Raw genomic sequence first — 57,671 nt, 5'->3', positions numbered from 1 at the left:
GCCGCGCGTGCTCGCCGAGATCGATGGTTTCTTCCACAGAGGGACCCGAGATCACCACGGAAATCCCAAGGCGCCCCCCCGCCTCGTCCGTAATGACCTCGATGACACGCTTTCTCTCCTGCAGCGTGAGCGACCAGACTTCGCCGATCAGCCCGTTGCAAAACACGCCCGCCAATCCGGTTGCGATGTAGTGGCGGACGTTCCGGCGTACGCCGGCCTCGCCGATGGCACCAGATGCATCGAAGGGCGTGTGAATCGCCGCCCAGATTTTCGGAATGTTCCGTCCGATCGCCATGTCCGCTCCCTTGAACGAACCGGTCTATTCTATTTATCATGATAAACCGGATTTGCATGAATATGCCTGTTGTGGGAGAAGTGTCAATCAATGAGTCGGGTGGTTTTCTCTGGCCCATGCCCAGTTCGCGGCGGAATCGGCCTTGGAACTCATTGGTAGCTTTGGAGAATTCGGAATGACGGTCGAATTGGAAAAATTGCCGCGGCCTGGGGGGCGGCTGAAAATTCAAAAGCGGGCGGATCTCGTTACCGAAGAGATCAAGCAGCTGATCACGCAGAAGAACCTTCGTCCGGGCGACAAGCTTCCCATGGAGAAGGAGCTTCAGCGGCTGTTTTCGGTCAGCAAGAGCACGATCCGCGAGGCGCTTAAGTCGCTCGAGGTGCAGGGACTGATCACCATCAGCACCGGGCCGACTGGCGGGGCAACGATCATGGAGGTCCCGCTCGAGCGCACCTTTCAGCTGTTGCAGAACTACCTGTTCTTCAAAGAAGTCAGCATGGAGGACATCTATGCGGCGCGGCGGCTGCTGGAGCCCGAATTGGCTGCCGGCTCGGTGCCGTTTCTGTCGAACGAGCAGCTCGATGCGCTGGAGCACAACATCGAAACGTGCCAGCCCACCTCGCAGGAGCCGTCTCTTCTGGTTCGTCAACGCCAGGCGGATCTCGACTTTCACGACATCCTGGCTGCAGCAAACCCCAATCCCTTTCTGCGCTTCGCATGCGAGCTCATCAACGAGATGCTTCGTCGGCTGGTTGTCTTCAGCACCCAGACGCCTCCTGAAGAGCACACGCGATTCGGATGCGCCAACGTCAAGATTCACACGGAGATCGCCAAGGCCGCCCGCGCGCGCGACAGCGAGCGCGTGCGCGCGCTCATGAAAGCGCACATGGAGGAAGCTTCAGAATACGTGAAGCGGCTGGATGGCCGACTCGATGGTCGACTGATCCTCGATTCGGAAATGGCGCCGCGCCCGCGACCACTGTCCTGAAGCGCGGCCTGTTCCACCACGAGTGCACCGGCGCGAGCTTGCGCGAGCATTGCGTCTGGACAGTCCTGTGAGCCTGTTCTCCTGCCCGATCTAGCAACTGCATGATCGGCTCGCTTTGCTTCCGAGAGACCTCAAGCAGATAGGTGACTGCGGTTCATCGATGCTTGCAAAGTTCTCATTTGTCGGCCGGTTCCGCCTCGACGCAGACTAGCCCCAAAGTCAACGCTCTCGAGCGTTTTGGGGAGGATGCGTGCTTCTACAACGCCAAATGGCGTCCATTCAGGTTGCGGGTGATAAGCCCGGACCCGCGATGCGCCTGCGCTGTAAATCCTCGACATAGATGAATTTATTTCTTTCGGTCAGGTCGCCGCCGACAGCGTCCGTTCACGCCGGCGGCTGGCCAACCAGGCAGGGATCACGTGAGAAGCGCTCCGAAGCCGGTTCTCCCGGACTCCGGACGCCCAAGAGGAGGAGGAAGGGATGAAGTTCAGGACGTTTCTCGGCGCGGTCGCTGTCCTAGTGCTCGCTGCCGGCTTAGCGCAGGCTGCCGACAAGGATGCGGCCGACACTGCGGTGGAAGCCGCGAAGAAGTACGCGGGCACGACTATCAGCATCGTTTGGGAGGCCGGTCTCCAGTCGCTCGACCCACTGAACTATTCGGGTCCGCAATGGGAGAAGCTCACCGGCATCAAGGTGAAGGTGGTCGAAGTGCCGACCGACCAGATGTTCACCAAGATCATGCAGGATTTCAAATCGGGCGCCGGAGCGTATGACGCGCTGAACGTCATCCCATCCTGGATGCCCGATCTTGCACGCGCGGGCGCGCTCGAGCCGCTCGACAAGTATGTCGACAAGTGCGGCTATCGCGACGAGCTGCAGGATATCGCGGCCGCCTACCGCGACAACCAGATGCAGTATGACGGGAAGATCTACGGCTTCCCGGACGATGGCGACGTGATGCTGCTCTACTACCGGAAGGACATCTTCGAGGATCCGAAGATGAAGGAGGAGTTCAAAACCAAGTTCGGCTACGAGCTGGCGCCGCCAAAGGACTGGAAGCAGTTCGACGAGATCGGCCAGTTCATCACCGACAAGATGGCGCCCAAGGTTTACGGCGCTGGTCTTCCGTACCGCGCCCTATCCGCAATACATGTTCCAGGAGCGCTTCCGCATGGAAGGCGGCAAGTTCTTCAATGCCGACACTATGAAGGCCGCGGTGAATGGCGAGGTCGGTCTCAAGGTGTTCAAGCAGATGCTGGCGGAAAACAAGTTCATGCCCCCCGGCGTCGAGCAGTGGAATTTCGTCGACAATCTCGCTGCGTTCCTTCAGGGCACGACCGCCATGACGATCTCCTGGCCGCCCTACGGCCGCTGGGCCGCGGGCTATGGCTCGGGCGAGCAAGCTTTGAAGTGGGTGCCGAAATCGCAGGTCGCCAGCAAGGTCGGCTACGCGCTCACGCCTCTCGGCTGTCCCGAGCTCGGCGTCGGCTTCGACCTGTCGGTCTCGGCCACCAGCAAGAACAAGGAGGCCGCGTATCTCTTCATCCAGTGGCTGAACAGCAAGAAGATCAGCCTCGAGCGCGTCCAGCTTCCGTATACGTTGCGGGATCCCTTCCGCCTCTCCCATTACGCGAGCGAGAAATACCGTGCGCTCTGGCCCGATGCTCCAGCCTATCTCGACACGATCAAGACGTCGGGCGAGAAGGGCCTGCTCGATCTTTCGCTACTGCAACAGGACAAGTACGACGAGGCGATGACCAAGGCGATCTCGAGCCTGTGGGCCGGCGAAGATCCCAAGGCCATTCTCGACCGCATGGCGCAACAATTCGACGCGATCACCGAGAAGGTCGGCATCGAGAACCAGAAGGCCGTCTACAAGGTCTGGGCCGCGAAGCCCGGCGTCTACCCGCAATAACTGACTGGATATCGCACGGGAGGCGCCGCCCTCCCGTGCGGTGCCGTTTTCCGGACTGATGATGACAGTTTCTGTGAGCCTCGATGGCGCCGAGCAGCGCCGCCCAGCCGCTTCGGGCGCATGCTCGAGGACCGCCTGCCCTATCTCATCGTCGCGCCGGCCGTTCTGATCCTGCTCCTGGTCGGCCTGTTTCCCCTGATCTACTCGCTGATCGTGAGCTTCCAGCGCATCACGATGACCGAGAACGACACCTCCTTCGTTGGCCTCTTGAACTATGCGGAGCTGTTCAGGGATACCCGCCTCTGGGCTTCGCTCGGCCACACCGCCATCATCACCGCGGTCGCCCTCCCCCTGGAGCTGCTGGTCGGATTCCTGATGGCGCAGCTCTTCATCGATCGCATGCCGGGTCGACAGATCTTCGTCGCGCTGCTGGTGCTTCCGACGGTGATCTCTCCGATCGTCGCGGGTGCGACCTGGCGTCTGATGTTCGACGTCCGCTTCGGCCCGATTGGCCAGATCCTGAGTTTCTTCGCCGGCGAACCGGTCCGGATCCTTTGGACCGTCAATCCCTCCTACGTCTATCCGGCGATCATCATCTGCGAGGTCTGGCAGTGGTCGCCATTCATGTTCCTGCTACTGCTGGCCGCGCTGTCGAATGTGGACCAGTCGCAGCTCGAGGCTGCGGAGATCGATGGGGCGTCGTACCTGCGCGTGCTTCGCGCGATCATTTTGCCGGCGATCGCGCCGGTGGTCGCCGTCGCCTGCCTGATCCGCGGACTCGATCTTGTTCGCATCTTCGACATCATCTGGGCCCTCACCGAAGGCGGGCCGGGCTCGATGACCGAGACCATCTCACTCTACACCTATGTGCAGGGCTTCTCGCAATTTGAGACCAGCTATACGGCCGCGATTTCCTTCCTGGTGATTGCGCTGCTCACGGTTATCACCACGCTGGTCCTCAAGCGCATGGAGCTTGCGCGATGAGGGTCGGCAAGCTACCGGCGAGAAAAGCTCGCATTCTCGCCGTCCGCTATCTCGGCGCTGGCGTCGTGACCCTGCTGTTCCTGTTTCCGGTCTACTGGCTGTTCATGATTTCGTTCAAGACGCCGGACGAGATCTATCACGTGCCGCCCCTATGGATACCCGGGCAGATTCAGTTCTCGAACTACTATGTTCTGTTTAGAGACGGCGACGTTCTTGCCATCCTGAACAGCCTGATCGTCTCAGGCGTCAGCTCCGGCATCGCAATCGTTCTAGGGACGCTTTGCGCCTACAGCCTCGCTCGGTTCGGCACCGGCGGCGAGAACCTCGCGATGTGGATCATCTCCCAACGCATGATTCCGCCGATCGCTGTCGTCTTCCCGATCTTCCTGATCTACGTGTATTTGGGCCTCGTCGACGGCTATTTCGGACTAATCCTCCTCTACACCGCATTCAATCTCCCCTATGTGATCCGGATGATGCGCGGCTACATCGTCGACGTTCCGCTGGAGCTCGAGGAGAGCGCGCTGGTCGATGGCCTCAATCGATGGGAGGTGATCTGGAAGGTCGTTTTCCCGATGGTTCGCCCCGGCCTGATGGCGACGTCGGTCTTCACCTTCGTGTTCGCCTGGAACGACTTTCTGTTCGCACTCGTGCTCACGCGCACCGAGGTCATCACCTTTCCGGTCATGCTGACGCACTATTTCGGCGGCCAATCGAATTTCTGGGCGAAGATCGCGGCGATGTCGGTCCTGGGCACCTTGCCGATCTTCGTCGCGGTCTCGGTGATGCAGCGCTATCTCGTGCGCGGCATCTCGCTCGGCGCGGTCAAGGGTTAGGGAGAGCGGAGTGGCTGACGTCAAGTTGTCCGGCGTGCACAAATATTACGGCAACGTGCATGCGGTCCGGGGGGTGGATCTTACCATCGCCGATGGCGAATTCGCTGTGCTGGTGGGGCCGTCCGGCTGCGGCAAGAGCACTCTCTTGCGAACCATCGCCGGTCTCGAGGATCCGGATGGTGGAACCATCACCATCGCCGGCGCGGTGGTCAACGATCTGCGCCCGCGCGAGCGCAATATCGCGATGGTGTTTCAGAACTATGCGCTCTACCCCTATCTGACCGTCAGCGAGAACATCGCCTTCGGTCTGCGCGCCCGCAAGACTCCCGAGATCGAGATCAGGAAGCGCGTCAGTGAAGCCGCCGAGATGCTCGGCATCGGCAATTTCCTGCAGCGCTATCCGCGGCAGCTCTCCGGTGGACAGCGTCAGCGCGTCGCCATCGGCCGCGCCATCGTCCGCAAGGCCGACCTGTTCCTGTTCGACGAGCCGCTCTCGAATCTCGACGCTCAGTTGCGCGACGAGATGCGCACCGAGATCAAGCGCCTGCATCACGAGATCACGACGACCATGATCTACGTTACCCATGACCAGGTCGAGGCGATGACGCTGGCCGACCGCATCGTGCTGCTGCGTGACGGAAACATCGAGCAGCAGGGCGCTCCGCTCGAGTTGTTCGAGCAGCCCCGTACGGGGTTCGTCGCCGGCTTTCTCGGCTCTCCCTCGATCAACCTCATCCCGGCGACCTTCAGGACAAACGGTCCCGGGGCAGCCGTGGTCTTTCAGACCGGCGGTGAACTGACGCTTCCGAGCGCGAAGGCGAGGCCGCTGGCCAATATGGATGGGCGAGACATTCTCGTCGGCATTCGGCCCCAGCACTTCAGTCGAGCCGGCGGGCCGTTGCGCGAAGGTGTGGTCCCCTATTCGGCCACTGCCGATCTCATTCAGCCGACGGGGACACGCACCTTCACCACCATTAGGATCGGCGGCACCGATGCCGTTGCCGAACTGCAGGCCCATGACGTCAGCAGCCATGGCGAGCGAATTGATCTCGCCATCGACCTCAATCGCGTGGTGCTGATCGACCCGGCCAGCGGCCTGGTTATCGCATAACGAGAGCAACATTCGAAAACGGGAGGGATGAATGGCGTCGACACTGTTTGCAACCGGAATTGGCGCGCCGGAGGGGCCTGTGTGCCTACCTGACGGCTCGATGTATGTCACGGAGATGTCCGCGTCGACCCTTTGTGTCACGCGGCTCGATCCCCGCGGCAACCGCCGCGTGATCCAAACGACGGGCGGCCGTCCAAATGGACTGACGACCGACGGCCACGGCCGCATCTGGATCGCGGAAGCTGGTTTGCGGGCGCTGATCTGCATCGACGAGCGCGGAAACGAGATTCGCCGCATACAGGGCGAAGGGGCGGAGCGCTTTCTGTTTCCGAACGACCTCTGCTTCGGTCCGAACGGATTGCTCTACATGACCGACTCCGGAATGGCCGCCGAGGATTTCATCAACGGCCAGGCCTTCGTCGACGGGTATATGGATCTCGACTGGGACGGCCGTGTATACGAGATCGATCCCGCAGCCATGAAGGTGCTCCGCGTGCTCGATCGCAAGATCCGCTTCACCAACGGCATTGCCTTCGGTCCCGACAACCACCTCTACGCCAACGCGTCCTTCACCGGCGAGATCTATCGGTATGACGTGCTTGGCGAGGCAGCGCCGAAACGCGTCGTCTTCGGCAACGTGCTGCAGCCGGATTCCAATCCGGACTTCAAGGGGCCGGACGGGATGGCCTTCGGAACGGACGGCCGGCTCTATTGCACGGTCTACAATCAGAAGAACGTTACGGTGCTCGACCGGCGGGGTGAGATCGCCAATCGTCTGGTCCTGGATGGACCGCAGCCGACGAATTGTGCCTTTGCGCTCGAAGGAAGGAAGCTACGCGTCACTGAGGTCGGCAAGGGCCAGGTCGAGGAGATCGACATGCCTTGCGAAGGCCTCCCGCTGCATCTGCCGAAATTCGCCTGACAAGGCGCTTCGCGGTTTCTCCCGCGAGGCGCCCGGCCATGGTGTCAAAGGAAGCCGATCGACAGCCAGGGCACGGCGGCAACGATCAGCGTGCCAATCAGGAGCGCGATCATATAGCCCACGATCGGCTTCATGCCCTCGTCCGGATTGATGCGGCTGATGGCACAGGCCGCGTAGTAGCCGACGCCGAACGGTGGCGCGAATAGGCCGATGCCCATAGCGAGGACGACCACCATGGCGTAGTGGACATCGTGCACCCCGACCTGCCGCGCGATCGGGAACAGGAGAGGACCGAACAGGACGATGGCCGGGATTCCCTCCAGCACGCTCCCCAGAATCACGAAGGACACGATCGTCACCGCCAGGAAGACGGGGATGCCGCCTGGTAGGCTGGTCATGAATTTGGCAAGAGAAGCGGAAAATCCAGATTGGGTCAGCGCCCAGGCCATGCCAGTCGCGGCGCCGATGATGAGCAGGATCGCCCCGGAGAGCGAGGCCGTCTCGACCAACATTGGATAGATACGGCGCCAGTCAAACTGGCGGTAGATGAAGAGACCCGCGCAGGCGCAGTATAGGATGCCGATGGTCGAGACCTCCGTTGCCGTCGCGACGCCTTCGACGACAGCGGTCCGGATCACGAATGGCAGGGCGATAGCAGGTATCGCGATCACAAAGGCGCGGCCGATTTGCCGGCCGGTAGCCCGTTTGACGTGAGACAGGTCTTCGCGGCGATATCGCCACCAGACTACGGCAGCGAGCATGAGCGCGAGCACCACGCCCGGAAGCAACCCGCCCGTGAACAATGCCGAGATCGACACGCCGGTCACCGAGCCGATCGTGATCAGGACCAGCGAGGGCGGGATCGTCTCGGTCTGGGCGCCGGTCGCCGCGAGAAGCGCGACTAGGTCTCCCGGTTTGGCCCCGCGCTGCCGCATCTCGGGAAACAGGACCGGAGCCACCGCAGCCATGTCCGCTGCCTTGGAGCCGGAAATGCCCGAGACCAGATACATCGCTCCAACCAGCACGTAGTGCAATCCGCCGCGCACGTGGCCCAGGAGGCTCGCCAGGAAGCTGACCATGGCGCGTGCCATGCCCGTCATCTCGATCAGGAGGCCGAGAAAGACGAAAAGCGGCACGGCGAGCAGGATCAGGTGGCTCATGCCCTCGTCCATTCGCCCGATCATCACCACGTCGGGCGTGCTGGTCGTCAAGGCGAGATAGCCGACCGTCGCAAGACCGAATGCGAACGCGATCGGCACGGCCGCGAAAACCATCGCTCCCACGACGACAACGAAGAAGATCAGGAGGTTCAAATTGCCGAGCGGCTTCAAGACGGGGGCGAGCAGAATGAACGCCGCAATGATACCTGCGACCATCGCGACCGAACCCAACAGGCTGCGCAGGCTCGCGATGCGGATCAGCCGGAGGACCGCTGCGGTCAGCATCAAGCCGATGCCGATCGGCAGCGCCGCCGCGCGCCAGCTGTTGACGATCTCGAGCGCGGGCGTCGTCACGAAGACCTCGTCGGCCGCAAATTCATAGGCCGGCCAGACAACGAGCGCAAGAAATGCCAGGGATGCTGCGGCCGCCACCACATCCAGGAACGCGCGAAGCTCCGCGCCGAGAACGCCAACGATAGCCGTCATCCGCATGTGTTCGCCGCGCTGGAACGCGATCACGGAGCCGAACATGGCGAGCCAGAGGAAGAGAATGCCGGCAAGCTCGTCGGACCAGACGATTGGTGAGCGGAACACGTATCGGCTCACGATGCCGGCAGACAGCACCGCAATCTCCGCCAGCACGAGCAGCGCCGCCGGGACCGCAACGACATGACCAAGCATCGTGTTCGCCCTGATCACCCAACTGCGCCGGTCGGCCCGCAACGCGCCGGCCGCCAGACCGGCATCGACATGCGGCGGATGGCTCACGCTGGTCATGATAGCTGGCCCGCGGCTTTTTCGAGTTGCGACCATGCCTCCTCGCCAAATTTGGCTTTCCAGTCGGCGTAGAAGCTGGTCTTGGCCAATGCCTGGCGGAAGGCGGCGCGATCGACGTCGATGAATTTGAGGCCCTTGGCCGAAAGATCGGCGCGAAGTGACTGGCTGAGCTTTGCGATGTCGGCGCGCTGATCGAGGGCGGAGCGGTCGAGCTCGCGCGTCACGATCTCCTGCACGTCCTTGGGCAGGCGCTCGAAAGCGCGCTTATTGCCAAGGATCCAATAGCCGTCCCAGACGTGCCCCGTCAGACTGCACGTGCTCTGCACTTCATAGAGACGGGCGGTCGCGATGATGGGCAACGGATTCTCCTGCCCATCAACGACCTTGGTCTGCAACGCGGAATAGACCTCGTTGAAGTTGATCGGCGTCGGTCCGGCGCCGAGCGCCTTGAAAAGCGAGGTCAATAGCGGCGCGGGCGGTACGCGGATCTGGAAGTTCTTGAGATCATCCGGCGTCCGCACCTCGCGGCCGGACGAGGTCACCTGGCGGAAGCCGTTGTCCCAGGCCTTCGACACCGCCATGACCGGCGTCTTGGCAATCTGCGCCCGGATATAGGTGCCGAGGTCGCCGTCCATTGCTTTCCACACGCTGTCGTAGTCGGCGAAGGCAAAGCCGGTGTTCACGATGCCGGCGCTTGGCACCAGGGTGGCAAGAATCGAGGACGATTGATTGAAGAACTCGACGCCACCGCTGCGAACCTGGGTCAGCAGTTCGGTGTCGGAGCCCAGCTGGTTGGCCGGGAACAGCCTGATCTCCAGCCGGCCGCTGGTCGCTTGGCGGATACGGTCGATCGCCTCTTGGGCTCGGACATTCACCGGATGGGTCGGATCCTGCCCGGTTGCGAACTTGTAGACGAACTCGGCGGCAGACGCCGGACGGGTCAGAATCCCGCAGAGAGGTACCGCACTCGCCGCGATTAATAGCGAACGGCGGCTGATGCGTCCGGGCTTCGAGACAGTCATGTTTTCCTCCTGGTCCTGTATTGACGTTGTGCCGGCTGCATGGAGCCTGCGCTGTTCATCCGTCCCGACTCTTCGCTGGCCGCATTCGGGCAACAGCCATCGCTCGCCCGCCGCAACTTGCAGCGGGCGGAACACTTCACTCGTATTTGGCCTGGCTGGCGCTCAGTGCCGGCGCGCTAAAGCCACTGCTTGATCTGCCTTGCGACCTCGGCGGTGGAAATGCCGTAGCGGTCGTGCAGTGTCGGTAGTGCGCCGGCATCAAGAAATTCGTCCGGCAATGCGATCTGGCGGAACGGCGGATGAACGCCTGAACGCATCAGGAGTGCGGCGACCGCCTCGCCGAGACCGCCAATCGTCGTGTGGTTTTCGGCAACGACGACCAGGCGGCCTGACTTGCCGGCTTCACGCAGTATCGTTTCGGCGTCGAGCGGCTTGATGGTCGGAACGTGGAGCACCGCAGCATCAACGCGATCGTTGTTCAGAGTTTGCACGGCCTCGAGCGCGCGCATGGTCATGATGCCGGATGAGATGATCAGGGCGTCCTTTCCGTCACGGATCAACTTGGCCTTGCCGAGTTCAAACTCGTAGTCGTATTCGTCCAGCACGACGGGCACCTGACCACGCAACAGGCGCATGTAGACCGGCCCCTGATGCGCCGCGATCGCGGGCACCAGTTGCTCGATTTCATGGGCATCACAGGGATCGATGACCGTCATGTTCGGCATGGCGCGAAACAGCGCGAGATCCTCCGCGGCCTGATGGCTCGGGCCATAGCCCGAGGTCAAACCAGGCAATGCGCAGACGATCTTCACATTGCGGTCTTCCTCCGCGATGGTCTGGTGGATGAAGTCGTAGGCGCGCCGCGAGGCGAACACCGCGTAGGTGGTCGCGAACGGCATGAAGCCTTCCGCGGCAAGACCGGAAGCCGCGCCGAACAAAAGCTGCTCGGCCATGCCCATCTGGTAATAGCGGTCCGGAAATTCCTTCGCAAAGATGTGCAGGTCGGTGTATTTGCCGAGATCGGCCGTCATGCCGACCACGTCCGGGCGGCTGCGTGCAAGCTCGACGAGCGCGTGTCCAAACGGCGCCGCCTTCGTCTTCTGTCCCTCCGCCGCAATCGAGGCGATCATCGCCGAGGTGGTCAGGCGCGGCTTGCCCGGCTGGGGTGCTGATCTCACGGTCTTCATGCCTGCCTCCCGGCTTCCAGCGCGGCCAGCGCGAGCTGCCATTCGTGCTGCTCGACCCGGATGAAATGGTTCTTCTCGCGCTGCTCCAGGAAAGGAACGCCCTTGCCCATCAGCGTGTCGGCGACAATCATCCGCGGCTTGGGCTCGGGATGAGACTTGGCGGCGTCGAAAACGGTAAGCACGGCACCGAGATCGTTGCCGTCGACGCGCTGCACGAACCAGCCGAAGGCCTCAAGCTTCTGGACCAGCGGCTCGAACGCCATGACCTCAGTCGAAGGACCATCCGCCTGCTGATTGTTGACGTCGACGATGCCGATCAGATTGTCGAGCTTGTAATGGCCCGCCGACTGGATGGCTTCCCAGACCGAGCCTTCATCGAGCTCGCCGTCGGAAAACAACGTGTACACCCGCGCGTCGGATTTCTTGCGCTTGAGCCCGAGGCCCATGCCAACGGCGATGCTGAGCCCAAGCCCGAGCGAGCCGCCCGACATTTCCATTCCCGGCGTGTAGGAGGCCATGCCCGACATCGGCAGGCGGCTCTCGTCGCTGCCATAGGTTTCGAGCTCTTCCTCGGGGACAATCCCCGCCTCGATCAAAGCCGCATAGAGCGCGATGGCATAGTGCCCATTCGAGAGCAGGAAGCGGTCGCGGTCTTCCCAGGAGGGATCTTCCGGCCGGTAGCGCATCGCGTGAAAATAGGCCACGGCGAGGACGTCCGAGATATCCAGCGCCTGTGCGATATAGCCTTGGCCCTGAACCTCGCCCATGCGCAGCGCGTTGCGGCGAATGTTGTAGGCGCGGTCCGCGAGCTTGGGCGTGTTGGTCAGCGTTTCCATCGATCTGGATCCTGTCTGCTCAGTGGATGAGCATGCCGCCGTTGACGTCGATCACGGCACCGGTCACGTAGGCGGAGAGATCCGAGGCCAGGAAGGTATAGATGCCGGCGACGTCGTCTGCCGTGCCGAGACGATTGAGCGGAATGCCTTCCAGAATCTTAGCCCTCATCTCGTCGGTCAGCTTGCCCGCGGTGATATCGGTGCCGATCAGGCCCGGCGTCACGCAGTTTACGCGGATGCCGTCCGGACCGAATTCACGGGCCATCGCCTTGGCGAGACCAAGCACACCCGCCTTGGCGGCCGAATAGTGCGGACCGCCAAATATTCCGCCGCCACGCTGGGCCGAGACCGAAGACATGCAGGCGATTGATCCGGATTTTCGTGAGCGCATATGTGGGATCACCGCCTGGGAGAGGAACAGAATGCCCTTCAGATTGACGTCCTGAATGCGATCCCAATCGGCCGGCGAGATATCCAGGAACTTCACTGGCTGGGTGATGCCGGCGTTGTTGACGAGAATATCGATGCTTCCGAAGGATTCGATCGCGCGAGCGACGGCCTGCTCGCAGGATGATTTGTCGGCGACGTCGCATCGCAGCCCAATGTGGGACGTGCCAAGCGAAGCCGCGGCGTCCGCCGCCGCGCTCGCGTCAACGTCGAGAATGGCGACTCGAGCGCCCTCGGCAACGAACCGCCGTGCCGTGGCAAGCCCGATGCCGCGCGGCGATGCCGCGCCCGAAATGATGGCCGTCTTACCGCTGAGCAGCATCAATTCCTCCCGCAAATTGTTTTTCCTTGGCAAGCCTAGGAATGCACTGCGGACGGGCAACAGACAAACGCACAGTTGTCACGGATGGATGAATCTGGTTCACTTATGGCATGCTATCAAACGTCCCGATATCGGCAATTCGCGCCTTTGAAGCCGCCGCCCGCACCGGATCGTTTCGCGATGCGGCGAATGAGCTTCACCTGACACCGAGTGCGGTCAGTCATGCCATCCGCAAACTGGAGGACACGCTTCGGACCGTTCTATTCGAGCGCAGCGCGCGATCGGTGCGGCTCACGCCAGCCGGCGAAAACCTGATGCGACACACGGGAGCGGCATTCGATCAGCTCCGCCGTGGCCTCGAGGAAGTCGCCGCGCGCGGACCGCAATTGGTGCGCGTCCACTCCGCACCCAGCTTTGCCGCGCAATGGCTGGCACCACGGCTTGCACAGTTTCTCGCTGCTTATCCGAAGCTCGAGGTTCGACTGGCTGCAAACACGGAATACGCGCGCTTCAGCAATGATGACTTTGATATCGACATTGTCTATGGTCCGCCGCGTGCTGAAGGTGTCGAAATTATTCCTCTCCCGGAGGAGACAGTCACCCCGCTCTGCTCACCTGCCCTCGCAAAATCGATCCGGAAGCCTGCCGATCTCCTCGATCAGACGCTGATCCGCTCCGACGTGAAGCAGGTTCAGTGGCACCAATGGTTCACGGCCAATGGAATGGAGGCCCCTGCACTCCACGGCATGAGGTTCGATCGTAGCTTTCTCGCGATCGCGACAGCGGCGGAAGGTCTGGGAGTCGCGCTGGAATCAACGCTTCTGGCCGAACGCGAACTGGCGAGCGGGCGCCTGGTTGCGCCGCTGACAGGACGCGCCAAGGATATCCGCTACGTCGGCCATCGCCTGATCTACCCACGGGCCAGCCGACAGAGATCTGCGGTACGAGCCTTTGCAGATTGGCTCGTGGCGCAACTCGATAGCGAAAATGCTATCTCCCCGCGCTGAAATTCTTCACACCACTTCGCCAGGCGAAAGAGCAGCCAACGGGCGCCTCGCTCAGGGACAAAGCTTGCTCCAATCGATGTGAATGGCGTCAACTCACACATGGGGGTTGAGCATCACCTCGACGATCTCGGGGTCCCCAAAGTCGCGATTGCCGGATCAAGCGCGGTGCGCAGCACGCGCGCGCCACGCGAGAACACTTCCGAATGAAGTGAAGTGCCCGCCACGATCGTCTCCAAAAGCAAATCGCGCAAGCGATTGGCGACGGGGATGGATAGAAAGAGCCGGAAATAGTAGTTTAACAAGTATTCAGCCGTCGTAGGAGTCAAGGGTAGAGCAGAGAAAAAATACTTGCTTTATCGAAGGCGTGCTGATCGAGCCTCTCACGACAAATCTCCACAATAGGAATTTATCGCCAATGCAAGTGGTCAATGCAAACGATTGACATCGGTCCGGAGACCGTGTCCCTACCGATCACGACGTCATCGCTAAGCTGCAAGTTGATAACGACAACCCGCCCGCCGCAAACGACAACAAAGCGCGCAAATCAAAGCTCCGACCGCGCGCTTGCCGTGGGCGGGATGACGGCGCTGACATCGAAGATCGAACGTTGCACCAGCTCCGCGGCGCCCTGGCCTTCACCTTTGATGCGTCGATGCAAGCTTTCGGGCTTGAACGGCCCAAAAGCTTGCAGCTTTAGTCCCGGTCCTTCGCTTAATTCCAGCCTAGGCAAGAGCGCGGCGCCATCATCATTGTGTAATCTCGGCCGTGCCAAGCTTAGAACGAGGAGCAGGCAGTTTTAGTCAAACTTGTAGGAGGCCTGCAGGAACGTGCCCCATCGTTCCATGCGATGGTCCGCAGCAAAGGGCCCTTTGGTAACGGGGGCGTCGTCCGCGTCCGAGGCTTGCGTGGCGTGTCCTTTACGCTCATTTGGGGTCCACATGGCCCAATAGCGGCCACCGACGCCGACGCTGAAGTTCTTACTGATGAAGTAGGATAGGATTGCCTCGACCTGCACACCACCGCCACCACTCCCGCGTTGATCATCGAACGTCGTGAATTGGCGTAGCAGATGGTTGTCGCGCCCGTGGAAATCCGTCCACGGCAGGTAAGCAAAATCGGCACTCACGCGCCAACGATCGAGCAAATTGGTCTCAGCGCTGAGGCCGATGCGCAGCGCATTCCAGTCAGTGTCTTGGCTGCCGATGATCCTTCTATCGCCCGGCGCAAGGCATGGATCAGACTTGGGGGCGGCGATCTGAACGCAGCCTATCGAGTCGGACTTCTGGCCGTAGTAGCTCCAGCCCATAAACCCACCGACCTTGTAGGTGCTGCCGCGGAGGAAATTGTAGCCGGCATCGGCGGTGTAGTAGGTGAACCTTCCGTTGGCCTGACCCGATATCGTGTTGACGTAGGCGATGGGGGCGCTCACGTACGGAGGGCTTAGGCCCCAATCTTCATCGTTCATATTTCCAGTGTTGAAGCGCCCGATCCCGATATTGCCCTTCAGGAAGATCCCCCAGGGGCTGTCCACACGTTCGAACAACTCACCGGAAATCCCATCCAGCCCATGATAGGAGAGTCTTGATACGAGATCACTGTTCCCGTGGTCCCATTGATACCTTCCTCGGCTTAACCACAGCCGTGTGCCGCTTTCCAGCGACCACCCATCAGCGAGGGCAATCGGCGAGGCGCTGACCGTCGGCTTTGCCGGGTATAGCGGCGCATCTGACCATGCCGGTGTCCATAGGGCGGCGTCAAAATGGTAGTTCAGACCAAGCTTTCCGACGTGGTAGCTGCTGGATAGGCTAGTGATGTTGGCTGGGACCGTTGCCAACGGCGGATACCGGAGGGTCGGAGGGGTCGCCACGTTTGCTCCGCCGAACCTTAAATAGTCGTATTCAAGTGTCAGGGACCAGGCCGGCGTGAGCGCTTGCTCGACGCCCACCCCGATTGTGCCACCGACACGACCATAGTCGAAATGAGTGGCATTCTGTTGCGCCCGGCCATCGAATTCGTTGTTGTTGGTGACATCGCCGCGATTGTGCTGCCAGGCCACGCCCCCTTTGAGATAAGCCAGCGTGCGGCCCTGCGGTCCAAACGCATACCCCAGGCGACCCGTCCCGGTGGCAAAGACGTTTGGACTGGCGTTGCAGTTCGCGCTCACCACAAAGTTGGAAACGGCAAGACAGGTGTTTTTACCGTCCGAGACAGCGCCACTAGCATCCAATTCAACGCCAAAAACCCAGCGCTCCCTCTGCCAGTTGTAGCCGATCTGACCTCCCGCCAGGAACACGGGGGTGTCGACAACGTCCCCATAGAGTGACGGACCATAGGGATCACTGAATGATGTCAGCCCGTAGCCCCCGCCGACGTGCCCGCCGATGTACCCGCCGGTCCAGTTCCAGACGGCGGGTGGCACCTTTACTGCCGGCTTAAGACTGGCCGAATTGACGGCACCGCCTGCAACGAGCGCAGCTGTTGTGAGCCCGCAGAAAAGAAGTTCAGATCGCATTTCACCTCACGAACACATGACGCGCGCCAACTTGCAACGAAGGCCGAATAGCCGACGTTGTTGGCTCCGCTTCCACGGCGCTTGTGGTGTGCAGGATCTAGGCCAGCGGACGCAATGCGCATTCCCTGCGGTTTTTCGATCGCTATGTTATCTTCGCAACAAGATCGGTGGATTTTGAAACAAGCCGCGCGTCTTAGGTAGAACAGCCGAGCGCCGGGAACTCGTCGAGCAAAGAAGACGGCGCCGTCCGGCCTTGGCTTGGAGATCCTCAGTCAAGCGGCGTCATGCTGGTCTTCGCCATGCTGGCCATCATCGGGCCAACACCGGGCCGTTGCTCAAAACACGCGACCGCGGTCTCGACCGAAGCATCGTTCTTGATCCGCTGGTCGATCCAGGAAATCCGCCGCATCGCCATGAAGCTTGCCCAGCCGCGCATCTCGCACGCCCACATCCTCGCATGGTCGTCTTGGCTCAGGGCTCATCAAGCCAACGCGCGCAAAGCCCATCTCAGGCACAAAATTGCAAGAGTAATGCTAGTGCATGGGAACGAAGCACCTCTTAGGCAGCTCGAACATTTCTTCGAAGCTTTGGACGACTGACGGGCAGACAGCCTCCTGATGGAGCTGGAAGAGGCAGGCATCTCCCACGCTATTCTCAAGACGATCCGGACCGTCATCGAGACCCCGCGCCTCTCATCTGCTGCAAATTACACAGAAAGCGTCAATCGCCGGACGTATACGATCACCGACTGAGAATAGCGCATCAATAACGATGTTGAATCTGCATATCTTCTTCGTGTGTGCTTTGGACGCACAGAACCATCAAACGCGCCATGGCGAGAACGGCCGAGAGCGCTGCAACAAGAAACCCGTTCACGACAAAGCCGCTACGCTGGTCGGGCCTGGTTGCGAAATCAGGGGGGCGCCCCCGGCCGAGGTCGGCCCTTCAGATTTTGAGGGTTAGACCTCTCTGTTGGCTGGCCTCAAAACAGGATGGGCGGCCGGCGGAGAAGGAGCCGGGAGAACAGAGGCAGGGACGGGTACATTCTGCAAGGATTCGATCTTCGCAGTGAGCGCCTCGATCTGGTCCGGCATCCGTTTCAACTTGGCCTGCAGCGCACCGATGTCAAGACCTGCGGGCGAGGCAGGATGCTGAGCACAATCTCAGCCAAAAGTCGGGCCCTGCTATCAACAATAGCGTTGCCTCTAGAGACCAGACTTTGACGGGCAGCTAACCAATCAATCATGGCTCGGAGTTCGGCCGCTGGGCGGACTGGCTTGCGGATGCAGAGCCGTGGAGCTGGAGCGACGTCGAGATCCAGCACGAACTAGTGCATATGCGCCGTAATCCATCGCTGAACGCGAGATAAGAGCAGCGAACGTTACTGAGATTGTATCAGACTGGCGATGCAAATTGCTACTTTAGGCGCGAACACTTTTGGGGCTTCAATATGAAGAGACTTCTGGCATTTTTGTTGATCGCTCAGTTTTTCTTGGCCGTCGGTCAGGCCTGGGCGCAGGGGCTTCCTGCTCCCTCATACTGGAAGAATGAACGGGGCTCGGAATTGTTTGTTTGGTCCGCCAATGGCGGCGCCATACAAGGGACCTTCACAAACCATGCTCAAGGGTTTGCCTGCCAAGGTATCCCTTATCCCGCATCGGGATCCGTCCGTCCAACCGGACTATATTTTGTTGTTACTTTTGGTCAGTGCAATTCTTTCACCCGGTGGGTTGGAAAGATTAACGGTCCTCAAATGCCAACATCATGGACGCTGTTCTACGTTGATAAGAACGGCAAGCCCAGCAAGCTGAAGGGCGCCGATACATTTACGCGCGTATGGTAGTCTTCAGCTTTCTTGCGACATAGACCTTAGATCGAAAACTCGCGCTCGCGAGTTTCACCTGACGTGAGACGCGCAAGTTCGTTTCGCAAGGCTCTGGGCTGTCCACGATCAGTCAGGTTCGATGCTCGACAGCCTGCAGGCCATCCAGGAAGGGCCGAGAATTGCATCAAAAGTGCCTCCCCAGATCAGACAGGACAGTCTAAGCTTCATCCAAATTTGCTGGATGATCCGCTCACCAGCATTTGTTTTCAGGTTCTTGTTTTGAAGTCCAGCGCGGGGTCCGACAGGTGCCGCTAAGATGTGCGGCGTTCGTTCTATCGCGTTTGGTTAGAAATTGAGTTTTCAGGTCTCGATACTTAAAATTCTCGCCGGCCAACCGGAAGGCCGTGCGAGTCTCGTCGTCCTGAAGGACTACTTGGCGGTGTTCTACACCAGCGGTCCGGAGTGGACGGCTCGTATCAAGCGATTGGCAGAGCGAGCACCGGATCTTAACATTTTCGGACAAGGGCTGGTTGCGCGAGAACCCGGACACTGGATCATAACGGAAAAAGGCCGAGCCTTTCTTGCTTTGCTGGAACAGAAGGGCCGACCGACCTCTCAGGAGCCAGCGCTCGAAGGCACGGATGAGAAACCTCTCCCAAGTACCCGCGCTGGCCCGGGCCGACAAGATCACAGCGCCAGTCGTAGGCGTCGTCGACGTAAGCGCCTGAGGACGCGCGATGGCCGGTCCACCCCTAGCCCTTTAGCTCACGGCCGGCGACGATGTGACTGCATATCGGGGGCCGGCAACATTTCATAGAGCCTCCCCGCAAGACCTTGATGCCTCAGCAATCATGCTTAGAACGCCCTCGTTTGAATGGAGATGTCCTTCATTGTGAAGTGGTTAATGCGACAAAGGGCTATGGCTTTATCAGGCCGGTTGATGGCGAACCCGACGTATTTGGGCACATTAGGGCAGTCGAGAAGGCGGACTACACCGTGCTGAGGGGCCCAGATCAGCTTCGAGCCCAAGACGGACAACTCGGGTAAAGTGTTGGCAGAAAATCTCCGTATAGAATGACTTGCCTCGTCGAGGCGGACATCGCTCCGAGAGGACCAAATCACTGCGAGAGGATGCCTGCAATCCTAGCAGGCTGAGAAAACAGTGGGTTTGATACTGGCGTTGGTGGACACGGTGAATCGGCTGCTCCTGCGCCCTATCCGAACTCGAACTGGATGCCTGCGATTCGCGATATCAGATAGAAGATGTCTGCGGAATAACCGCGCACGAGAGGCGCGATCCACGGAAATCCTGCGGACATTTTCAAGTATTTGACGAATGATTAGGTGAAGTTACGTGGTACACTCGAAGCTGGACCGGGGCTCCTCCTCTTAGATATCGAAACGGAACGAACTCGTCTGAGTGCGGCGATTGATCTTAGATCGCGCGCCGGGGACGTCGAAGCGATCAGCGAAAATCGGTCCCGTTTTTTGAGGTCAGCCAGCAGCCAATCGTTTCGAGGATGGAGCTCCTGAGATCAGATGCCACCGAAGCCGCCTGGATTAGCAACACGCCTCCGGAAGGAGCAGCGCGTGAGTCAGGATCTACTGAGGCGCTTCACATGGGAGATCAGATCTATCGACATATGTCTCGACGATCTTCGGTCCTACCAGGCGAATGCGCTTCGCATTACAGGCCCGCAAATGATGATCTTGATGGCGCTGACGGAACTGGAAGAAGATGATGGTGTTCCCGTCAACGCTGTCGCGAAGCTGATGAGAGTTCCCGTTCGTGAAGTACCAGTCGGACACGCGAGCGGCCATGTCGCGGGCGGCGCGCGAAGAGCCGCCCTGGAAGATCTCGGGCAGAGGATCGAGCGGTTTCGGCTTCAGCGAGTACTCGTTGAACCGATAGAAGTCCCCCTTTGAGTGTGAAGCTCTCTTCCGTCCAAATCCCGCGCAGAGCATTGATGAACTCCTCCGAACGCCGGTAGCGCTCATCGTCATCAAGCCAGGGCTCTCCGATTGCGTGGAATTCACCCCGGAACCAGCCGGATACAATATTCACCGCAACGCGCGCGTTGGTAAGCTGGCTGATCGTCGCAATCTGCTTCGCTGCTACGGCCGGATTCCATGGCCCGGGGAGGAGAGCGGCGATCACCTTGAGCTTTTCAGTCACAGCCAGCAGCGCATGCGAGAAGCTGACCGGCTCATGCTGCTTGTCGGCTCCGTAACCCGCCGTGAACCGGATCTGACTGAGTGCGTAGTCGAAGCCCGCCTTTTCGGCGATCTGAGCAAGTTTCCGGTCGTAGTCGATGTCCCAGCTGGTACGCTGCTCGATCGAAGAAATCACGAGGCGGCCGGATACGTTCGGCACCCAGTAGGCGAATTTGATCGGTTCGTTGTTTACAGACATCCTGGTTTGTCCCTTGAGAATGACACTTACTGCGAGGTAGGTGCGGCATGAGCGCGCAGCACCATGCGACCACGCTGCTCAAGACGAGCGGGCGCCGACACTGCTGTTCAGCCAGCGTTTGCGTTGTTGATTTCGAGGAGCTAGAGCGATCTCTGCCAGATCGTCCCTGTCAATTAAGACGCCGCTCAGGAACAACACGAACACAAACCGGTCGACAAGCCTGCTCGGAATCGAATGCGTAACGCTGTCGAAGACGTAGTTGCGCATTGTCCGTGCTCCTGAGTGGGACCATCGCCTGATGGTCAATCGTCTCAGAGATTGTTCGACCATGCGAGTCCAAGACGAACTATTTTTCGCCACGCGGAGAAAATCAGCTTCCTTCTGTTTTGCGGCGAACGCGTCGCTTGTTGCTGTGTGGGTGCAAGCTGATCATTTCCTCGCCGCGCAGAAGGTCATTCAATCGCCACGGCCGTACGGCGGCAACGGCATAGCGACCTGCACCAAATACTGCGGCTTCGGCCGGTGACTGGAGCTTCGGCCGGTGACTGGAATATTCCAATCGCATTCGCCGGTATCTGAGATCACTTGCTCTGCCGAAGAGATCGGAGACATCGAATTCGCATGATCGGTCCGGCTATTGCAGTCCAAGATGCAAGCACGCCCGGCACTGGACGCAATCAAACGAAAAGTCCCAACAGATTCAGCGCAGAATAGGCGGGGTCGAGCGAACGGCAACAAGAGCGCGGACGGCCCGCCCGTTCATCCAACGCCGTCCTTGGCTGATCTAACGACGTTCGCTCCAGCCGAATTGCCTTTCCTGTCGCTCGAAGGCGTAGATCGGATTGATACCGCAATAGGCATATGTGCCGGATGCGGTAGCCATGCACTGGCTATAGGTCGAGAACTGGCAGTTGCCCGGATATCCCCAGGCTCGGCCCTGCAAGCAATAAACGTCTTGGCGGGCCGGTGGGGTGTACGAATGAACCCGTGAAGCGGCGGTCGAGCCTGATCCAAAGCCGACGAGGATAGGAAGTGTTAGCACTCCGATAGCGATAACGTAGCGCATGAGATCTCTTGCCTCCGTTAATTCGCTGAAGGATAGAAGATCCGAATTAAACGGTTTGATCTTAATCAATGGCAGATGGTGGGTCCAGTCTGACTATCGTCAGCAAGACCATCACCCGTGGGGAGACCCGAGCGAGACACTTGAGCAGGACGTTGGATATAAGGGTGGGTTGGAGCGGATTATGCGACCCGTCCTCGGTCCTGAGCTAACCCGCCCGCATTTCGAAGCAGCCTTCCAGCGACAGCGCCCCGCGAAACGCATCTTTTAAGCGCGACTTGGCGCCTTCGCGCAGCGGAATACTCGTCTAGCAGTCAAATCTAGGTCGTTTCATTCGCTCTGACGTGTGTTGCCGGGCACCATTCTCGACGATCGAAGGCCAAAATTGCATCGCCTCGACTGTTGCGCGGCACTGCGTCACAACGATACGACTTCCTTTTCATAGAGGATTGTTAAACACTGTGCAGGCATCCATAGATCGCGCCTAACTTATTCGCGAGGCTCCAATTCACTTCGCATATTCTAATTCAGGAGTGTCGGACCATGTTTGTGAGCATCACCACAGACCAAAGATCCCGGATCAATTCGCTCAGATCGTTCTCGCAAATCCACCACGAGCCTTCCGCGATTCGTTCCTCGTTCATTCGCTCTCTCATCGGCGATTCTTCGCTTTCGGCGCGTGTTTAGAGCTGATGTAATCCCCTAGCTTTTCCTCCGCGGCCGCAATCTCATCTGCAGCGCAGCCTGTGCTGACATCCCGGCCGTTGTCTCTGATGATCCAGGTTGCAGGATGAGTGATTTATGCGCTCTTGTTTCGGCGGATAGCCTTGAGCTGAAGTCGGGCCCCCTCGCGTCTTCGCGGCATAGCTCTCTCATCCGTCCGATATGAGCCAGCGTTGTAAATTCCTTGCCGGCAATCTTCTCGATAACCAGTCGATTACGGTCGCGCTCACGACGCAAACCCGCGACCGTCATTCCTCCCAAGGGAAATGCGATCTTCACGGCATCGGCAAGGCGAAGTGGAGTATCAGGTGAAATTTCAGGTTGCCTTCGACGCGGCATCAACGCCACAGCGCGGTTGTTAAAAACCGAACTAAGATGTCAGCGCCTTATTGAAAGTAAACCTTTCCGTTCCTTCGATCGTAGGATTGGCAATTTCATCGCAAAATTGACGAGACAGAGCGTAACTTGAAGGAGGGACTGACCGTCACTCGGCTTCTTGTGGCATGCCAGAATGAACGCAATAGCAGATCGGCTCACGGAGGCCTCGCGACATGTATTGCCCCCGCGAGCAATCCACAGCGAAATCACCGCCTTCGTTTGTGAACAGAATGTAAGAGTCCAACGCAGCCAAGCCGCGATTGGCGTTTCCACCCCCAATTTGCCTCGTAACGCTCATGGCCGCCCCCCTGCAGCTTGGGGAGCCGGGATCACATTGTAAGCCGCGCCAACATAAAGACGCAGTCACGCGCTCGGCTTCGCATCTTCGCCTCGACACGTCACTGGGATAGAGCTCATGTGGCGGACGGCCCCCGCCCAGCAAGCCGCTGACGCGCCCGCGGGTCGATCCGCTAATGCGCTTGGCAACGCTGATCAGGTCGAGGATGACGCTTAGGCTTTCGGCTCGAGTAGCTAAGTCGAGTAGCCGCTGCTCAATTCGCTTACCCTGCGAAGACCCGTAGACTCAGTCTACCCCGACTGACGCGACCATAAATATGGTGCCAGCAGTATCGCAGCTGCCGCTCAACCGCGTCAGAGTTTCTGGTAAGCGTTCTCATCGAACGACTTCTCCTCTATGGCGCCCTTTCGACGATTACGCATGTATCGTGCCAAAGGTGAAATCGAGTGCGATCGATGCGATATAGGCAAATGCCGATGTAATTGAGCACCTGATACCCGAGCGGAATGAACTCACGTGCAGGTCAGCAGATCAGGTCCTGGGGCTAGTCCAATAGCGGGCGGATCTCATCGATTATTTGCCCGGTCGCGAGTTCATGATGATGCCGTCGGCAGAACTCGCGTGGCCCCGAATACGCGCGTCGTTCGCGGCTCCGCCCCTAGCTTGCCGGCATGTCCGCCCCCTTCGGAAGGCTAAACGCGAGCGGGAAGGTCTCGGCCGAAAGAGATTCGAGCCCGGTCTGCTCCTCGATGAGGCGTTTTTCAATAGACTGACGTTCGACATCCGACAGATTCGACTTCAGCAGGCGACGATAGCGGTAGATGTTGTTGCGGTGAGCACGAATGCGGGCCAAATATTCATCAAGCATCCTGGACGCTCCTGAGCTCGTCGCAGTCTCTACGAAGAGATATTCAGGCGAGCATGTCGTCGATCAACGCTCCGCCCGTCATCGCATCTCGGAAGCCGTTCGGCAGGCGAAGGACCATGCTAGTTCGTGATATCATTCTTTCCCCTAGCCTAGCACTTCCATCGCGACGATCCGCAGCGTTTTTGGCTCGCCATAGCCGTCTTTTTGCTCGGCTAGTCGCTCAAACAGAGCTGGACGCGTGTAAGGCGCAAGGAGTAGGCCGTCACGCCCCCGGCGCCGGACGCTTGTCGCTAGCAAGCTCGCCCGTCAGTATTCTCTCTCGACGAGCTGAACATCGTTTGCCGATGTGCTATACGCATCTTCGTTGAGAACAGCTTTGTTTGAGAGTTTCGATGTCTCTTTCGATTGGATTGATTGTCGACGGCTATGTGGCACTAAACAACCGCAGCGCGCTGGAGAACCTTCTGGCGCATCGGCGGGAGCTACTGCAGCAGTTGAACTGCGTTACCGGAGTTGATCCGAAGCCGGCGATCGCTCAGGTCAGTCAAGACATCACGGTGATCGAAAGGGCACTTGCGGCGCTCGCACAGGAGCAAACAGCAAGGGCGCACCGGCTCGCTTGAGTGATGGCGCCCCGGCGCCCAACACTGAGTTCGCCCTCGTCTCCGGACGAAGGGTTATTGGCGCGAGGCCTCACCGACATCGTGGCGCGCAAGGGTGCGTGCGCCAAGGCTTTGATGCGCTGCCTGTTGTGCGAGCTGCTCTCTCGTTTCAACGAGCGGCCTCGCGGTGAGCAACGCGCCAACCGATTCACATCGGATAAGGCCGCGTCTTGGGTGACGTTAGGCCGCCATCGATTTGCAGCCAGGATACAGCTCTGCGAGATGGCTGGATCACTATGCCGCAGGCGACGCGACGGCGCGCGCGAACCTGGATAGCAGGCCAGGATCTTCAGCACTGTGACTTGGAAATTCACCTCAATGACAAGCCACGTCCTAGATCTGTCGCCACATCGTTGGTGCTCTGGAAAGAGCTTCCTGACCGATCTGTTTAAGCAGATCGGGGCGCGTTTCACCTCTGGCGGCAGCCTCCCGGATTTTGGAGGCAACGTAGGCGCGGACGCCGGCGTCATACGGTGAGACGCTTTCACAAACCTCATCCAGGATCGTACGCAGAAGCGCGGTCGTGGCACCGTCCAGCATTGGGAGATCTCCCTCATACCATCAAAGAAGATAATGGTTTGCTGGACCAGAACTCAAGTACATCAGATCTTATGAGCCTCCGCGACTGACGATCACCGGATTTCCAGCGCGGTGCAATGTCCAGCGCCTCTGCGATCGCTGACCATTGCGGCAGCTCGCTTGATCGGCCTGCTTCTGTCTTCTCGTCGGCCGTCTCGGCTTAACCGACAAGCTTGCTAGAGCTCAGAGGCCAATGTGAGCGCCCTGCGATCATGCTCTGCGATTGGACTGGGCGGCTGCGGCAGGCCAATGCTCGGACGGCTCTAGTTCGTTGCCGAGCCTCATCAGGTTCAATTGCGGCTAGAGGATTTGCCGTTTATCGCGCCCGCTGCGTCCAACCAATGCTTTGGCATACCTGCCCGATGGAGTTGGCAGAAATAGCTTACCATTGCCCTGCTCCGATGTCGTTTCACGACACGGCCTATCGGCTTCAAACCCGAGCGCTTGGCATCCCGCACTGTAGAGGGACTTCAATGCGGTGAAATGCGTCAAAAACCAGCGCCCGCCCCACGTCTGGCGACGAAATCGGGCCAGGATCTGACGCCCGCGCTCAGTGCCCCTTGATTCGCCCCCTGGCCGCTCTTGAGGGAACTTCGGGAGCTTAGGAGGCCGTCTGTGCGATCGTGAAGTAAATTTCATCGTCATGGGCGTGTGGTTATTGATCCATAATCGCACGCGGCAGCGCACGATTTTGAGCGAATCTCCTTCGGCAATGCCCGCTTGCAGGCGGTGATCTCGGTAGCGACTTGCGCTTTGTATATATGAGCCTGGTGTAGCTGAAGGACCCCGGCACGGACACGCGAACGTCGCGTGAAAATTATCGGGGGCGCTGCCGTAATGCAGGATTTGAGCGCGAGAGCGCGGCTCGTTGCATTAATCGATATTGCCACTTTGTTACAGTCTCCGCCCAGAGCAAACACGTGCAGCCTTAGGGCGGCATATTCCGCGGCTACATTGTTGGGGGCATTACTGCAACTGAGCATGAGCGACGAGCGGATGGCGTCGCCGAAAGTGCTGTCGCCTCTGCGAGCTGGGCGGAAGCCCTTTGCAGGGAGTGAGCTAGCAACCAGCCCACCGCGGACTGCGTGTGACACGCTCCGATCTGACGCGGAGGCGCCTCGTTCAGGGAAGAGACGCGACTGGGCTGTTCAGATTATCTGCTGTGTTTGTCGAATCGGAAAGGGAACTACATGAATAATCATCTCGGTAGCAGCCATCGCCGCACACCATCTGTGATGACAGACGAACAGCACGAGCTGGAGCGCTGCAAGCAGGAGATTGAGCGCCTCAAACAGCTGGTTGTACGACTTTCTGAAATTGCTTTGCGCAACCTCGTAAAAAGCCCGCAAAGCGGTCGGAACGCCCCGGGGTGTCTGAGCGAGCCGCCGAAGTCATAATACCGAACTCGCACTTGGCTGCTCTCGGCAGCGTGGGAGCGGCCCCGCCTCGCTCCACCCTGTCAACGGCAGAGCCAATCTCCAGCTGACATCATGAGCTCGAGCGTGGGGCAGTTGTTCAGCACGCAAAGGGCCGTTCCGGATCGCCTTCGAGAGTTCTTCCAGGATGTTGAGGATTTCAGAGCCCCCGGTTCGACGGCTTCTGAGCGCAATCACTTGCGGATCTGGCTACGATGGCGACCAGGACAGGACTACATTGTCGATCAGCCGAGTCGAGCCGACGTACGCTGCCACACAGAGCACCGCAGGATAGCGCAGAGGACTCTCGGCTATCCTTAAGGTCCCAGCGTCGACAAGCTCAAGGTACTGCAGTCGATCGACCCTTTCCAAATGCTTTTTTGCAAGCGCAATCAGCGTTGCCGCGTCGCGCTCCCCTGAGGCAAACTCTTGCGCTGCGGCGAACAAACCACGGCTGATCGCAAGGCTCCGACCACGTTCTTCCGGGCTGAGATAACGGTTGCGACTGCTCATGGCCAGCCCATCTGGCTCCCGCACGGTTGGCACAGTGACAATCTCGATCGGAAGATTCAGGTCAACCGTCATGCGGCGTATCACAGCGCATTGCTGAAAATCCTTCTGTCCAAAGTACGCGACGTCCGGCTGCACCATGTTGAATAGCTTGCAGACGACAGTCGCTACACCACGAAAATGTCCAGGCCTGAAAGCCCCGCAGAGCGGTTTTGCGAGTTCGCCCGGCTCGACAAAGCTCTGAAATTGAGCCGGATAGATCTCCTCTGCACTTGGCGCGAAGATGATGGTGACCCCGGCACTGCGGCACAACGCTTCATCGCGCGCGAAGTCGCGAGGGTACCTGCTGAGATCCTCATTTGGGCCGAACTGAGTGGGGTTGACGAAGATGCTAACGACAGTGACGTCGCAGTGTCCCCTACTAGCCGAGATCAGGGCTAGGTGGCCGTCGTGTAAGTATCCCATCGTCGGAACGAATCCGATGCGCTTATCGGCATTGCGAACGTCTGCAAGGGCGCGACGAAGCTCAGCGACCTTCGTAATTACTTGCATTTCTTACCTTGAGGTTGAATTGGAGGGCACCCAGTTGGCGACGGCATGCCGAAGCTGGTCAGGAAGCCGATAGCACTCCTCTGAGCCCGGGAATGCACCTTTGCGGACATCGATAGCCCAGCGCGACAGCGCCTCCTGGAACAGCTGGAATCCATTTGTATAGGCACGAACGAATTTGGGGCGATGACCTTCGGTTAGCCCCAAGACATCATGAAACACGAGCACTTGGCCCGAGCAATCAGGTCCTGCTCCGATCCCGATGGTGGGTATCGTGAGACATTCGGTCGCTCGCGCCGCGAGCTCGGCAGGAATGCCCTCCAAGACCAGCGCGAAGCAGCCGGCTTCCTGCAGATGGTGCGCGTCATCGAGCAGCCGCAAGGCGGTATCCGTGGTCCGTCCCTGCACCTTGAATCCACCCATGACGTTGACGCTCTGCGGGGTCAGACCGAGATGTCCCATCACAGGAATTTCGCAGTCGACCAAGGCGCGTACCATCTCGATGCGTTTGGCGCCACCCTCGAGTTTCACAGCATCGGCGCCACGCTGCAGAAAACCTCCTGCATTGCGAATCGTATCCTCAGAACCGACATGAAAGCTCAGAAAGGGCATGTCGGCCACAAGCAGCGCATGAGGCCTCGTGCGCGCAACAGCCTCCAGGTGATGATTCATCATGGCCACGCTGACAGGCAGCGTGTTGTCGAATCCCAGGCAGACGTTTCCAACGCTATCGCCGACCAAGATGATATCGACAATGGGATCCGCGATGCGCGCCGCAACCGCATCGTAGGCGGTGGTCATCACGACACGCCGTCCTTTATCCTTCCACTGCTGCAGCGCCGGAATCGTGACGCGCTCTAGCGGTTGCTCTGAACTGTGGCTCATATTGGATGCGCTCCCCACACACCGTCAGCGCTTCCTAGAGAAGGCGGGAGAAACCTGTCAATGGCATGGAGGATGGAGATCCCAGTTCTCTAGAACTGGAGAACAGGGCAAAAACAGCCCAATGGTCGCGCAACCATGAGACAAGACCTTTCTCATCGCGATTTCATCACTCGATGGCTCGGCTTCCCGTGCAGTTTCAGCGGCTATGCCAGCCGCGTCCTCAATCGAGGAGCGGCGCTCGCGACGAGCCACCATCTGCACGCGTTTCTGGGCTGATTGCAGTCTCTCCAAACGGTGACGACTCGACCGGACCGAGCTGCAGATGCACGCAGTGGGGACTTCGTCTTTAGGGCACATCTGCGTGTCTGCCCCTCTAGGGGTACTCCTTAGACTCCTGCTTCGGCGCTGGCGCACCGAGCAAAGTAAACGGATGGCAGGCCAGGAACGTCCAAAGGTGACAGGCCGCTGTAAGCGCAGCGAGAGTCGCGGTCGAGGGGATGTCGTCGCGAGGGCGCTCAGACCGAGCCAGCCTGCTGGCCCTGTAGGCCCTAAAGTCGATTATTTTTGCCGATGTTTCTGTCACTTGATTTCCACGCGCTCTAGAGGGCCACTCGAATTCTCTGACCAGGGCCGTACCGGCACAACTCAGCCCATTCCTAAGCCGCTCGCCATCGAAGCCATTTCTGATCGGCCTCCCGCCGCGCCTTGAAGCGGTTGACGCATTTCTTGGAGCAAAGGGCCGTTCGCCAGCAGTAATGGCGGATCAGCCCAAACTTTTTGCCGCATATCGCGCAACATGTGGCTGAATGGTCGAGGGAATTACGCAAGCCAACGTGCATTCTCGCCTCCTGTCAGACATTTACTTGGGAAGCCCCGCTGCCCTCCAACCACAGCACCACGCGCGCACCAAAGGTGCGCTCGCCCGGCGGTCCGTCTCGTTCTTGCAGCCATCAAGAGCCTCGACTCTGATGTGCGGCTGCCTCGCGAAGCAGTACTTTCCGCAGAATGCCTCGCCGAGAATTTGCTCAAGATAATGGATTTCTCTATCGTGGTTAACGCAATTCGCCCGACATTTTGGCCAAATGCTGCGCCTTTCATGGCTAGCCCGCAGGATTGCTGCGGCAGTTGGATCGGGAACGCTTAAGTGCTTAAAGCACGATCAACCTGCGAGCCTTGGGTGCTGCATTCTCATTGCACTATCAAGCGGCAGCAATACGGACACTTCCGCCTTGCAAGATCCTGGCACTGCAGACGATTGCACAGTCTCATGCACCTCACATCAGCAAGTCAGCAGCGTCGCGGATGGCAGTATAGATTTCATCAAGGTCGGCCGCCGTAACGCAGTAAGGCGGCATCACGTAGATTGTGTTACCGAGTGGGCGTAACAGCAGGTTCCGCGCTTGGAAGAATGCCAAAAGCCTCGGACCAATGTCCGCCAGATAGCCGGCATCGCTCGTGTTGAGTTCAAGCGCTGTGACTGTTCCTGTGCGTCGGACGTTTGCGAACCGTGAGTCGGCGCGGAATGGCGCGAGTGCCTGTTCTTGCATGCTGGCCAAGGATGCCAGCCGCCCGCGATATTCCTGATCCTGACATAGGTCCAGATTAGCCTTGGCGGCGGCACAGGCGACTGGATTGGCAGTATATGAGCTCGAATGAAAAAACGTACGCGTGCGATCTTCAGAATAATGCGCATCGAAAATATCGGCACGACAGAGTGTGACGGCGAGCGGCAGCGCCCCAGCCGTGAGTCCTTTCGAATAGCAGGCAATATCGGGCGTCACATCGGCCTGCTCACACGCAAACAAGGTACCCGTCCGACCCCAGCCGGTCATGACCTCGTCCGCAATGAACAGGACGTCGAAGGCTTCGCAGATCCGCTTCATCTCTCTTAGTACCGAGGGAGAATACATCAGCATTCCACCGGCACCCAATATCAGCGGCTCAACGATAAAGGCTGCGGGATGTTCGCTTCGACACGCGTTTTCAAGCGCATCGAGCGCTCTTTGCTCACGATCCCTTGCCGGGAACGGAATCGAGGTCACCTCGAACATCAGCGCCCCGTAGGCCGCATTGAAGACGCCTCGGCTACCTACCGACATCGCCCCGATCGTGTCGCCATGGTACGAGTGCTGCATCACCACAATTTGGGTTCGCTGTCTTCCGGTATTGCGCCAGTAGCCGAGCGCCATTTTCAGCGCGACTTCGACGCTGGTTGACCCGCTGTCGGAGAAGAACACATGCTCGAGCGCCGGGGCGGTAACCTTCAATAGTTGCGTTGCAACTTGCTCAGCTGAGTCGTGAGTGTATCCGGCGAAGATGACCTGGTTGAGCTTGCCTGCCTGTTCTCGGATCGCGTTCACGATGCATGGATGGCAATGGCCGTGGGTCACGACCCACCAGGAGGAGATTGCATCGATAAGGCGTCGGCCATCTTCGGTGTAGAGATAAGCCCCCTCTCCCCGCAGCACCTTCGTCATGTCCCGCTGTAGAGCATGCTGCGTGAACGGGTGCCAGATCGGCGACCTCTTGGCTATCTTCATAGGTGCAGGAAATCGGTACTAACAAAGGAGTCTTTGAAAGCAGCGCGCAGCCTATCGTCCGTCAGGGGAACAAGCCACGGGAGCCGTCCCAACCAACGCACTCTCCCGATCTCGCAAATCGCGCTTTCAGTTTCGGCGTTTCTTTCGCCAATGAACGCAATTCCAAGGATTCGAATCTGACGCTTCCGCAGAGCCTCTATGGAGAGCAGGGAGTGATTGATTGTGCCCAGTCCCGTCCTTGCGCAAAGCACGACGGGAAGCTGCCAGCGCTCGAAGATGTCGATGTAAAGAGTGCGCGCTGTCAGCGGCACCATGAGTCCGCCGGCGCCCTCGATCACGAGTTGCCGCTCGCCGCTGTCCGGCAGTCGAAGCGTCTCTGTATCTATGCGAACGCCGTCGATCTCCGCGGCGTAATGGGGCGACGCAGGCGTCCGAAGTCGATAGAGCTCCGGGACAATCCGATCGGACGAGAGGCCCCCGAGGCGGCGGATGCACTCGGAGTCGGTCTCGTGTTCGAGTCCAGCCTGGACCGGCTTCCAGTAATTCGCGCCGAGAAGGCCGGCGAGCCCTGCGGAAAATATCGTTTTGCCGACCCCGGTGTCCGTACCAGTCACGACGATTCGCTTATTCATCAAAACGAGCCCCTCGCGTCACCTCAACCAGTGCATCGAGCATTGCGCGCACGTCCGCTTCCCCAACATTGAGTGTCAACGAAATTCGCAAGCGGGCGGTGCCTGCAGGGACGGTTGGCGGCCGAATTCCGCGGATATCGAAGCCGCGCGCCTGCAGAGCAGAGGCAAGTCGCATTGCATGAGCATTATCACCTACGATGTACGGCACGATCTGAGAGGTCGATGGTGTGCGCAAACCAAGCGAGGTGATCTGCCGATGCGCGAACGCAACGAGTTTGGTCAGCCGTTGCTGCCGCTCCGGCTCTTTCTGCAGGGTGAGGAGTGCCTCTCGAACGGCAACGGCCATCAATGGTGATGGGGCGGTGGCAAAAATAAACGGACGGCAGCGGTTGACCATGAAATCGCGCAAGATGCCGGAGGCCGTAACAAGTGCACCCGCCGCACCGAGCGCTTTGCCGCAGGTATGAACGACGATGAGATTTTCGCGCCTGTCATAAGGGGCCGTGAGCCCTCGTCCCTGATGCCCGTAAGCGCCTGTGGCATGAGCCTCATCCACGATCAGAAACGCGTCTTGACGATCGGCGATCGCCACCAGCTCTTCCAGTGGAGCGAAGTCGCCATCCATACTGTAGAGACTTTCGGCCACAATCCAGACGCGGCCCGCCCCACCTTTGTTTCGCCAGTCGCGAATTGCGTCTTCGACTGACTGGGGATCATTGTGCGCGTGAATTCGACACTCTGCGCGGCCGGCCCGCGCCCCCTCGTGAATACTGGCGTGCACGAGCGAATCGAGAACGAGCAGATCGCCGCGCTGCGGCAGCGTTGTCAGGAGGGCAAAATTTGCGATGTAGCCGCCTCCAAAGAAAAGCGCTGCCTCCGCGCCAAAGAACTGAGCCGCTTCCGTTTCGAGCCGCTCATGCTCCTCGCAATTGCCGCGCAGAAGCCGCGACCCACCGGCTCCAACTGGAGTGCCCGCCTCGAGCGCGGCAACCATCGCCTTTTTGATGCGCGAGGCGTTCCCGAGCGCCAGATAGTCGTTCGATGCGAAATCGATCCCCCCGCGCGGCTTGAGGCAGCGCAGCCGTTTATCTTCGTTCAAGGCATTCAACGCTGCGACGTAGGGACCAAGTCTAGCTGTTTGGACTGACCGCATTCATCACTCCGAGGATCGCATCAAATCACGCAAAAAACGCGTTGGCCGTGTAAGAAGGAAGGATGGCCCGCTAGGTTCAACTTGCCAGGATGCGATTGTCTCGGTCCACACGCACAATGCGTGGCTTGAATATCTTTGCTTCGGCCTCGTCGAATGAGGCATATGCAACGATAATGACCTTGTCTCCGGGCATCGCCAGTCGGGCGGCCGCACCGTTCAGGCTTATCGTGCCAGACATCGGCGGCGCCTCGATCACGTAGGTGGCAAAGCGCGCCCCTGTTTCGACATTGTAGATTTCGACGCGCTCGTTGATCACCATTCCTGCTGCGTCCAGGAGCGTACGATCTATCGAGATCGAGCCTTCATAGTGCAGATCAGCTTCGGTCACTGAGGCGCGATGGATTTTTCCCTTCATCAAAGTTATCTGCATTTCTCACCTAGGCTGGATGTATCGGCAACATATTGAACGCACTGCGTCCGTCAGGCGAGCCCGGACGTGATGCCGAGCCGGGCCAGCAGATCCGCGTCGCGATCAACTTTCGGGTTTTTGGTGGTCAAGAGCACGTCGCCGACGAAGATTGAGTTTGCGCCGGCCAAGAAGCAAAGCGCCTGCAATTCGTCGGTCATGTATTGCCGCCCGGCGGACAAGCGAACCACGCTCCTCGGCATCATGATCCGCGCGGTCGCCAGCAGCCGGACCAGCGCGATCGGATCGGGAGGCTCCGCGGTGTCTTCCACCGGCACGCCCTCGATCTTGTTCCACAGGTTGATCGGCACGCTTTCGGGATGGTTGGGAAGATTGGCGAGCAGCACGAGCATACCTAGGCGGTCCTCGACGCGCTCGCCCATGCCGATAATACCGCCGCAGCAGATCTTGATCCCGGCATCGCGCACATGCGCCAGCGTATCCATGCGGTCCTGCAGGCTGCGGGTGGTGATTATCTTGCTGTAAAACTCGGGCGATGTGTCGAGGTTGTGATTGTAGAAGTCAAGGCCGGCCTCGGCGAGGCGCGCGGCCTGCTTCGGTGTCAGCATGCCGAGCGTGACACACGTTTCCATGCCGAGTCCTTTGACCGCGTTGACCATGTCGCAGACGGAATCAAGATCGCGATCTTTTGGCGTACGCCAGGCCGCGGCCATGCAGAAGCGCGTGGCGCCGGCATCCTTCGCGCGCTGCGCGGTCGCAACCACATCGGCGCAACGCATCAGACGGGTGGCTTTCAGGCCGGTCTCGTAATGCGCGCTTTGCGAGCAGTAGCCGCAATCTTCCGGACAGCCGCCGGTCTTGATGCTGAGCAGGCTCGCAGTTTCGACGTGGTTTGGATCGAAGTTCTTGCGATGAGCGCGCTGCGCCTGAAGCATCAGGTCGGCAAAAGGAAGCTCGTAGAGCGCCTTAGCCTCTTCGACGTTCCAATGATAACGAATCTGCGCCCCGTTGGTTGTTTCCATCGGGACTTGCGCAGCAGCATCCATAACCCACTCCCGCTCGATTGTAGATAATCGCGTCAATTATCTATAGTCATTGCTCTCATAGAGATGCTAATCGAGCTGTCTCGCAAATGCACCGGTTATTGCGGTAGATAATCTATGATCACCACTGACAACATGACGACGGTCGCGCGCATCGCGGACTCAATCGCTGAGCGCATTATCAGTGGCGCCTTAGAGCCAGACGCGCCACTCCGTCAGGATCACGTGGCACGAGAATTCAATTCCAGCCACGTCCCCGTGCGCGAGGCCTTTCGGCAGCTGCAGGCACAACATCTTGTTGTCGCTGTGCCGCGTCGCGGTGTTCGGGTTGCCCCGCTCGATACCCGCTCAGTGAAGGAGATCGCCGAAATGCGCGCCGCGCTCGAAGTGGTGGCATTGCGCCATTCGGGGCCAAGACTCACAACAGCTCATTTGGCTCAGATCGAGCTCGCCCTGATCGAAGGAGACAATGCAAAGACGATCGAGGAATTTGAGATAGCCAACCGCGCCTTTCACCAAGCCTTGGTCGCGCCGTGCGGAATGCCGCGTCTGCTCGCGAGCCTCGATGGACTGCAGCTTGCCAATTCTCGACTGGTGTTCGCGATGGCGCGATCGGTGGGCTGGCGACCGCGCTCCAATCAAGATCACCGCCTGATTCTGCAAGCGTTGCGAACGCGCAACGTCGATCAAGCCTGTAACCTGCTCACGCGGCACATTCAAACCATTGAGCGCCTTGCCCTTCCGGCGTCCTGAGCAAATCTGGCAAGCTTCATTGCGGATCGCCGAGGATCGCAAGCGACGATCATGCTGCAAGCGACTAGCCTCATTGCAACGGGCTCTATTCCCAGATAGTTATCGCACCCGCTAGCGACATCTCCACGGACAGCTATGATTCGTCACATCGTCTTCTTCAGCGCCAAGGACGAGGCGCATATCGACCATATCATCGAAGGTCTTTCGCTTCTCACCACGATACCACATGCGCGCCGGCTTGAGGTTGCCCGCAACCGCAAGACCGATCAGCTCGGCAACGATATCGACATCGTGGTCTATGGTGAGTTCGACAGCGAGGCGGAGCTCGCAGCGTACAAGACGCACGATCTCTACCAGGAGTCGATTAAACGGGTCCGACCGCTCCGCGAGCTGCGGTTCGCGGCCGACTACGATGCATCAATAGATACCGCTTTCGCCTCCACGGCAGGATGATCCAGGTGCTGTCGCAGTAAAAAGTCCACCGCCGGGTTAACTTGGCAATGGGCCTCAAGTTTCGGCCCGATCGCAGACAAGCGTCGTTCTCGTCGGGGTGCGGCAACAGATGGAACGGCACTTTCACGACGTCAGCCGCAGGTGACCGATAACCCGATGTATGTTCGCGAGTTGCAGTGGGTTGAACCTGTCACAGCGATGCGACGTCTTGGGCATCGATCGCATGTCACATTTCTCGATAGCGTAGCAAGGCACGAGCTGCTTGGGCGCTACTCATATCTAACGTGCGACCCGTTCAGCACCTATACGGTCGCGAACGGCCAAGTCAGTTGGAGCGGGCTGACTCTTGAGGCCGATCCATGGAAGGTCCTTCGCACGCTACTCGCGAAGTACCCGCAAGAGCATCGTCCCGATCTCCCGCCGTTCCAGGGAGGAGCGGCAGGCTACCTTGCCTACGACATGAACAGGACCTTGGAGCGATTGTCTGCGCCGGCAATTGCCGGTCTGGGTTTGCCCGAATCTATCCTGCACTTCTATGATGTGGTCATCAGCTTCGACCACCGGGACAACAAATGCTGGATCGTCTCGACCGGATGGCCGGAGCAGGATCGCGTGCGACGGAGCGAACGAGCGCGTCGTCGAGCCGACGAGTTTGCAGCATTGCTGGGGGCGCCACAGAAGGGGGAGCCCAGCAAAGCGGGCGCATGGCGCTCGAACTTCAGCCGCGAGGGCTACATTGCGGCGGTACAACGCGTGATCGACTTGATCCTGGCGGGGGACGTGTTCCAGACGAATATTGCGCAGCGTTTCAGCACCCGCTTGCCGACCTCGTTTGATCCACTCGCCTTCTATTGCCAGCTACGATCATTGAATCCGGCGCCTTTTGCGGCCCTGCTGCGATGGGGAAAGCTGACCATCGCATCAAGTTCGCCGGAACGATTCCTGAAGCTTGAGGGGCGCCAAGTCGAGACACGACCAATCAAGGGCACGATCGCGCGTTCTCCTGATTTCAAGGAAGACCACCGCCGTGCGGCTGTTCTCCTCGCTTCCGAGAAGGATCATGCCGAGAACACGATGATTGTCGACCTTTTGCGCAACGATCTGTCGCGCGTTTGCACCGCGCATTCGGTCGAGGTTCCGGCCCTGTGCAATCTCGAGTCCTATGCCTCAGTGCACCATCTCGTGTCGATCGTTACGGGGAAACTTGCCGGAGACGAAGACGCCGTTAGCCTGCTCCGTGCTTGCTTTCCCGGCGGCTCCATTACGGGAGCGCCAAAGCTGCGGTCGATGGAAATTATTACAGAAATCGAGCGCATAGCGCGAGAGGTCTATTGTGGGGCGATCGGCTTCATCGGCTTCAACGGGCACATGGACACAAGTATTGCGATCCGCACGGTCACGATCGACGGCGACCTGGCAGTATTTCATGCGGGCAGCGGTATAACCGCCCTGTCGGAGCCCGAGGCCGAATACGAGGAAACGCTCGCCAAGGCAGAGCGAATCTTTGACGCATTTGGTTCTGAACCAGCTGGTGCATTTTGATTGTCATCATCGATAATTACGATTCCTTCGTGTTCAACATTGCCCGCTATTTCCACAAGCTCAGTGAAGCAACGGAAGTGATCCGAAACGACGCTATCAGCATCAGCGAGCTCGTTGGTCTCAACCCCCGCGCGGTGGTCATATCGCCCGGCCCCTGCACCCCAAATGAGGCAGGAATATCGACAACAGTGGTTCGCGAACTTTCAGGACGCGTACCAATTCTCGGCATCTGCCTTGGACATCAGTGTATTGGGAGCGTTTTCGGAGGACGGGTGGCGCGTGCGCATCGGCCCATGCACGGTCGGCGCTCATACATTGAGCATGACGGCCGAGGGTTATTCAAGGGGCTGCCAACCCCGCTTGACGTCGGACGCTACCATTCTCTTATCGTCGAGCTTGATCAGTCATGTGCGCAGAACCTCATCGTGACAGCGCGTTCGGAGGAAGGCGAGATCATGGCCTTCACGCACGGCTATTATCCCACCTATGGGGTCCAGTTCCATCCCGAGTCGATACTTACCTCACAGGGGCACGTCCTGCTTATGAACTTCTTGCGACTGATAGAGGATTTTCGAAATCACGCGGAGCAATGAGAGGCTCGCCTGCCGATCAAGATGGTGGACCGTTGGTTTCTGACGTGGTTGGAAGGCGCAGCGTCATGTGGCAGGCATTTTGTGGTAATCAGCGCTGTTCCGTGCTCGGCTCCGCAGTCAGCGGCGCGCCTCCGACAGAAACCGGACCTTGTGGTTTCGAGGGACGGACGTCTCTCTTGGCCGGCTTGGATGTGGTGCGCACGGGCGGCGAGGAAGCAGCAGGAGCAGGAGAAGCAACAGGCGCCGCATTCTGCAGCTCCTCGATTCTTTGGGTCAGGGTTGCGATCTGATCCAAGATCCGCTTTAGCTCGGCTTGCTGCGCACCGACGTTGCGATTGAGCTCGACAATTTCATCGGCTGTCTTCTGCTGCCTCGATTGGATCCCTAAAAGCGCGTCCCTATCCTCAGTTGACAAGCCAAGCGTGGGCGGCACGACTTCATGCGCCGGCGCCGCCTCGGCAAACGTTTCGATCTTCGTCAAACAATAGGCTCCTCCGGTACAAAGAACGAGCAATACGGCTAGAAGACCAAAGATCCACCAAAAACCTTTTGACGGTCTCTGCAGGACCGGCGGCAACTCCGATGCTTGGGATTGTTCCGTCACAGCCATCACCCCGCTCTCGTCATCTCATCTGCTTTGATCGTTCTCGTTGCCGCGATAGCAGAAGATGGTCAAGAGCTGCCGCGAGCCGCCCCCTGCATCGTTTTCAGCAACGTTGTCCCCAAAGCCGGGTCTTGATGGCATCAGGGGGTTTACGGGCCAGGCATTGCGCTGCAGGTGACCAGGTAAATAATGAGGGCCGGTAGAGGGGATTACCCGTGAAGCACATTCATACCTGCTTGCTCTTGAGAGGGCCGCCTCACCGAAAGGCTGTGCACGTCGGGGATTTGCGAGGTGATGCTTCTAGCACTCCTGTGCCTGATTGTTCGAGAATCGACAGTTGTAGCGCCGAAGTTGACCTGGCGCAAAATGCTGCCCAACCCACGCAAAAAATGCGTGATGCGAGCGCAACCATAAGACTAACTCTATCGTTCGATGGAGAGGACTTACGTTGCTAGTAGGCAACTGCACGAAGTCCAGCCACGAGATCAGGTCGGCCGTTCAGAAAGACGGGCACTACATGCGAAAATGAAGGGATTCGAGGAAGCTAATCCCTACGGATGCCTGAGCAGATCATCTGCAACCGCCGGGCCTCCATGCGTAGAAAACCATACCAGCGCCCCTGTCCGGCTGCGTACCGTCTTGCGTGAGGTCTCGCAGGGACCCTAGCGCCCAAAGGTCGACCGCGGGATCTAAATGAAAGCAAATGCGAGCAGGCTAGAGCAAAGCAGCGCAAGCCCAGCGGCGGTCAGCGCCAACAGGCTGCCGGACACAATGTCATGACTGCGCATGAACTGTCCTCCATGGCGCCCGGAAGCAGCACGAGGGGGTGGCTGCCTTCGCGGTGAGTAGCCAATCACCGGATTACTACTCAAATTCGCTGCACTATTCCTGCGGTCTGCAAGGGAAAATGCATTTTTTGAGCGCAATCGTCCCGTTGTTCGGCGGCTACAGGCGAGAACGAACGAGTATCAAAACTTATGAGGTGTTTGCTGGCCCATAGGCTGCGTGCGCGGGATGCCCGTAAGAGCCGCCCCTCCTCCAAGGCACGGGATATGAGCCGTTTCATAATTGCGATATATCGTTTCGAGTAATCCTTGTTGCACGCGCGTTTTCCTAATGCTCCTCGCGGCTTTTACGATCATGTTGGCGGCACGTGACCAGCACCAAAATGGCTTCGTGCCACGCCCGACGGTATCCATGCCCCCGGTCGACGTGCCGTAACCCAAGCACCTGCCTCTGTCCGAAATGACTTGACGCACTTCATCAGTATCAGGCAACTACTCAGACTCAGCTTGCGATCTGCACCGCTGCTGTAGGCAGCACATCTTCCTCCCCAGCGTGGGGACAGCTACGTCATTATGTCACTGCGGAACTGGCGTATCCGCACTAAAGTCCGGGTGCACACCCAAGCTCAAGGAGCCGATCGGCATACTTCGCTGGCCGCCATCTCAAACTGGGCGGACGACCATAAATTCACGTGCGCCGCGCGAAGCGCGTACTACGCCAGCCTCGTCGTAGCCGGCGGCGGCTAAGCCATCGTCTGGTCGCGCAAGCCCCCATTGATGCTGCGCCTCGCGTCCTGCGTGGCTCCGCGGCTCGGCTACAGCGTCGCGCATCACGGGCCTCTTCGGCTCGCCTCTGAGCATAATCGACTTTGCCTTCCCTGTTGAAGGAGCCGAGCACGTCTTCATTGATGCGAATGGAAATGGTGTTGTTCGTTGCTAGAATTAGCTAACGTCGCAAACGCAATCGCGGCTGCTACCACAGAGCAGCTAACAGCAGACCTCCTCAGCGTCCCAAGGTCCTCACTTAACGAGTAAGCAGATTTGCTCTGCATGAAGTCCAACATCAGCGGCACAGACAGCCGCAGTAGCCCCGCCGGCACCGGCCAGAGTAGCGAGGTTCAGAACTGTCGAAGAGCTCAAGCTAAATGATCTCGAAGTATCTTTGACGTTCAAAGTCGGTGACCCGATGTTGAACGGCTTCCCACTCCCAACGGCGCGAGCAAGAAAACGCTTCAACAAACCTTTCTCCGAAGACATCACTAGCCGCTGCAGACTGTGCAAACCGAGATGTTGCCTCCGATAAGCTTTGAGGCAGCGGCGCGGACGAACGACACATTTCCACGCTTGCATCACCGACGATCGACTCTGGTAGTGCCGGACCTGTCTCGACGCCCAACATTCCCGAACCAATCGCACATGCGAGCGCGAGATATGGGTTCACGTCTGCACCAGGCAGCCTATACTCCAGGCGATGGGCAGATGGCTCTCCCGGAATCGCGCGAATCGCGCAGGAGCGGTTGTCAACTCCCCAGCTTGGACAGATTGGTGCCCAGGAGCCAGGCACCAATCTCTTGTAGCTGTTGAAGTTCGGCGCAGCGAGTACACAGAACTCATTCATGTATTCTAGTTGTCCGGCGATGAATTGCTTCATAAGCTCCGAGACGTTGCCGACCGCATCACCGTCGTAAAACGCATTTTGACTATCCGAGGACATCGAGATGTGAATATGGCCGGACTGGCCGGGCCATTTCTCGGAAACCTTGGCCATGAATGTAGCCATCATGCCTCGCGTTTGCGCCCAGGCCTTTATCATCGACTTGAATATGGTTGCCCGATCGGCAGCTTCCAGTGCATCACAATGACGAAGTGACGCTTCGACCACGCCAGGTCCCGTTTCAAAGTGTAGTCCGCTGAGAGGTATTCTAGCCTTCTCACAAAGCGCCAAGATCTCATCGAACAGCTCATGTTGCGCGACAGAGCGCGCAATCGAGTAGCCGAACGGGCCGCGCGTTAAAGGAGCCCATTCGCCGAACGGCTTTTCTTCAATCGTGTCTGCGTTCTCCTTGAACAGCATAAATTCAAACTCGAACCCGGCAGTGCAGTCGTATCCGTGGTCAGCAGCTCTTCGCAGGACCTTACGCAAGACACCGCGCGGGCAGATGTTCTCATGTGCGCCCGCGAACTCCGCGAGGTAGAGATATTGGTCGCCGAGATGAGACACCGAACGGCCGGAGCCCGACAGAATACGAAGGTCAGCATCTCCGAACACTGATAGCGGCTTTTGCGTGAAACTGGCCGGAATGACGCGGTCCGTGCAATCCCACGCCAGCACCGCTTCAGAGAACTTGATAACTTTATCTCTATCCGAGAGATCATCACCCAAGACGTGTTTGCCTCGCAGAACGCCATCGAAGTCGCTTACGCCGACCATCGCCGCGCGGGCTCGATTCGCTCCGTTCAACCTGGGATCAGTTGGCATTAGTCGCGATCCTGCATCACTAAATCGAACACTTGGTCCATCCGCATTGCTCGCAACTTGCGATAGTCATTCTCAAGCTGAGTCAAGTCGCTATTCACGAGATAAACGATGCCTGGTGTCGACGCCAAGTCAATCGTGGGAACTAGCTCTTGACCAATCGGAACGAATGCAATGGCATCCGCGAAGCTCGGGAGCTTGCGGATTGCTTCGAGTCCCGGATAACCGGCAACGACACCGCCCATATCTGAGATCAGCGAGACGCAAAGTGCGTGAGCCTGCCGCTTGTAGGGCCCGCGCAACCGCATATATTCACCAAAGCCCTTGGGATCTGCGTAGCGCCAGGCCGTCAGGCTCATATGGTTGTGCCCCAACGCCATCGTTCGCGCTTTTGCCGACATGGTCCCTTGAAGCCTTGCTCCGAAGTCCACCAGAACCGGTCCCCGATGATCGACGATGATCTCAGCATGAGCCGGTCCGTCGACGATCTGTAGTGCCTGCAACGCACACATCAAATAGTCGGACAGTTCCTGAACGATTGGTTCGCTGCCCTCCAACAATCTCTCAAGTGAGCAGACCGATGATGCCCTCTCAATCGGAACCGTGTCATAGGTCCAGGCCTCCGTAACGAAGGCTTCCCCGTCGATCGAGACGGCATTTACGGTATATTGCTGGCCGTTTATTTTTTCTTGGCCAAGGGCAAAGCGATTCAACGCTCCGACACGGTTCGTCTTCCCGACAATTGCGCTCAGAGCCCGCTGAATATCAGCATCTGTCGAGCAAAAGAATACATCCTCGGTACCCGTACTGTTTAGCGGCTTGATCACGATCTGATCGAACTTCGCTTCACGCTTCCACCTCGCAATCTCTGCAGGACTGTCGGACACGACTTGTCTGATCGATCGCACGCCTGCAGAGCTCAGCGCGCAAGACAGTCGCGCTTTGTCACGCCGAGCAGCGGATAGTGCGGTCCCATTTGATGGTAAGCCCAGCCGCTCCGACAAAGAATCGGCGAGTTCAACTCCGGTCTCGCAGCCCGCGATAACGAACTCCAATTCCCGGCCATGGAGAGCCTGAAGATGATAATCAACGATGTCGTCATATCCCATGCGCTCGCTGGGGCGAATGACTTCATCATACAGATCCGCATTGAAATGCGATTGGAATATAGGCGGAATATGTGCAGCCGACATCACATGCACAGTTCCAATTCCATAGCGCTTGAATTCTTCCGGTAGGTATCGGCCGGTAGAGTATGCGTCTACGATTACACAATTCCGTTCTTTCATGCGGATCTCCGATACTGCAAGTAGATGTTGCCGACAGCGACAGCCGTAATGAGAGCATTTCCTATGAACGTATGTAACGAAGGCACGATGCGAGAATCGAAGTACTGGAACAGGAAGGTGATGATAGGGGCAGTGGACAGCACCATGTTGACGGTGAAGGGCTCTACCCGGCGAATGCCCTGCTGGATCAAGAGCAAAGGAACAATGATCGTCGACAGCCCAATTGCCGCGATCGCAAACCAATGCTGCGAGATCTCAGGCGCGATAGATGAATGGTCGACCAGTCCCAGCAGCAAGAGAATCGTTCCATAAAAGCGATGCGCCAGGACTTGCCGCCCAGAAAACCCACGGTCGAACAGTAGTTTGACAAGTATATTTGTAAGGGCCAGCGATAGGCCGGCCACGATCGCCAAGACGATGCCAAAGGACGATCGTGCCCCCCACTCCAGGCCTGCGTTGCCGCTGGCCGAGATCCAAATCATGTAGCTGCCGATCGTTGCGATCGTAACGCTCACGGCAATATCGGATGCTGGAGGGGCACCCTGGCGCCTGATCAGTGCGTTTAACCACACTGTTGCGGTGGGCCCCAGCGCCACCATGAAGGCGACGACGATCGCAGGTTCAGCGTATTTCAGTCCGATAAATAGGCCGATCCAGTTGATCGCTGTCACAACATTGAGCGCGACGAAGACCAGGAGCGACGGTTTCGCCACCGTTGCCCCGCCTTCCTCGTGGCGAGCCAGGAGATTGAACATCAGACAAACCACAGCGAAGGACAGCAGGAGCGCGACGAACACATCCGCTTGCTGAAAATACGACGCCGCATAAACCTCGCCTGCTGCGCTCACGACGACATAAAGCGCCACAAATAGAACTCCCAGAGCGAAGCTACTCGCCAATCGCCCAGTCTTCCTGTGCCCGCGAGGCGGCGCACGGCCCTCGCAGGACCGGACGCGTGCATCTGCTCCGAGGGACTGTCCTTTCGACGTGCACGGACGAGGTTTCGTTTGAAATGTCACAACCGGCCTCTAGTTCTTCTTAGTTCGGTAGTACCCAACACACGCCTCTCCAAATGCCTTGAACAGTTGCTTGCTGAGGAGATCGGTTGAGACGTGCCATTCGGGGTGCCATTGCACACCGATTTGGAGGGTCGGGGCGCCAATGACCGAAGCCGCCTCGACCAAGCCGTCAGGCGCCCACGCCTCCCGCCTTAGCGCCGGGGCAAGCGCCTCGATGCCTTGATTGTGCAGCGAGTTGACTTGCGCTTCGATCGTCCGCGCGATTGGAAAAAGCGCGCCATCGGAACATATCCTGACGCTGTGCGCGGCGTCGTACTGACGGTCTCTTGGACGATCTGGCTTCTCGGCATGCATCGCGCCACTTTCCGGCCTCCACTCCGCAAGCGATGAGCGGAGCGTGCCGCCGAAATAGACGTTGAGTTCCTGAAGCCCACGGCAGATGCCCAGAATAGGCATTCCGAGCGCGATGGCGCTCTCTATGGCTACGGCAGAGAGCCTGTCCCGCGGACGGTCAAGGATCCCAACCTCAACGTCCTGCCGATCAGCCTGCGTCAAGGACGCAGGCGCTCTCAGGACGGCGGGGTCGATGTTCGATTCATCACCTGTCAACACCAAGCCGTCGAGCCGGCGCATGATCGCCGGGGCGACCTCCTCCCTCGCATCTTCGGCGTCGACCGTCGTCAATATGACGCAAGCCACTCCCGCATGACGATGGAGTGCCTGCAAGTATTTGCGCCGCAACCAGTCGCGATGCACACCATCGACCAGAAGACGGTTCGAAGTGACGCCGACCACGACTCGGGCGCTCTCTGGCCGTAGCAACGTCACGCGACCTGCCCTCGCGCGCGAACCTCGGCAACGGCCTGCTCATACAGGCGTCGATTTCGCTCTTTTAACTGAGCGATGACGCTGGGTTGACCTTGAGGTCCCTTGACAAAGAGCCCGCCCCAGGTCGCGGCAACCTTGGCGTAGTTCGGATCCTGCATTCGGATTTTCTGAGCTTTGCGCAGCAGCCAAAACGGGATCCCCGGCGAAAGGTGATGCTCAAGGTGGTACTCATCCAGATTCTGCCCGAGGATGGCCCGCTCGAGGAAATTTCCTTTCCGATTCCTGGTGAGATAGACGTTCTGCGTCTCCGTTTCGCACATAGGTGAGTGCTCGGCTAGCTCAATAAACCATCCGAGGACCTGAAACGTGGTGAGATAGGGCACGATCCAAAACAGGACAACGATATGGAGCAGCCCAACAGCATATGACCCTGCCAGGATGCTGATCCAGAACAGATAGAAGCCATACTTGTCGATAAGTATGCCTGAGCGGCTCTGATCCTCGACATCTGTGATCGAGAATCGATTGGCCCAAAGATACTTCAGATACGCTATTGTCGCGCCCCCGAAGATCGGCTTCCAGATCATGTTGAAAGCGTACCGCTCCGGAGGCTGCACGTCGTAAACGCCGCTGGCCAGGAAGAACTTCAGGTCGGGATCCTTGTCCGGATGTCCGAGATAGGGATGATGCAAATAGACGTGCGAGATCCGGTAGGCCCAGTGGCGCTGGAACAAGGGATAGGAAGCGAACAGAATGCCCAGGACGTAGTTCCAGGTCGTGTTCTTCGCGAGCGTGCGGTGAGCCGCATCATGAGCGATGGTTGTCAATCCGCGCTGATAGGCACCAATCAGAAGGACGGCCAGCGGGTAGAGCCACCATGAGACCGACACAGTCGCGAGCGTACACGCTGTGATGACAGCGTAATCTTTGGCAATATAAGCCGCTCCCGTTATGTTGTCGGGCCTCAGCTCGGAGAGCTGCCTGTTGATTTCTCGGCTGAATTGAACGGCCTCATAGCGTGATGACCTCAATTTCCAAGCGTCTGCCTGATTCATGAGAACCTCCTCCTGATCGCCTTGCAGGTTGTCAGATTGCGGAAAGCGCCTTGTCCAGATCGCGCAGGATGTCGTTGACATCTTCAATGCCGACGCAGAGCCGGATCGAGCCGCCAAATATGCCGGCGGCTTCGCGCTTTTCGCGCGGGACGGTGGTGTGGGTCGTCGAGACAGGATGGGTCACGAGCGTGCGGGCATCGCCTACATTCGAAACGTGATACATCAAGTCGACGTTCTGGATGAACTTGCGCCCGGCTTGTTCGTCGTCCACTTCGAACATGACCATCGCCCCGTGTCCGTATGCAGCATTGAGTGTCTGTTCAACGGTTTCCCGATCGGCGCCTTCGAAGAGCCCCGGGTAGAAGACACGGCGCACTTTTGGATGCTCCTTGAGAGCGTCGGCCACGATCCTGGCATTCGCGCAGTGCTGCTTCATGCGAAGTGGCAGCGTTTCAAGGCCTTGGATCAGTTGAAAGCTCGCAAACGGGGCGATGGCCGCCCCGGTATCGCGCAACCAAGTCATGCGAGCCTTAAGAAGAAACTCGCTCTTTCCAAGATCGTCGACATCGCGCACCGCATTATGCCAAACAATTCCGCCATGCGCATCGTCGGGACGGTTGAACAAGGGAAAGCGAGAGGCTCCCCCGTAGCTAAACTCGCCGTTGTCAACGATCAGTCCACCGAGCGTCGTGCCGTGGCCGCATATATATTTCGTTGCGGAGTACGTCGTTATAGCAGCGCCGAGATCTGACGGCCGGCATACCAGTGGCGTCGTCGTATTGTCTACGACCAAAGGCACGCCGTACTTTCGGCCGATCTCCGCCAGCTGTTTGACCGGGAGCGGAATCAGACAGGGATTCGAAATCACCTCTCCGAACAGGCATATCGTGCGATCATCAATGGCACGTTCAAACGTCTCGGGCCTTCGAGGATCGGCCGTCCTCACGCTGATCCCAAGACGCTTTAATGTGTTGTGGAGCAGGTTCCAGGTATTGCCATATAGATACGGAGAGGCGACGACGTTGTCTCCCACTTCGCCACTTGACAGGTTGACGATCGCAAGGAACGTCGCTGCTTGACCTGACGCAACGGCGAGCGAGTCGCTTCCCATATCGACGGCGGCGTAGCGCCTTTCCAGCGCGCGGGTCGTTGGATTGATGATCCTTGTGTAGGTGAACCCATCTGCCTTGACGTTGTAGACGTCAGCGATGTGGTTTAGATCGCCATCGAGCTCATAAGCCGTATTCTGGTATATCGGCACTGCGACAGCTTTCGTCACCGGGTCTCGCCGATAGCCCGCATGCAGAACAGCAGTCTCGGCCGAAAACGGCAGCCGCGGGTCCTCAGCCGCTCGAGCCGGCATCTTCACGCGAGCCCCGCATGCCTCTTGGCCCGACATCGGGCTTGCTAACCGAGCCTGACCGGACCGGAAATATGTACGAAAAGCGCACCCCAACTGCTCGATCCAGCTGGACTGGATTTCCCCAATGCAACCGACGCGAAAACTCCGCGTGGCAAGATGCAGCTTTGAATAGATGTAAAGGTTGTGGGCCGCCAAGTGGCGATAAAGCCCATCGAATCCTGTCTGGTCCACGATTCCCGACGGCGCAGTAAACGCGACGCAGACCGGCGACTGCAAGTCCGCGGACAGCAGCGGAGACACCAGTCCTTCGAGTTCTTTGACGAGATCGTCCCTGACCTTCTCGTACCTGCAGCGCCTGGCGTCGATGCCCTCCTCGTGCAGAATCTTCAGGGCCTTTGTCGTTGCCTGAACAATGTGGGTGGGAGGGGTCGAGCGCCACTCACCGGTGCGCTCGAGCGAGAGCCATTGATCTCTCACGTCGAGCACAAACGACCTCGGTTCTTGAACCGCATTCTCCAGCAGCTCGCGGGAGGCGATGACAAACGCCACTCCCGGCGGCCCTTGTATGCACTTGTTGCTCGACGTGACCAGGACGTCAGGTCCACGCTGGCTCAGGTCGATATTGAGGGCGCCGAAGGAACTCATCCCATCGACGATGGTCTTTACGCCACGTCTTCTCGCCTCCTCCACGATTGCGTCCAGCGGATTGACGATTCCGGTTGTCGTCTCACAATGCACGAAGCACAGGTGCGTAACGCCAGGATTTCGGCTCAGATGCTCGCCAATTTCTTGAGGATCCAAAGGATCGGTCGCTCGCTTCACAAGCTTCAGCGCTTCGACGCCCCACAGCCTCAAAATTTGCAAAATGCGCTCGCCATAGATGCCGTTTATGCAAACGAGCGGCCTGTGGGCTCGGGACACAAATGAAGACAGAGCGGCTTCCATCGCAAAGGAGCCGCCTCCCTGAATAGGTACGACCGAATAGTCGTCAGCGTTTCCGAGCAAGTTGAGCATCAGCCGCCTCATGCAGGCGGTCACTTCCTTGAACTCGCAATCGCGCGATGCAAGATCAAGCTGCATCTGGCTCCTGACCGCCGGCGATAACGACAATGGACCAGGCGTCAGCAAAGAGCGCTGTCTTGTCAAACCATTCCTCCTCAAGTTGTATTCGTCAATGGATCTGGAGTACGCCCACCCCACCAGGGAGCCCCTGGGGCGAGCGTCGACTTCCTCGGGTCAACAGCTTCGGGTCAGATGCCCATAGATTGCCGGCGCGCTTCGGGTCTGTGTCCGAAACCCTGCCGGATGGCACCCTCCATATCTCATCGCAGATGCAGGGCGATCTTTCACAAGCTCCTCACCGATACCATTCATCACCTCCTAGAAATTGGCCATGCGACCGCGCCCTCGAACACAACCGGCGGCGACCCGCGCTGTCATCTAGCCATCACGCACGCGCAGGCTTGAGCGCGCCTTCTTGCGTCGCGAAGCGGCAGGTCGACCGACCGACTTACGTGCGAACCTGCGTCATTCAGGCAAACCTGACATTAGGAACGCGATGCAGCCGGATCATCGCGCCGGGATGCAGATTAAGGCATGGCACACTTGATGACGTCGCTGGCAGCGGGAGTGTGATGCATGGGCTTGGACTTGACGCATTCGCACTTCGTAGCTCGTTGCAGGGTTTGGGACGCTGATGACTGTCGTTGTCCATTTCGAGATCGTACAACTTGACGTTAGGGGCGTTTCAACCCTCTCCGGGGATTTTCTCGTGAGATTTTTTTCCTGACGTACTCCCATCTTTCGGCGACAAGCCGACGCAGGCAGCAGAGTGCGGAGATTCACAGCGAGCTGAAATAATTTGAGAGTTCGACATCAGGACCGTCGGCATTCCGCCTGCGACCGCATACCAGCAGGTAATGATGGCCCGGTCTTCCCGTTCACGTACGCTCCTCGCCATACCGCAGATGGAGGTACCGAGCTTCTCCGTCATGCCGCCGAGACCCTCCTGGATGGCTGGCACCTGGAAAGTGTACGCCTCGTCGCACATGAGCACCGCTGTCAGGTGTCGTTGCGCTTGAATGAAGCGCCCTTGGCAGGCTGTGGTCGAGTCCGGCTTGAAGGTAATCTGAGCGACCTTGCGATTGCGGTCCCTTTAGCAACGAACAGTTCGAGACCTTTCGGGAGGCGGCGTGACGCAGAACATGTCGTCCTGATTTGCTACGACCAGGTCGAGTTCAGATGAGTGCCACGTGTCCCTCGGTCAGCACGGTCGTTAGGCTGGCAGCATCTCTCGGTTCTGCACGCCGCTTCGCGGCGAGAACGTCTCACGGACAATCAGCGCCGTGGCGAGCGTGCCGCGGTCGATGGCTGGTCTAAACCGTAAGCCCCAGGGGTGAACGGAGTTCCATCGCCTCCAGTACTCAATGAGCGCAAGTACCTCTGCAGTGAGGCGCTCTGGTTCGACGAATCCCACCTCCAGCCGTTCTGCTCCGTTGGCCCCTCTGCAGCGCCTGCTCGTTGATGCCGAGCTCGCGTTCGACGCGGTCTACCCCGCAGTCGAACACGTTGACGGTTGACCAGAGCAGATCATCAAGAGATCGTCCTGTCGCTTGCCATGGATGAGCTCGCTTGCCTTTTCGGCCGCGCCATGGCCGCCTTCATGGCGGATCAACGACGGCAGGCGGAAGGGAGCAGAACCCGAAGCGCGGCGCAGGGTCCTTAGCGCAGCGGGGATGGCTAAGGTTCGCGGCTGCTTGTCTCGCGATGCGAAGGCGCGGGCGTAGGCAGATGTTGTCCGCCGTCGAGCGGCGCGCCAAAAGGAAGCAAGCTTGCCGAAAGCCGGCATGGCCGCGACAGGAGGGAGTCGTGGTCGACTTCCAAGTTTCGGATTGGTCAACATACTGGAAAGCAAGTGCCCGCTCGCCGGATGCGGCCAGGCCCGGAAACCGAAGTCCCTCATACTGCGCGAGAGATCGAAGCCGGCCGAGACGCTGCCCGGCTCGGCTTTAACGGGAGCTCGGCGTGTCGCTGGCCGCACACCCAACAAGAAGCGCCAAGCAAAAAGTTAACTTACAGGAAGCCGGACTTCTTCTCTGGCCTTTGTTGTCGCATCGTAGATTCTGATCTGGAGCATGGGACGGCGTTTCTTGAGCTCCTCCGCTCCCGCCCATGCTCCATCTCTGCTCGCGTACTCGGTTTTGAATTGACCATCCACTTCGAGCACATAACCGGAAGCGGGCAATCGACGAGTGGATGAGACCATTTTGTTCCTTTAGAGCCAAAAGTCCGATCGCCGGCTCGCCTGAGCTGGATCGCCTTGGCCAGGCCTGCGGGATATTGTGCGAATCGATGGTGTGACGCGAGGTACCTCTAACCATCAAGAATAGAGCGCGCCATCAAGATATCCACCACCGCTTCCGCTGAATGCTCTAGGGTCTGCTCCATGGTCCTGAGATGAACCTCCGGTGTTGCTGGTGCTTCGTAGCACGAATCGATGCCGGTGAAGTTCTTGATCTTGCCGGATTTCACCTTTGAATACAGGCCTTTTGGGTCTCGCCGCGCGCATTCCTCGAGCGGCGTATCGACAAAGACTTCTATGAACTCTTCCTTGCCAACCAGGCTGCGCACCCTGTCCCGCTCGGCCCTAGTGGGCGAAATGAACGAGCAGATCACGATCAAGCCGCTGTCCGCCATCAACTTGGCAACTTCGCCGACGCGCCGGATGTTCTCCACGCGGTCGGTCTCCGAGAAGCCGAGGTCCGCGTTCAATCCGTGCCGGAGGTTGTCGCCATCCAAAAGCATGGTATGCCGCGACATCGCAAACAGCTTTTGATCAACGAGGTTGGCAATCGTCGACTTTCCCGCGCCAGACAGGCCAGTGAACCAGATGACGCAAGGCTTCTGATTCTTAAGCGCGGCGCGCTCCATCCTGTGCACGGATAGCGCTTGCCTAGCAATATTGGTGGCCCGCCGTAGCGGAAAGGCAATCATGCCGGCCCCGACCGTACGATTCGTGTAACGATCGATGACGATGAATGATCCGGTCTTTCGATTGAGGTCGTAAGGATCGAATACTGCGGGCGTTGCGGTCACAACATCGCAGAAGGCGATCTCGTTGAGGGAAAGCGTCCCGGCGGCCAGATGCTCACAAGTGTTGACGTCGATTCGATGCCTAATTGCGGTAATGCTGCCGGAAATCGTCTGCGATCCAATCCGCAGGACGTAATTGCGTCCGGGAGCGAGCGGCTCCCTGTCCATCCAGATCACATAAGCGGCAAGCTGGTCGGCCACCTTCGGTCGGTCGTCCGGTCGCGACAAAATGTCGCCACGACTGATATCGATTTCGTCTTCCAGTGTAATGGTAACCGCATCCTCGGCTTCGGCGGCGACAAGGTCGCCATCGTGGGTCACGATCCGCTTGACGCGCGTGGTCCGCCCCGACGCAGCGACAACGATCTCGTCTCCTGTCGAGATCCTCCCGGAAGCAATCGACCCGGCATAGCCCCGAAAATCCGGGTTTGGCCGGTTTACCCATTGGACCGGAAAGCGGAAAGCCTGGCTTGCGGTGCCGGACTGGATGTCAATGCTCTCCAAATGCTCGAGCAGGCAGGGACCATGATACCAGTTGGCATGAGCGGAGCGGTCCACGACGTTGTCGCCGTAGCGGGCCGAGATCGGGATCGGAACGATCGAGGTGAAGCTGAGACCGGCGGCAAAGGCCAGATAGTCACGGGCGATCCGATCGAAGCACTCTTTGTTATATGCGACAAGATCGATCTTGTTCACTGCCAGCACGACATGACGAATACCGAGCAGCGAGCAGATAAAGGAGTGGCGGCGGGTCTGAACCATCACGCCTTTGCGGGCATCGATCAGGATGATGGCGAGCTGGGCATGCGAGGCGCCGGTAGCCATATTGCGGGTATACTGCTCGTGGCCGGGAGTGTCGGCCACCATGAAGGAGCGCCGCGGCGTCGTGAAGAAGCGGTAGGCGACGTCGATCGTGATGCCCTGCTCCCGTTCGGCCTCCAGCCCATCCACGAGCAGCGCGAAGTCGATGTCATTGCCGGTGCTACCGTGCTTGACGCTGTCGCGTTCCAGCGCCGTGAGCTGATCGTGATAGATCATCTTGCTGTCGTGCAGTAATCGGCCGATCAGCGTCGATTTGCCGTCGTCCACCGAGCCACATGTGATGAATCGCAGCTGATCCTTTGTCCTGGCCGGGACCGGTTCCGTTGTCGGATTCGTAAACATCAAAAGTAGCCTTCCCGCTTCTTCTTCTCCATTGAAGCGGCTTCGTCGGTATCAATTAGGCGGCCCTGGCGCTCGGACACAGTCGTAGTCTGCATTTCCGCGACGATATCTTCGATCGTCGTCGCATCGGATTCAATAGCTCCGCTCAAAGGATAACATCCAAGCGTGCGAAAGCGGATCATCCGCATTTCCGGCGTCTCATCGCGGTTAAGGGGCAATCGCTGGTCATCGACCATGATCGTCGCACCATTTCGACGCACTATCGGTCTTTGTTTTGCGAAGTAGAGCGGAACGACCGGAATCTTCTCGATCATGATGTATTCCCACACTTCGAGCTCGGTCCAGTTTGACATCGCAAACACGCGCATGGTTTCGCCCTGGCGGATCCGTGTGTTGAACAGGCTCCAGAGCTCCGGCCGCTGGTTACGGGGGTCCCATACGTGTCCGGCCGAACGGAAGGAGAGTATCCGTTCTTTTGCGCGACTCTTTTCCTCATCGCGCCGGGCTCCGCCAAAGGCGGCATCAAATCCATGGAGGTCGAGCGCCTGCTTCAGCGCGTCGGTCTTCATCACCTGGGTATGAAGCGCGGAGCCGGAATCGATCGGATTGATCCCGCGCGCGAGGCCCTCCTTGTTGACATGGACGATCAGGTCGAGGCCGAGTCGCCTGGCTGTCGCGTCCCGGAAACTGATCATCTCGCGGAACTTCCAGGTCGTATCAACGTGAAGCAGGGGAAAAGGCAATTTTGCCGGATAGAACGCCTTGATTGCAATGTGCAGCATTACGCTTGAGTCTTTTCCGATCGAGTAAAGCATGACCGGCCTTTTGAACTCGGCGACCACATCACGCATAATTTCAATCGATTCAGCTTCGAGGCGGCGCAGATGTTTCGGTAGCATATGTCTTCTTTTCGATGCAGGATCTCTGTTCTTCGCCGTTCTTTGGCTCCAGCGTAGAGTGGGAATACCCGCGGGCGGAAACGGCCGGCTAAGACGCATGGGCTCTCGATGAGCTTAAGCCCCGCTGGACACCAGACTTGCAGATGCGGGAGCATATCGCATTCCGCCGCTGGTGCGGCCGGCGCCTGCGTCACACCTGATCGGGGGATCAGCCTCGTGCGGGTTTAAGGATCTTGGCTAAATCAGCCAGCGTGTTTTGTTCGCAAGCATTCAGATCCCCTAGGGGATCTTGAGGATCCGCTCAAGCCGCGCGACTTCGCCTCGCAACATCTCGATAGCCACGTCGCGGTTGCGAATGCCATCCAGCCCCGCAGCTCGATCAGCTTCTGACGCTAACAGCGTCTGTTGCAACTGGGCAGCCATCCCGTGGACCGGCTCTCCGGCGTCAGATAAGCCGGATAATGCTCCCGCCTTGGTACTTCGCAAATCCCACCAGGTTCGGAATATCTGACGATAAAGTTCAGTTACCTCCCCTCCCCTATCCAGGACTCCGGCTTGCTGTGCATGTACCAGTTCCTGCTCATATCCGAGTTCTAGCAAAAGCTCGGCGCCTACAAGATCGGTCACGGTTTGCATCTCTTCGACGCTCAATTGAGCTTGCCATGCCTTGACAGAGCTTTGGTCGACGGCGTTTCGTTCCAAGATTTTTCGGTCTCCGAAGCTGCTCGATCGAAGATAATCCGCTTGTCTCATCCCCGCCGATGCGACGGCCGCTGGATCACAGCCGAGCCCCGCCAACAGACGCCGGATTTCCTCGTCCGGATGCGCCACGAGGAGTTCGTATTGCACGAACTGTGTGTGCGGGCGAGCGCGGTGCGCGGCGAGCTTGGGAAGGCCAAGAACCAAATCGGCGAGTGAAGTTATGATGCCGTCGGGCAGACGGAGCATGAGATCCGTGAGACTGGAAACGCTGACCGGATGCGAGATTTCTGCCCGCAGTGGGACGCCCCACGTCGATTTCAGTGAAGCCGCGATGGCATAGGGATTGCGCATCAGAAGGATGTGTGGCGCTTCTGGATAGACAAATTCAAGAAACTCAAGCGCCATCCAATAGCGTGGTGTCTTGTCTAGGATGATGCGCTTGCCCGCTTGTGCCAGATACTGATCATATGCTGCATCGGCAAAAGCGCGGCTGGGGATCGCGCGATCTATGCGCCCGAGGAATTCAGAGGTCGCGGCCTCAATCAGTGAGCTACCCGCCGGATGGCGCTGATCCACCCTGCCAAATGCTTCAAGCGCCAGCATCAACCAGGGTTCAGGCGGAGCCACAATGTCTGGATGGTGCTGGAGCAAATGCGCCACGAGTGTCGTCCCAGATCGTGGAAGACCGAGGAGAAAGCACACCGCAGGCGAACGGCCAAAACGTCCGCTCATCGGCCAGACGCTCGTGCTTGAAAAACACACCCCGTAGGCGCTCGCTCGATTGAGCGACGCAAAGCTAGCCGCAAAGCGCTAAAACGACAAGAATTTTGTCTGCCACTCATGACTTGAGAACCCGCTCAGTTCGACCGATCGGCTGGATCACAGGAGGACACCCCAATCGCTCCCTCGATTGCTCGACAGTTGAAACGAAGTCACGAGCCAGCTCAAGTACACGAAGATTGATTGCGGATATGGGAAGGTCGGAACGAACTATACGGACGTTTGCAAGACCGCCCACGGCACATGGGTTATTACGCATAATCACAGCTGCCTGTTGCCGAGGCATTGAAGACCGTAAATGCGACATGCACCTCTCTGATGCTCGGCATACACCAAAGAAGTTCGGCAAAAGAGCCGACAGCTCGGCGAGCGCGGCAAAGAAGGCAGATGATGTCGCGGACATCTCACGTGGCAAGGTGCAGCAATCTTGTCAGCGCGTATCGCTGCCGACGCACCGTGAATGCTGCCCTTGGTCTGCCAAGACACTGAGCCATAGCTCCGGCCAGCCTGTTGTTCACCAGCCTATCCTTCCGAACTATATCAAGTGTTTGATTTGCCTGCTTTTTGAGCGCTGCCCTCCCCTGATCGGCGCTAAGGAGGCTTGTAAACGATGGAACCTGACTTAAGATGCCTGCGGATCTAACTGATCCACCAAGCACGCTTGGCCGCATCTCTACTGACGGAGACGAGATCGTCCGGTCATTCATGTGGGAGATCAGATCGATCCGTGCGCGTCTCGAAGCACTTGCCAAATTAGATGTGATGGGCATCACTCGGCCACGGTGGACGATCCTGATGGCTGTGACCTATTTGGGCAGAGAAAAGGGTGTACCGGGCAACCTGATGTCACGATTGATGCACGTCGGCCCTTCCTTCGTGACAACCCGCTCAAAGCTGCTAGAAGCGGTTTGCTGCGGCATAAGTCCTCCGCAAACCATGCCCGGATCGGACAGATGTCGCTGACGGCCAAAACGCGCAAGCATGTCGCGATTTGGAGCCACGACAGGCGGCGCTGGATGAGCTCGCTTTTGATGAAAGCGGCGTTGACCGATCAAGCGAGTTCATTGCCAAGGCTGCTGCGGTGAGGCTTCGCCTGGAAAGGGCCCGCGCTGGCATTCAGAAGATTAAACGCACGACTGTCAGAAATGGAGCTCGCTAACATGAGTCTGCCATCGTTCGAATATGTCTTGAAGCAGCGCGGTCGAAGGTGGTTGTGGTCCGTTCACAACGCCGAAGGCGGTCAAGTGATGACGGGTTCAGGACGTAACCGCTCCGCCGCCATCTATCAAGCCAACAGAGCGCTTTTTCAATTGCTGTTGAGCGCGCCATATCGCCTCGGAGCTCGAGCTAGCGAACAGGCCCGGCGAGGTCCGCTTACGCCCAAACTTTAGCCTTGCATGAGCTTCGAGGATGCCCATTCGCGAGTTGTTTCCATTTGGCTAAAGCGATCAGCCGATGTGTTCGGCCCAGCGCGGCCAAGACTGCCTCGCCGAAGCTGAAGAAGCTGCTGGCCGAATGGATGCTAGATTCGGCCCCTACAAGAGTTCCTCTGAGACTGATCAGCTTCTCGAACTAACGCGCCGTTGTGGCCCCATCGCATGCGTTCCGGGGCCGAGTGTCTCGGGGTTTCATCTTCGAGATAGGGCCATGGCTAAGACTATCTCTTCACTCGCGATCATACATCGCAAGCGGCTGTCGAAAACAGGCTTCCAAGAAACTTGATCAAACATGAGGAGGCGCTGGAGCACGTTCCGCGACATTGAAGGCATCCAGCACGTGCGTGAAAAACTCTCTCAGCGCGGGTCGGGCAAAGCGAATGTGCGACAAAAGTTTCTATGGACGGCGAGGGCGGCCCGCGAGCCGCCCTGCTGGGCCACTAGCCAGCGTTGCTCACAATTACCGCTGATGCCCGAGTCCGATTCCGAGATTTAGGGCCTTCTGGCGTAGCGCACCTTCGCTGCGCTTGGTCATTTTGGCTAGTTTTATGACCGGGGTCCGAGCCTTCGAATGGACCTTGAGCTCTTTGATATCTGCCTTCGTCCACTCGCGCCGCTTAACGCGTTTCTTGGTTGCCTTTTTCACGATGAATGCTCCTCTCTGAGAGGAGCGCCTGTAACACATTTTTTTCGAAGCGACGACCGTAAAAAAGAGGCAATCATCGGAACTCACGTCAACGTATAAGTTCGGTCATACTTTCTGCCCATAGTGTTTCGAAGAATGGGTCAGCGGAGATAGCCGCTTTGGCTACGTTTGAGACGATGTATCAACTGCGGTCTCCGACCGATTTGAGATCAAACTACGTCGGTGGTAACCGCGCTGTTGGACATCTTGGCGAATGACATCGCTCACTGAACGCACCGCCCGCTTCTTTCGCTTCCAATTGCCGTCCAACCCCGCGGGGATCGCAAAGCCTCGCGGAACGACCAAAAGATCGCGCCTTCCGTTCAAATAAATATCAAACATGTCGTCCCTCGTTTGACACGAGCGTAGATCGCCGGCTCACATATTTGGTGACATCGAAGCAACAGTCGCGATTAAGAGCTCTACGCGAGTTTTCTCCGGATGTCGCCAGCACTTGAGCGTGCAGGGCGCAATTCCGCTGCTCCTTTAGGTGCTCCGCATCGCCGAGAACACAGGAGCTTCGCACGCCTTATTGTCGCTAACAGATCCACTTGTCGGGGCCTCGTCAGATCGACACGATAATGACCGTCCGCGTATTTGAGAATATTGTCGTCCTTGTCACGCAGCGGCCACATCGCCGTCGCCGAGGCGAATTTGATCGGACCGAACTGTAGTTCGGCCGAGCTTTGATCTCCGCTGGCGGTAGCCGCGCCGGCCATTCATAGCGGCGATTGAGGATGACGGCGGCGCGGCCAGGCTGGCGGCGCAAGCCAGCAATCGCAGAAGGCAAACGCCGGATCCTGTCCCATCGCTGCGGCAAAGAAGAAAACGTAGGCGGAAACAGCGAAATATTGACATAAAGACTGCTT

47 protein-coding genes and 2 pseudogenes (1 of these 49 cut by a window edge) are annotated in these 57,671 nt (G+C 58.6%); 19 read left to right on the top strand and 30 right to left on the bottom strand.

Annotation, left to right across the window (positions count from 1 at the left end):
• Positions 1–295: the 5' portion of a dihydrodipicolinate synthase family protein gene (locus HZZ13_RS14555; RefSeq protein WP_197960259.1), read on the bottom strand. It extends 671 nt beyond the left edge of the window; the window shows 295 of its 966 coding nt (coding positions 1–295); its start codon is at positions 293–295; its stop codon lies off the left edge, out of view.
• Positions 296–470: 175 nt separating this feature from the next.
• Between HZZ13_RS14555 and HZZ13_RS14550 the strand changes: the two genes are divergently transcribed.
• The 7 genes and pseudogenes from HZZ13_RS14550 to HZZ13_RS14520 all read left to right on the top strand — a co-directional run bounded on the left by HZZ13_RS14550 (position 471) and on the right by HZZ13_RS14520 (position 7,051).
• Positions 471–1,283 (top strand): FadR/GntR family transcriptional regulator, encoded by an 813-nt coding sequence (locus tag HZZ13_RS14550; protein ID WP_051056938.1) that lies wholly within the window; start codon positions 471–473, stop codon positions 1,281–1,283.
• Positions 1,284–1,763: 480 nt separating this feature from the next.
• Positions 1,764–2,369, top strand: a pseudogene (locus tag HZZ13_RS37635) (ABC transporter substrate-binding protein); the annotation flags it as partial.
• 85 nt (positions 2,370–2,454) lie between these two features.
• On the top strand, positions 2,455–3,198 hold the full coding sequence (locus HZZ13_RS37210; RefSeq protein WP_197960258.1) for an extracellular solute-binding protein: 744 nt from the start codon (positions 2,455–2,457) through the stop codon (positions 3,196–3,198).
• 120 nt (positions 3,199–3,318) lie between these two features.
• Positions 3,319–4,182 (top strand): carbohydrate ABC transporter permease, encoded by an 864-nt coding sequence (locus HZZ13_RS14535; protein WP_197960257.1) that lies wholly within the window; start codon positions 3,319–3,321, stop codon positions 4,180–4,182.
• A complete protein-coding gene (locus HZZ13_RS14530; RefSeq protein WP_197960256.1) occupies positions 4,179–5,018 on the top strand; it encodes a carbohydrate ABC transporter permease in 840 nt (279 codons plus the stop codon). The genes HZZ13_RS14535 and HZZ13_RS14530 overlap by 4 nt, the downstream gene beginning before the upstream one ends.
• Before the next feature lie 10 nt (positions 5,019–5,028).
• Positions 5,029–6,129: an ABC transporter ATP-binding protein gene (locus tag HZZ13_RS14525; protein ID WP_197960255.1), complete on the top strand. Its 1,101-nt coding sequence runs from the start codon at positions 5,029–5,031 to the stop codon at positions 6,127–6,129.
• Between the two features lie 31 nt (positions 6,130–6,160).
• Entirely contained in the window at positions 6,161–7,051 is an 891-nt protein-coding gene (locus tag HZZ13_RS14520; RefSeq protein ID WP_197960254.1) for an SMP-30/gluconolactonase/LRE family protein, read from the top strand.
• A 44-nt stretch (positions 7,052–7,095) separates the two neighbouring features.
• On the opposite strand, the gene HZZ13_RS14515 is transcribed toward HZZ13_RS14520, so the two are convergent.
• The 5 genes from HZZ13_RS14515 to HZZ13_RS14495 form a co-directional block, all read right to left on the bottom strand.
• On the bottom strand, positions 7,096–8,988 hold the full coding sequence (locus HZZ13_RS14515) for a TRAP transporter large permease (RefSeq protein WP_197960253.1): 1,893 nt from the start codon (positions 8,986–8,988) through the stop codon (positions 7,096–7,098).
• Positions 8,985–10,010: a TRAP transporter substrate-binding protein gene (locus tag HZZ13_RS14510; RefSeq protein WP_197960252.1), complete on the bottom strand. Its 1,026-nt coding sequence runs from the start codon at positions 10,008–10,010 to the stop codon at positions 8,985–8,987. The genes HZZ13_RS14515 and HZZ13_RS14510 overlap by 4 nt, the downstream gene beginning before the upstream one ends.
• 176 nt (positions 10,011–10,186) lie before the next feature.
• Positions 10,187–11,197 (bottom strand): transketolase family protein, encoded by a 1,011-nt coding sequence (locus HZZ13_RS14505; protein ID WP_197960251.1) that lies wholly within the window; start codon positions 11,195–11,197, stop codon positions 10,187–10,189.
• On the bottom strand, positions 11,194–12,033 hold the full coding sequence (locus HZZ13_RS14500) for a transketolase (protein ID WP_197960250.1): 840 nt from the start codon (positions 12,031–12,033) through the stop codon (positions 11,194–11,196). The genes HZZ13_RS14505 and HZZ13_RS14500 overlap by 4 nt, the downstream gene beginning before the upstream one ends.
• Positions 12,034–12,052: 19 nt before the next feature.
• On the bottom strand, positions 12,053–12,802 hold the full coding sequence (locus tag HZZ13_RS14495) for an SDR family NAD(P)-dependent oxidoreductase (protein ID WP_197960249.1): 750 nt from the start codon (positions 12,800–12,802) through the stop codon (positions 12,053–12,055).
• 110 nt (positions 12,803–12,912) lie between these two features.
• Here HZZ13_RS14495 and HZZ13_RS14490 point away from each other — a divergent pair, with 110 nt between their 5' ends.
• Positions 12,913–13,809 (top strand): LysR substrate-binding domain-containing protein, encoded by an 897-nt coding sequence (locus HZZ13_RS14490; protein WP_197960248.1) that lies wholly within the window; start codon positions 12,913–12,915, stop codon positions 13,807–13,809.
• Positions 13,810–14,605: 796 nt separating this feature from the next.
• On the opposite strand, the gene HZZ13_RS14485 is transcribed toward HZZ13_RS14490, so the two are convergent.
• Positions 14,606–16,321, bottom strand: a complete 1,716-nt coding sequence (locus tag HZZ13_RS14485; RefSeq protein WP_197960247.1) for an outer membrane beta-barrel protein — start codon at positions 16,319–16,321, stop codon at positions 14,606–14,608.
• Between the two features lie 284 nt (positions 16,322–16,605).
• Here HZZ13_RS14485 and HZZ13_RS14480 point away from each other — a divergent pair, with 284 nt between their 5' ends.
• The 3 genes from HZZ13_RS14480 to HZZ13_RS14470 all read left to right on the top strand — a co-directional run bounded on the left by HZZ13_RS14480 (position 16,606) and on the right by HZZ13_RS14470 (position 19,193).
• Positions 16,606–16,920, top strand: a complete 315-nt coding sequence (locus HZZ13_RS14480; RefSeq protein WP_197960246.1) for a hypothetical protein — start codon at positions 16,606–16,608, stop codon at positions 16,918–16,920.
• Between the two features lie 851 nt (positions 16,921–17,771).
• Entirely contained in the window at positions 17,772–18,164 is a 393-nt protein-coding gene (locus HZZ13_RS14475) for an avidin/streptavidin family protein (protein WP_197960245.1), read from the top strand.
• An 819-nt stretch (positions 18,165–18,983) separates the two neighbouring features.
• Positions 18,984–19,193, top strand: a complete 210-nt coding sequence (locus HZZ13_RS14470; protein ID WP_376707040.1) for a cold-shock protein — start codon at positions 18,984–18,986, stop codon at positions 19,191–19,193.
• A gap of 729 nt (positions 19,194–19,922) precedes the next feature.
• Here the strand turns inward: HZZ13_RS14470 and HZZ13_RS14465 are convergent.
• A pseudogene (locus HZZ13_RS14465) lies at positions 19,923–20,559 on the bottom strand (LLM class flavin-dependent oxidoreductase); the annotation flags it as partial.
• Between the two features lie 78 nt (positions 20,560–20,637).
• Positions 20,638–20,826, bottom strand: coding sequence for a hypothetical protein (locus HZZ13_RS14460; protein ID WP_197960244.1), 189 nt, complete (start codon positions 20,824–20,826; stop codon positions 20,638–20,640).
• A 31-nt stretch (positions 20,827–20,857) separates the two neighbouring features.
• On the opposite strand from HZZ13_RS14460, the gene HZZ13_RS14455 reads away from it, so the two are divergent.
• Complete coding sequence (locus HZZ13_RS14455; protein ID WP_197960243.1) at positions 20,858–21,085, top strand: hypothetical protein; 228 nt, start codon at positions 20,858–20,860, stop codon at positions 21,083–21,085.
• A 258-nt stretch (positions 21,086–21,343) separates the two neighbouring features.
• Here the strand turns inward: HZZ13_RS14455 and HZZ13_RS14450 are convergent, their stop codons facing one another.
• Entirely contained in the window at positions 21,344–21,625 is a 282-nt protein-coding gene (locus tag HZZ13_RS14450; protein ID WP_197960242.1) for a DUF3551 domain-containing protein, read from the bottom strand.
• Positions 21,626–23,679: 2,054 nt separating this feature from the next.
• Positions 23,680–23,889 (bottom strand): hypothetical protein, encoded by a 210-nt coding sequence (locus tag HZZ13_RS14445; protein WP_246504424.1) that lies wholly within the window; start codon positions 23,887–23,889, stop codon positions 23,680–23,682.
• Positions 23,890–24,281: 392 nt separating this feature from the next.
• Between HZZ13_RS14445 and HZZ13_RS14440 the strand changes: the two genes are divergently transcribed.
• Complete coding sequence (locus HZZ13_RS14440) at positions 24,282–24,512, top strand: hypothetical protein (protein ID WP_197960241.1); 231 nt, start codon at positions 24,282–24,284, stop codon at positions 24,510–24,512.
• 372 nt (positions 24,513–24,884) lie between these two features.
• On the opposite strand, the gene HZZ13_RS14435 is transcribed toward HZZ13_RS14440, so the two are convergent.
• The gene (locus tag HZZ13_RS14435) at positions 24,885–25,091 is read right to left on the bottom strand and encodes a hypothetical protein (protein WP_197960240.1); all 207 of its coding nucleotides are present in this window, start codon (positions 25,089–25,091) and stop codon (positions 24,885–24,887) included.
• A 1,229-nt stretch (positions 25,092–26,320) separates the two neighbouring features.
• On the opposite strand from HZZ13_RS14435, the gene HZZ13_RS14430 reads away from it, so the two are divergent.
• Positions 26,321–26,527 carry a hypothetical protein gene (locus HZZ13_RS14430; RefSeq protein ID WP_197960239.1) on the top strand — a complete coding sequence of 69 codons (207 nt, stop codon included), beginning with the start codon at positions 26,321–26,323 and terminating at the stop codon, positions 26,525–26,527.
• A 228-nt stretch (positions 26,528–26,755) separates the two neighbouring features.
• On the opposite strand, the gene panC is transcribed toward HZZ13_RS14430, so the two are convergent.
• From panC to bioB, 7 genes are all read right to left on the bottom strand, one after another.
• The gene (gene panC, locus HZZ13_RS14425) at positions 26,756–27,607 is read right to left on the bottom strand and encodes a pantoate--beta-alanine ligase (RefSeq protein WP_197960238.1); all 852 of its coding nucleotides are present in this window, start codon (positions 27,605–27,607) and stop codon (positions 26,756–26,758) included.
• Positions 27,608–27,610: 3 nt separating this feature from the next.
• Positions 27,611–28,489, bottom strand: a complete 879-nt coding sequence (gene panB, locus HZZ13_RS14420; protein WP_197960237.1) for a 3-methyl-2-oxobutanoate hydroxymethyltransferase — start codon at positions 28,487–28,489, stop codon at positions 27,611–27,613.
• A gap of 1,274 nt (positions 28,490–29,763) precedes the next feature.
• Positions 29,764–31,029, bottom strand: coding sequence for an adenosylmethionine--8-amino-7-oxononanoate transaminase (locus tag HZZ13_RS14415; RefSeq protein WP_197960236.1), 1,266 nt, complete (start codon positions 31,027–31,029; stop codon positions 29,764–29,766).
• Positions 31,026–31,661, bottom strand: coding sequence for a dethiobiotin synthase (gene bioD, locus HZZ13_RS14410; protein ID WP_197960235.1), 636 nt, complete (start codon positions 31,659–31,661; stop codon positions 31,026–31,028). The genes HZZ13_RS14415 and bioD overlap by 4 nt, the downstream gene beginning before the upstream one ends.
• On the bottom strand, positions 31,654–32,814 hold the full coding sequence (locus HZZ13_RS14405) for an 8-amino-7-oxononanoate synthase (protein WP_197960234.1): 1,161 nt from the start codon (positions 32,812–32,814) through the stop codon (positions 31,654–31,656). Before HZZ13_RS14405 ends, bioD begins: the two co-directional genes overlap by 8 nt.
• Before the next feature lie 76 nt (positions 32,815–32,890).
• On the bottom strand, positions 32,891–33,244 hold the full coding sequence (gene panD / locus HZZ13_RS14400) for an aspartate 1-decarboxylase (RefSeq protein WP_197960233.1): 354 nt from the start codon (positions 33,242–33,244) through the stop codon (positions 32,891–32,893).
• A gap of 50 nt (positions 33,245–33,294) precedes the next feature.
• Entirely contained in the window at positions 33,295–34,263 is a 969-nt protein-coding gene (gene bioB / locus HZZ13_RS14395) for a biotin synthase BioB (protein WP_376707043.1), read from the bottom strand.
• Between the two features lie 138 nt (positions 34,264–34,401).
• Here bioB and HZZ13_RS14390 point away from each other — a divergent pair, with 138 nt between their 5' ends.
• The 4 genes from HZZ13_RS14390 (at position 34,402) to HZZ13_RS14375 (ending at position 37,625) form a co-directional block, all read left to right on the top strand.
• Positions 34,402–35,037 (top strand): GntR family transcriptional regulator, encoded by a 636-nt coding sequence (locus HZZ13_RS14390; RefSeq protein WP_027577689.1) that lies wholly within the window; start codon positions 34,402–34,404, stop codon positions 35,035–35,037.
• Positions 35,038–35,172: 135 nt separating this feature from the next.
• The gene (locus tag HZZ13_RS14385; protein ID WP_197960231.1) at positions 35,173–35,490 is read left to right on the top strand and encodes a Dabb family protein; all 318 of its coding nucleotides are present in this window, start codon (positions 35,173–35,175) and stop codon (positions 35,488–35,490) included.
• 156 nt (positions 35,491–35,646) lie between these two features.
• Positions 35,647–37,032 (top strand): aminodeoxychorismate synthase component I, encoded by a 1,386-nt coding sequence (gene pabB, locus HZZ13_RS14380; protein WP_197960311.1) that lies wholly within the window; start codon positions 35,647–35,649, stop codon positions 37,030–37,032.
• Positions 37,029–37,625: an anthranilate synthase component II gene (locus tag HZZ13_RS14375; protein ID WP_197960230.1), complete on the top strand. Its 597-nt coding sequence runs from the start codon at positions 37,029–37,031 to the stop codon at positions 37,623–37,625. The genes pabB and HZZ13_RS14375 overlap by 4 nt, the downstream gene beginning before the upstream one ends.
• 88 nt (positions 37,626–37,713) lie before the next feature.
• Here the strand turns inward: HZZ13_RS14375 and HZZ13_RS14370 are convergent, their stop codons facing one another.
• The 10 genes from HZZ13_RS14370 to noeE form a co-directional block, all read right to left on the bottom strand.
• Positions 37,714–38,106 (bottom strand): hypothetical protein, encoded by a 393-nt coding sequence (locus tag HZZ13_RS14370; protein WP_246504423.1) that lies wholly within the window; start codon positions 38,104–38,106, stop codon positions 37,714–37,716.
• A gap of 2,049 nt (positions 38,107–40,155) precedes the next feature.
• A complete protein-coding gene (locus HZZ13_RS14365; RefSeq protein ID WP_197960228.1) occupies positions 40,156–41,493 on the bottom strand; it encodes a glutamine synthetase in 1,338 nt (445 codons plus the stop codon).
• Positions 41,493–42,779 carry an ATP-grasp domain-containing protein gene (locus HZZ13_RS14360; protein WP_197960227.1) on the bottom strand — a complete coding sequence of 429 codons (1,287 nt, stop codon included), beginning with the start codon at positions 42,777–42,779 and terminating at the stop codon, positions 41,493–41,495. The genes HZZ13_RS14365 and HZZ13_RS14360 overlap by 1 nt, the downstream gene beginning before the upstream one ends.
• Positions 42,776–43,645 carry an EamA family transporter gene (locus HZZ13_RS14355; protein WP_311972644.1) on the bottom strand — a complete coding sequence of 290 codons (870 nt, stop codon included), beginning with the start codon at positions 43,643–43,645 and terminating at the stop codon, positions 42,776–42,778. The genes HZZ13_RS14360 and HZZ13_RS14355 overlap by 4 nt, the downstream gene beginning before the upstream one ends.
• Positions 43,646–43,807: 162 nt before the next feature.
• Complete coding sequence (locus tag HZZ13_RS14350; protein WP_311972643.1) at positions 43,808–44,593, bottom strand: gamma-glutamyl-gamma-aminobutyrate hydrolase family protein; 786 nt, start codon at positions 44,591–44,593, stop codon at positions 43,808–43,810.
• A gap of 29 nt (positions 44,594–44,622) precedes the next feature.
• Complete coding sequence (rtxC, locus tag HZZ13_RS14345; protein ID WP_197960224.1) at positions 44,623–45,681, bottom strand: dhydrorhizobitoxine desaturase; 1,059 nt, start codon at positions 45,679–45,681, stop codon at positions 44,623–44,625.
• Positions 45,682–45,712: 31 nt separating this feature from the next.
• Positions 45,713–48,124 (bottom strand): 2-aminoethylphosphonate--pyruvate transaminase, encoded by a 2,412-nt coding sequence (locus tag HZZ13_RS14340; protein ID WP_246504422.1) that lies wholly within the window; start codon positions 48,122–48,124, stop codon positions 45,713–45,715.
• Positions 48,125–50,416: 2,292 nt separating this feature from the next.
• A complete protein-coding gene (gene cysN, locus HZZ13_RS14335; protein ID WP_197960222.1) occupies positions 50,417–52,300 on the bottom strand; it encodes a sulfate adenylyltransferase subunit CysN in 1,884 nt (627 codons plus the stop codon).
• Complete coding sequence (gene cysD, locus HZZ13_RS14330; protein ID WP_376707039.1) at positions 52,300–53,298, bottom strand: sulfate adenylyltransferase subunit CysD; 999 nt, start codon at positions 53,296–53,298, stop codon at positions 52,300–52,302. The genes cysN and cysD overlap by 1 nt, the downstream gene beginning before the upstream one ends.
• Before the next feature lie 180 nt (positions 53,299–53,478).
• The gene (gene noeE, locus HZZ13_RS14325) at positions 53,479–54,561 is read right to left on the bottom strand and encodes a nodulation protein NoeE (protein WP_311972641.1); all 1,083 of its coding nucleotides are present in this window, start codon (positions 54,559–54,561) and stop codon (positions 53,479–53,481) included.
• A 1,073-nt stretch (positions 54,562–55,634) separates the two neighbouring features.
• Here noeE and HZZ13_RS37205 point away from each other — a divergent pair.
• Complete coding sequence (locus HZZ13_RS37205) at positions 55,635–55,766, top strand: hypothetical protein (protein ID WP_283817156.1); 132 nt, start codon at positions 55,635–55,637, stop codon at positions 55,764–55,766.
• Between the two features lie 811 nt (positions 55,767–56,577).
• On the opposite strand, the gene HZZ13_RS14320 is transcribed toward HZZ13_RS37205, so the two are convergent.
• Positions 56,578–56,763: a hypothetical protein gene (locus HZZ13_RS14320; RefSeq protein ID WP_197960219.1), complete on the bottom strand. Its 186-nt coding sequence runs from the start codon at positions 56,761–56,763 to the stop codon at positions 56,578–56,580.
• Positions 56,764–57,671 lie beyond the last annotated feature (908 nt).

The organism is Bradyrhizobium agreste (genome assembly GCF_016031625.1).
GTDB lineage: Bacteria > Pseudomonadota > Alphaproteobacteria > Rhizobiales > Xanthobacteraceae > Bradyrhizobium > Bradyrhizobium agreste.
The sequence above is the reverse complement of the archived record's forward strand: the minus strand, read 5'-3'. Positions and strand labels throughout refer to the sequence as shown.

Coding starts and splice junctions, on each gene's coding strand:
- HZZ13_RS14550 (WP_051056938.1), top strand. CDS start 471: ATGACGGTCGAATTGGAAAAATTGCCGCGGCCTGGGGGGCGGCTGAAA.
- HZZ13_RS37210 (WP_197960258.1), top strand. CDS start 2,455: ATGGAAGGCGGCAAGTTCTTCAATGCCGACACTATGAAGGCCGCGGTG.
- HZZ13_RS14535 (WP_197960257.1), top strand. CDS start 3,319: ATGCTCGAGGACCGCCTGCCCTATCTCATCGTCGCGCCGGCCGTTCTG.
- HZZ13_RS14530 (WP_197960256.1), top strand. CDS start 4,179: ATGAGGGTCGGCAAGCTACCGGCGAGAAAAGCTCGCATTCTCGCCGTC.
- HZZ13_RS14520 (WP_197960254.1), top strand. CDS start 6,161: ATGGCGTCGACACTGTTTGCAACCGGAATTGGCGCGCCGGAGGGGCCT.
- HZZ13_RS14515 (WP_197960253.1), bottom strand. CDS start 8,988: ATGACCAGCGTGAGCCATCCGCCGCATGTCGATGCCGGTCTGGCGGCC.
- HZZ13_RS14510 (WP_197960252.1), bottom strand. CDS start 10,010: ATGACTGTCTCGAAGCCCGGACGCATCAGCCGCCGTTCGCTATTAATC.
- HZZ13_RS14505 (WP_197960251.1), bottom strand. CDS start 11,197: ATGAAGACCGTGAGATCAGCACCCCAGCCGGGCAAGCCGCGCCTGACC.
- HZZ13_RS14500 (WP_197960250.1), bottom strand. CDS start 12,033: ATGGAAACGCTGACCAACACGCCCAAGCTCGCGGACCGCGCCTACAAC.
- HZZ13_RS14495 (WP_197960249.1), bottom strand. CDS start 12,802: ATGCTGCTCAGCGGTAAGACGGCCATCATTTCGGGCGCGGCATCGCCG.
- HZZ13_RS14490 (WP_197960248.1), top strand. CDS start 12,913: ATGCTATCAAACGTCCCGATATCGGCAATTCGCGCCTTTGAAGCCGCC.
- HZZ13_RS14485 (WP_197960247.1), bottom strand. CDS start 16,321: ATGCGATCTGAACTTCTTTTCTGCGGGCTCACAACAGCTGCGCTCGTT.
- HZZ13_RS14480 (WP_197960246.1), top strand. CDS start 16,606: ATGCTGGTCTTCGCCATGCTGGCCATCATCGGGCCAACACCGGGCCGT.
- HZZ13_RS14475 (WP_197960245.1), top strand. CDS start 17,772: ATGAAGAGACTTCTGGCATTTTTGTTGATCGCTCAGTTTTTCTTGGCC.
- HZZ13_RS14470 (WP_376707040.1), top strand. CDS start 18,984: ATGCCTCAGCAATCATGCTTAGAACGCCCTCGTTTGAATGGAGATGTC.
- HZZ13_RS14460 (WP_197960244.1), bottom strand. CDS start 20,826: ATGCGCAACTACGTCTTCGACAGCGTTACGCATTCGATTCCGAGCAGG.
- HZZ13_RS14455 (WP_197960243.1), top strand. CDS start 20,858: ATGGTCAATCGTCTCAGAGATTGTTCGACCATGCGAGTCCAAGACGAA.
- HZZ13_RS14450 (WP_197960242.1), bottom strand. CDS start 21,625: ATGCGCTACGTTATCGCTATCGGAGTGCTAACACTTCCTATCCTCGTC.
- HZZ13_RS14445 (WP_246504424.1), bottom strand. CDS start 23,889: ATGCTTGATGAATATTTGGCCCGCATTCGTGCTCACCGCAACAACATC.
- HZZ13_RS14440 (WP_197960241.1), top strand. CDS start 24,282: ATGTCTCTTTCGATTGGATTGATTGTCGACGGCTATGTGGCACTAAAC.
- HZZ13_RS14435 (WP_197960240.1), bottom strand. CDS start 25,091: ATGCTGGACGGTGCCACGACCGCGCTTCTGCGTACGATCCTGGATGAG.
- HZZ13_RS14430 (WP_197960239.1), top strand. CDS start 26,321: ATGAATAATCATCTCGGTAGCAGCCATCGCCGCACACCATCTGTGATG.
- panC (WP_197960238.1), bottom strand. CDS start 27,607: ATGCAAGTAATTACGAAGGTCGCTGAGCTTCGTCGCGCCCTTGCAGAC.
- panB (WP_197960237.1), bottom strand. CDS start 28,489: ATGAGCCACAGTTCAGAGCAACCGCTAGAGCGCGTCACGATTCCGGCG.
- HZZ13_RS14415 (WP_197960236.1), bottom strand. CDS start 31,029: ATGAAGATAGCCAAGAGGTCGCCGATCTGGCACCCGTTCACGCAGCAT.
- bioD (WP_197960235.1), bottom strand. CDS start 31,661: ATGAATAAGCGAATCGTCGTGACTGGTACGGACACCGGGGTCGGCAAA.
- HZZ13_RS14405 (WP_197960234.1), bottom strand. CDS start 32,814: ATGCGGTCAGTCCAAACAGCTAGACTTGGTCCCTACGTCGCAGCGTTG.
- panD (WP_197960233.1), bottom strand. CDS start 33,244: ATGCAGATAACTTTGATGAAGGGAAAAATCCATCGCGCCTCAGTGACC.
- bioB (WP_376707043.1), bottom strand. CDS start 34,263: ATGGAAACAACCAACGGGGCGCAGATTCGTTATCATTGGAACGTCGAA.
- HZZ13_RS14390 (WP_027577689.1), top strand. CDS start 34,402: ATGATCACCACTGACAACATGACGACGGTCGCGCGCATCGCGGACTCA.
- HZZ13_RS14385 (WP_197960231.1), top strand. CDS start 35,173: ATGATTCGTCACATCGTCTTCTTCAGCGCCAAGGACGAGGCGCATATC.
- pabB (WP_197960311.1), top strand. CDS start 35,647: ATGTATGTTCGCGAGTTGCAGTGGGTTGAACCTGTCACAGCGATGCGA.
- HZZ13_RS14365 (WP_197960228.1), bottom strand. CDS start 41,493: ATGCCAACTGATCCCAGGTTGAACGGAGCGAATCGAGCCCGCGCGGCG.
- HZZ13_RS14360 (WP_197960227.1), bottom strand. CDS start 42,779: ATGAAAGAACGGAATTGTGTAATCGTAGACGCATACTCTACCGGCCGA.
- rtxC (WP_197960224.1), bottom strand. CDS start 45,681: ATGAATCAGGCAGACGCTTGGAAATTGAGGTCATCACGCTATGAGGCC.
- HZZ13_RS14340 (WP_246504422.1), bottom strand. CDS start 48,124: ATGCAGCTTGATCTTGCATCGCGCGATTGCGAGTTCAAGGAAGTGACC.
- cysN (WP_197960222.1), bottom strand. CDS start 52,300: ATGTTTACGAATCCGACAACGGAACCGGTCCCGGCCAGGACAAAGGAT.
- cysD (WP_376707039.1), bottom strand. CDS start 53,298: ATGCGTCTTAGCCGGCCGTTTCCGCCCGCGGGTATTCCCACTCTACGC.
- HZZ13_RS37205 (WP_283817156.1), top strand. CDS start 55,635: ATGTCGCTGACGGCCAAAACGCGCAAGCATGTCGCGATTTGGAGCCAC.